46 protein-coding genes (2 of these 46 cut by a window edge) are annotated in these 57,671 nt (G+C 67.5%); 15 read left to right on the top strand and 31 right to left on the bottom strand.

All coding sequences use genetic code 11. The features are described from left to right. The 22 genes from VFY73_RS24710 to VFY73_RS24815 all read right to left on the bottom strand — a co-directional run. Positions 1–622 carry the 5' portion of a hypothetical protein gene (locus tag VFY73_RS24710; protein WP_329723861.1) on the bottom strand. It extends 188 nt beyond the left edge of the window, so 622 of the gene's 810 nt are visible here — the first part of the coding sequence; it begins with the start codon at positions 620–622; its stop codon lies off the left edge, out of view. Positions 623–706: 84 nt separating this feature from the next. Further along, positions 707–3,049: a glycosyltransferase gene (locus VFY73_RS24715; RefSeq protein ID WP_329723863.1), complete on the bottom strand. Its 2,343-nt coding sequence runs from the start codon at positions 3,047–3,049 to the stop codon at positions 707–709. Then, a complete protein-coding gene (locus VFY73_RS24720) occupies positions 3,046–3,819 on the bottom strand; it encodes an SNARE domain-containing protein (RefSeq protein WP_329723865.1) in 774 nt (257 codons plus the stop codon). Before VFY73_RS24720 ends, VFY73_RS24715 begins: the two co-directional genes overlap by 4 nt. 109 nt (positions 3,820–3,928) lie before the next feature. Continuing rightward, positions 3,929–5,116 carry a glycosyltransferase gene (locus VFY73_RS24725; RefSeq protein WP_329723867.1) on the bottom strand — a complete coding sequence of 396 codons (1,188 nt, stop codon included), beginning with the start codon at positions 5,114–5,116 and terminating at the stop codon, positions 3,929–3,931. Continuing rightward, a complete protein-coding gene (locus VFY73_RS24730) occupies positions 5,113–6,132 on the bottom strand; it encodes a hypothetical protein (protein ID WP_329723869.1) in 1,020 nt (339 codons plus the stop codon). The genes VFY73_RS24725 and VFY73_RS24730 overlap by 4 nt, the downstream gene beginning before the upstream one ends. After that, positions 6,129–7,430: a hypothetical protein gene (locus tag VFY73_RS24735; RefSeq protein WP_329723871.1), complete on the bottom strand. Its 1,302-nt coding sequence runs from the start codon at positions 7,428–7,430 to the stop codon at positions 6,129–6,131. The genes VFY73_RS24730 and VFY73_RS24735 overlap by 4 nt, the downstream gene beginning before the upstream one ends. A gap of 21 nt (positions 7,431–7,451) precedes the next feature. Next, on the bottom strand, positions 7,452–8,429 hold the full coding sequence (locus tag VFY73_RS24740; RefSeq protein WP_329723873.1) for a hypothetical protein: 978 nt from the start codon (positions 8,427–8,429) through the stop codon (positions 7,452–7,454). Positions 8,430–8,511: 82 nt separating this feature from the next. Continuing rightward, a complete protein-coding gene (locus VFY73_RS24745; protein ID WP_329723875.1) occupies positions 8,512–9,264 on the bottom strand; it encodes a DUF6478 family protein in 753 nt (250 codons plus the stop codon). A 92-nt stretch (positions 9,265–9,356) separates the two neighbouring features. Beyond that, positions 9,357–10,295 carry a sulfotransferase gene (locus tag VFY73_RS24750; RefSeq protein WP_329723877.1) on the bottom strand — a complete coding sequence of 313 codons (939 nt, stop codon included), beginning with the start codon at positions 10,293–10,295 and terminating at the stop codon, positions 9,357–9,359. Positions 10,296–10,689: 394 nt separating this feature from the next. Further along, the gene (locus VFY73_RS24755) at positions 10,690–11,454 is read right to left on the bottom strand and encodes a hypothetical protein (RefSeq protein WP_329723879.1); all 765 of its coding nucleotides are present in this window, start codon (positions 11,452–11,454) and stop codon (positions 10,690–10,692) included. A 175-nt stretch (positions 11,455–11,629) separates the two neighbouring features. Beyond that, entirely contained in the window at positions 11,630–13,351 is a 1,722-nt protein-coding gene (locus VFY73_RS24760) for a sulfotransferase family 2 domain-containing protein (protein WP_329723881.1), read from the bottom strand. Then, positions 13,344–14,111: a hypothetical protein gene (locus VFY73_RS24765; protein WP_329723883.1), complete on the bottom strand. Its 768-nt coding sequence runs from the start codon at positions 14,109–14,111 to the stop codon at positions 13,344–13,346. The genes VFY73_RS24760 and VFY73_RS24765 overlap by 8 nt, the downstream gene beginning before the upstream one ends. Positions 14,112–14,146: 35 nt before the next feature. Beyond that, on the bottom strand, positions 14,147–15,868 hold the full coding sequence (locus VFY73_RS24770; protein ID WP_329723885.1) for a beta-1,6-N-acetylglucosaminyltransferase: 1,722 nt from the start codon (positions 15,866–15,868) through the stop codon (positions 14,147–14,149). Further along, complete coding sequence (locus VFY73_RS24775; RefSeq protein WP_329723887.1) at positions 15,868–16,848, bottom strand: glycosyltransferase family 2 protein; 981 nt, start codon at positions 16,846–16,848, stop codon at positions 15,868–15,870. The genes VFY73_RS24770 and VFY73_RS24775 overlap by 1 nt, the downstream gene beginning before the upstream one ends. Next, complete coding sequence (locus VFY73_RS24780; protein WP_329723889.1) at positions 16,848–18,107, bottom strand: hypothetical protein; 1,260 nt, start codon at positions 18,105–18,107, stop codon at positions 16,848–16,850. The genes VFY73_RS24775 and VFY73_RS24780 overlap by 1 nt, the downstream gene beginning before the upstream one ends. Before the next feature lie 66 nt (positions 18,108–18,173). Then, positions 18,174–19,835 carry a sulfotransferase family 2 domain-containing protein gene (locus tag VFY73_RS24785; protein ID WP_329723891.1) on the bottom strand — a complete coding sequence of 554 codons (1,662 nt, stop codon included), beginning with the start codon at positions 19,833–19,835 and terminating at the stop codon, positions 18,174–18,176. A 103-nt stretch (positions 19,836–19,938) separates the two neighbouring features. Further along, entirely contained in the window at positions 19,939–24,270 is a 4,332-nt protein-coding gene (locus tag VFY73_RS24790) for a glycosyltransferase family 2 protein (protein ID WP_329723893.1), read from the bottom strand. A 7-nt stretch (positions 24,271–24,277) separates the two neighbouring features. Then, entirely contained in the window at positions 24,278–26,908 is a 2,631-nt protein-coding gene (locus VFY73_RS24795) for a glycosyltransferase (protein WP_329723895.1), read from the bottom strand. Positions 26,909–26,978: 70 nt separating this feature from the next. Next, the gene (locus VFY73_RS24800) at positions 26,979–28,739 is read right to left on the bottom strand and encodes a polysaccharide biosynthesis/export family protein (RefSeq protein WP_329723897.1); all 1,761 of its coding nucleotides are present in this window, start codon (positions 28,737–28,739) and stop codon (positions 26,979–26,981) included. A 5-nt stretch (positions 28,740–28,744) separates the two neighbouring features. Continuing rightward, positions 28,745–29,842, bottom strand: coding sequence for a capsular biosynthesis protein (locus tag VFY73_RS24805; RefSeq protein WP_329723899.1), 1,098 nt, complete (start codon positions 29,840–29,842; stop codon positions 28,745–28,747). After that, positions 29,839–30,513: an ABC transporter ATP-binding protein gene (locus VFY73_RS24810; protein WP_329723901.1), complete on the bottom strand. Its 675-nt coding sequence runs from the start codon at positions 30,511–30,513 to the stop codon at positions 29,839–29,841. The genes VFY73_RS24805 and VFY73_RS24810 overlap by 4 nt, the downstream gene beginning before the upstream one ends. Before the next feature lie 10 nt (positions 30,514–30,523). Then, positions 30,524–31,309, bottom strand: a complete 786-nt coding sequence (locus VFY73_RS24815; protein WP_329723903.1) for an ABC transporter permease — start codon at positions 31,307–31,309, stop codon at positions 30,524–30,526. A gap of 287 nt (positions 31,310–31,596) precedes the next feature. Here VFY73_RS24815 and VFY73_RS24820 point away from each other — a divergent pair, with 287 nt between their 5' ends. Then, a complete protein-coding gene (locus VFY73_RS24820) occupies positions 31,597–32,826 on the top strand; it encodes a glycosyltransferase (RefSeq protein ID WP_329723905.1) in 1,230 nt (409 codons plus the stop codon). 16 nt (positions 32,827–32,842) lie between these two features. Beyond that, a complete protein-coding gene (locus VFY73_RS24825) occupies positions 32,843–33,838 on the top strand; it encodes a hypothetical protein (RefSeq protein ID WP_329723907.1) in 996 nt (331 codons plus the stop codon). Positions 33,839–33,847: 9 nt separating this feature from the next. On the opposite strand, the gene VFY73_RS24830 is transcribed toward VFY73_RS24825, so the two are convergent. Then, the gene (locus VFY73_RS24830; RefSeq protein ID WP_329723909.1) at positions 33,848–35,386 is read right to left on the bottom strand and encodes a YifB family Mg chelatase-like AAA ATPase; all 1,539 of its coding nucleotides are present in this window, start codon (positions 35,384–35,386) and stop codon (positions 33,848–33,850) included. Between the two features lie 283 nt (positions 35,387–35,669). Here VFY73_RS24830 and VFY73_RS24835 point away from each other — a divergent pair, with 283 nt between their 5' ends. The 5 genes from VFY73_RS24835 (at position 35,670) to VFY73_RS24855 (ending at position 41,188) form a co-directional block, all read left to right on the top strand. Then, positions 35,670–36,395 carry a TorF family putative porin gene (locus VFY73_RS24835; protein WP_329723911.1) on the top strand — a complete coding sequence of 242 codons (726 nt, stop codon included), beginning with the start codon at positions 35,670–35,672 and terminating at the stop codon, positions 36,393–36,395. Between the two features lie 26 nt (positions 36,396–36,421). Next, positions 36,422–36,760, top strand: a complete 339-nt coding sequence (locus tag VFY73_RS24840; protein ID WP_329723913.1) for a P-II family nitrogen regulator — start codon at positions 36,422–36,424, stop codon at positions 36,758–36,760. A 21-nt stretch (positions 36,761–36,781) separates the two neighbouring features. After that, a complete protein-coding gene (locus VFY73_RS24845; RefSeq protein WP_329723915.1) occupies positions 36,782–38,317 on the top strand; it encodes an ammonium transporter in 1,536 nt (511 codons plus the stop codon). 177 nt (positions 38,318–38,494) lie between these two features. Beyond that, on the top strand, positions 38,495–39,775 hold the full coding sequence (gene gshA, locus VFY73_RS24850) for a glutamate--cysteine ligase (protein WP_329723917.1): 1,281 nt from the start codon (positions 38,495–38,497) through the stop codon (positions 39,773–39,775). 153 nt (positions 39,776–39,928) lie between these two features. After that, complete coding sequence (locus VFY73_RS24855; RefSeq protein ID WP_329723919.1) at positions 39,929–41,188, top strand: cation:proton antiporter; 1,260 nt, start codon at positions 39,929–39,931, stop codon at positions 41,186–41,188. Between the two features lie 21 nt (positions 41,189–41,209). Here VFY73_RS24855 and VFY73_RS24860 read toward each other — a convergent pair whose 3' ends face one another. The 4 genes from VFY73_RS24860 to VFY73_RS24875 all read right to left on the bottom strand — a co-directional run bounded on the left by VFY73_RS24860 (position 41,210) and on the right by VFY73_RS24875 (position 46,484). Continuing rightward, on the bottom strand, positions 41,210–43,117 hold the full coding sequence (locus VFY73_RS24860) for a potassium transporter Kup (protein ID WP_329723921.1): 1,908 nt from the start codon (positions 43,115–43,117) through the stop codon (positions 41,210–41,212). Between the two features lie 83 nt (positions 43,118–43,200). After that, positions 43,201–43,896 (bottom strand): response regulator, encoded by a 696-nt coding sequence (locus VFY73_RS24865; RefSeq protein ID WP_329723924.1) that lies wholly within the window; start codon positions 43,894–43,896, stop codon positions 43,201–43,203. Beyond that, positions 43,893–45,497 carry a sensor histidine kinase gene (locus tag VFY73_RS24870; RefSeq protein WP_329723926.1) on the bottom strand — a complete coding sequence of 535 codons (1,605 nt, stop codon included), beginning with the start codon at positions 45,495–45,497 and terminating at the stop codon, positions 43,893–43,895. Before VFY73_RS24870 ends, VFY73_RS24865 begins: the two co-directional genes overlap by 4 nt. Positions 45,498–45,533: 36 nt before the next feature. Further along, positions 45,534–46,484 carry a helix-turn-helix transcriptional regulator gene (locus VFY73_RS24875; protein ID WP_329723928.1) on the bottom strand — a complete coding sequence of 317 codons (951 nt, stop codon included), beginning with the start codon at positions 46,482–46,484 and terminating at the stop codon, positions 45,534–45,536. Between the two features lie 88 nt (positions 46,485–46,572). On the opposite strand from VFY73_RS24875, the gene VFY73_RS24880 reads away from it, so the two are divergent. Next, positions 46,573–46,962, top strand: coding sequence for a nuclear transport factor 2 family protein (locus VFY73_RS24880; RefSeq protein WP_329723930.1), 390 nt, complete (start codon positions 46,573–46,575; stop codon positions 46,960–46,962). Positions 46,963–47,013: 51 nt separating this feature from the next. Here the strand turns inward: VFY73_RS24880 and VFY73_RS24885 are convergent, their stop codons facing one another. Both VFY73_RS24885 and VFY73_RS24890 read right to left on the bottom strand, forming a co-directional pair. Next, complete coding sequence (locus VFY73_RS24885) at positions 47,014–49,077, bottom strand: ATP-dependent helicase (RefSeq protein ID WP_414654524.1); 2,064 nt, start codon at positions 49,075–49,077, stop codon at positions 47,014–47,016. Positions 49,078–49,273: 196 nt separating this feature from the next. Continuing rightward, the gene (locus VFY73_RS24890; RefSeq protein ID WP_329723934.1) at positions 49,274–49,696 is read right to left on the bottom strand and encodes an Lrp/AsnC family transcriptional regulator; all 423 of its coding nucleotides are present in this window, start codon (positions 49,694–49,696) and stop codon (positions 49,274–49,276) included. 213 nt (positions 49,697–49,909) lie between these two features. Between VFY73_RS24890 and VFY73_RS24895 the strand changes: the two genes are divergently transcribed. The 5 genes from VFY73_RS24895 (at position 49,910) to VFY73_RS24915 (ending at position 55,052) form a co-directional block, all read left to right on the top strand. Continuing rightward, on the top strand, positions 49,910–50,980 hold the full coding sequence (locus tag VFY73_RS24895; RefSeq protein ID WP_329723936.1) for an ornithine cyclodeaminase: 1,071 nt from the start codon (positions 49,910–49,912) through the stop codon (positions 50,978–50,980). 281 nt (positions 50,981–51,261) lie between these two features. Further along, positions 51,262–51,846: a hypothetical protein gene (locus VFY73_RS24900; RefSeq protein WP_329723938.1), complete on the top strand. Its 585-nt coding sequence runs from the start codon at positions 51,262–51,264 to the stop codon at positions 51,844–51,846. Positions 51,847–51,909: 63 nt separating this feature from the next. Then, positions 51,910–52,515: a shikimate kinase gene (locus tag VFY73_RS24905; RefSeq protein ID WP_329723940.1), complete on the top strand. Its 606-nt coding sequence runs from the start codon at positions 51,910–51,912 to the stop codon at positions 52,513–52,515. Next, positions 52,496–54,031, top strand: coding sequence for an alkaline phosphatase D family protein (locus VFY73_RS24910; protein ID WP_329723942.1), 1,536 nt, complete (start codon positions 52,496–52,498; stop codon positions 54,029–54,031). Before VFY73_RS24905 ends, VFY73_RS24910 begins: the two co-directional genes overlap by 20 nt. Positions 54,032–54,047: 16 nt before the next feature. Beyond that, positions 54,048–55,052 carry an AEC family transporter gene (locus VFY73_RS24915; protein ID WP_329723944.1) on the top strand — a complete coding sequence of 335 codons (1,005 nt, stop codon included), beginning with the start codon at positions 54,048–54,050 and terminating at the stop codon, positions 55,050–55,052. On the opposite strand, the gene VFY73_RS24920 is transcribed toward VFY73_RS24915, so the two are convergent. Then, complete coding sequence (locus tag VFY73_RS24920; RefSeq protein ID WP_329723946.1) at positions 55,036–55,629, bottom strand: GNAT family N-acetyltransferase; 594 nt, start codon at positions 55,627–55,629, stop codon at positions 55,036–55,038. The two genes, VFY73_RS24915 and VFY73_RS24920, sit on opposite strands and share 17 nt — an antisense overlap. A 17-nt stretch (positions 55,630–55,646) precedes the next feature. Beyond that, the gene (locus tag VFY73_RS24925; protein WP_329723948.1) at positions 55,647–56,687 is read right to left on the bottom strand and encodes a S66 peptidase family protein; all 1,041 of its coding nucleotides are present in this window, start codon (positions 56,685–56,687) and stop codon (positions 55,647–55,649) included. Positions 56,688–56,770: 83 nt separating this feature from the next. On the opposite strand from VFY73_RS24925, the gene VFY73_RS24930 reads away from it, so the two are divergent. Then, positions 56,771–57,112 (top strand): antibiotic biosynthesis monooxygenase, encoded by a 342-nt coding sequence (locus VFY73_RS24930; protein ID WP_329723950.1) that lies wholly within the window; start codon positions 56,771–56,773, stop codon positions 57,110–57,112. 97 nt (positions 57,113–57,209) lie between these two features. Next, positions 57,210–57,671 carry the 5' portion of a peptidylprolyl isomerase gene (locus VFY73_RS24935; RefSeq protein WP_329723952.1) on the top strand. Its footprint extends 399 nt past the window's final position, so 462 of the gene's 861 nt are visible here — the first part of the coding sequence; it begins with the start codon at positions 57,210–57,212; the stop codon falls past the right edge of the window.

The following is a 57,671-nucleotide window of genomic DNA, read 5'->3' on the forward strand; positions in this document are numbered from 1 at the left end:
CGAGCGACAGCCGTTGGCCATCTTCGAACGAGCTGTCGACGGTGTCGGCGGCACGCTTGCGCTTCTTCATCGACGACAGCACCAGCGCGCGCTCGACAGCCACCGGCCGCTTCTCGGGCAGCTTCGACGAGTCGTCCGCCGGCTTGTGGTAACGGCCGGTCTGCACCGCCACCAGGTTGGACAACACCGAATAGAAGTGCTGCCGACGCAGGTGCACCACCTTCAGCTGGCTGCGCTTGATCAGGCGCAGCATCGGCGGGTTCGTGAACGGCAACTGCCAGGCGTCGTGCACCAGGTTCAGGTGCTCGTACTTGATGTCCAGCAATGCAATGCCGTCTTGGTCCTTGGGCACCAAGGACGCGATGTAGGACAGGAAGATCTTGTTCTGGTGCTCCGGGAACACCATGTCAGGATCGGTCGCGATCTGCTCGCGGAAGTACTTGAAGAAGCCTTGCGGGTTGTTCGAGTTGAAGATCTCGCCGCGGTCGCGAACGCGCGGGTGCGAGGCCAGCATGCGACGAAACACCGTGGTGCCTGAGCGCACGCCGCCCATGAAAAACACGATGCGGCCCAGGTCCTCTTCACGGATCACTTCATGGGCCGGACGGTCTTTTTGCTTCATGCGGGGGCGCTCCTGATGGCGACTGGGAAAAAAGGACAAGGGGTACAACGGCCCAGGAGGCCGGGTGTGAAGTTTACGCGTGTGCTACCACAGCACGTTTTTGACCGACATCGACTTCCAGATGTGGTTCCAGCCGGCGTCGCTGCCATAGCGCGCCTTCTCTTCGCGCTGAGCCTGCGCGCTCCAGCGAGCAAGATTCTCGCCCAGCGTCATCACCAGATCGGTGAGTTGCCACAGGCTGATCTGCTCAGGGTTGCCGTCGCCTTGCTCGGGCTGGATCACCGGCACCTGGGCCCGGCGGAACGTTTCGCGGAACACCTCGAACTCCGGCGCATCGCCGCTCAGGTCGAGCACCGCCAGCGGCAACGGCCGCATCAGGCGGAAACGACCCAGCATGGTGCCGATGTGCAGACGCTCCCGGTGCAGCGGCTCGGCCGGCGGCGGCACCTTGGTATCGCACTCGCCGACCACCACCCGGGCCGGTGCCCATTCGGGATGGAACTTGTCCAGCGCATCGACCAGCACATCGGCCAGCTCCACCTGGTCGGCCCGTGCCAACAGCAGCACGCGCTGCGGACCGCCCTCGGCATTCAGCAGCCACGGCCGCCAGCGCCAGAACGGCACGGTGACGAAGCGGGCATGCTCTGCGGCCGGCACCGGGGCCGACAGCGGGTGGCTGTCGATCAGCGTGGTCTCGTGGAACTGGGCCGTCAGGTGCGCCATCGCGGTGCCCAACATCGACGGCTGGAACATGCGCACCACGTCCAGGCGCACGAACAGCGGCAGGCGCGCCGGCTGCTTGCCCAGCGTCAGCATCTCGGGGCAGACCCGCGTCACCCAAAGCGTCGCGCGGCCGTAGGCGGCCAGCACATCCTGCAAGCTGGCCTGCGCACTGGGCAGGCCCAGCGAGCGGCCGTTGGCCGGCTCCAGCCCCGGGGCAATCGCCAGCTTGCAATGCGTCGACATGCCGTGGAAAGCCTCGAACAACGCGTTCTGGCTGGTCGGCAATGGCTGGTCGAAGTACAGCACCACCTGGGCCAGGTGGCGCATCAGGTTGACGGTCTGAAAGATGTGTTCGCGGTACGGCGAATCGAGCTCGAAGAAGCTGCGGTCGACCGTCATCACCACCGTCGGGTGGTTGGTCAAACGACGCAGCGTGTCGTCGAAGGCGATCTTGGCCTGGGCCCGCACCAGCGCATAGGTGCGGGTCGTCGTTTCGGTCAGGCCCATCAGCAGCTGGCGATCGAAGGCAATGTCGCAGCAGACCTCGGCGACCTCTTCCATCGTCTCGCACTTGTGCCACGGGTGCCGGGTCGGGATGCCCTCCAGCGCATGGCCCATCGCGACCAGCGGCATGCCGGTGGCAAAGGCCTCGACCGCCTTGATCTTCAAGCCGGTGGAGAACGCCAGCGGCACGATGACCAGATCGACATCGCGGTAGAACTCATCGGTCGAATCGACCGGGCCCACCAACTCGACGCCCGGGATGCCTTCGAGGTCGGGCAGCCGGCTGCACATCGCGCCGACGAAACGGATCACGACCGGCGCTTCACGCCGTGCCAGGATCGGCAACGCGACCTTGACGAACGCGCGCGCATTGTTGACGTTGATCGCATTGCCCGAACCGAGCATGCCGATTACCAGCCGGTTTTCGTCCTCGGGCCGGCGAACACGCGGCACGCGATGCTCCGGCTCGATGTGCGGCATCGTGATGCACGGCGTGCTGCTGATGCTGCGGTAGAACTCGGCTTCTTCGTCCTTGATGGCCCAGACCAGCTGCGCGCGGTTCATCGCGATCGCTTCCTGGTCTTCCGTCGTGTAGAAGAACTCGGGCGCGATGCCGTTGTCGTCCAGCAGTTGGCGGCGGCCGGTGAACTTGTCGTGGGTGTCGAGAATCTTCAGCGTGTTCGCCGGCGCGTACTCGAACGCCTTGCTCATGTAGGCGTAGTTGACGATGAACGCGTCAAAGCGGTTGCGCTTGAACAGCCACTGCAGGTAGTCGCGGATCGAGTCGTCCCACCACTCGTCGATCTTGTAGTCCGCGCCCTCGGGCTTGGTGTAGGTGTGGCGGGTCGCGGGCAGCAGGTGGAAGCTGTCCCACTGGTCGGCCATCTCACGCACCAGGTCGTCGGGCAGGTAGTCGAACCACCACTCCTGCGGATAGAAAACGAAGTGGATCCGGGCGCCGCGGCGCTGGAGCTCGCGGCAGACAGCGTAGATGCGCTTGCGGTTGCCCTGATCCGTCGGTGCGGTGGGGGTTGGCGACAGCACCAGGATGTCCGCACCCAGCAGGCTGACCTCGGGCTCGGCGAGGCGGGCCATCAGTTCGGCATGCAGCGCAGCATGCGGGTCCGCGGCCGGCAAGCCCAAGAGCCCGCTGACCGGACCAGTGGCTCGGGTGGACAAAGCCTCTGCGCGGCGGTTCATGGGGCGGGGCTGGCAGCGCCTGCAGCCGCTGCCGCAGCGGGCTTGTTGACCTTGTTCGCGGCCGCATCGGCCGGCCCGGGCTCGACCGACTTCAGCCATTCGGCGAATTCGGTCTCGCTGATTTCGCTGATGCTCAGGCGCAGGAAGGGCACGCCCAGCTGCCGCGTCGCGGTTTCGTCTTCGTTCGACGGCACGGTGCTGAGGTGTTCGGCAATGAAGGTCAGGCGGGTCACGCCGAGCGATTCGCGCGGCAGCAGCACGCCTTCGAAGTCGAGAACCCGGTGCCCCGGACGCTTCGACAGCGGCAGCGTCACGTCGTCGCTGGTGGCGCGCAGCCCCTGCGCATGCTCGGCACCCCACAACGGCATCTGCAGCACGAAGCGCAGCGGCACCGAACGGTCGAGGTGGAAGTCGAAGTGGAACGCCGCGCTCGGGCCGGTCCAGCGGAAGGGATTGCCGACGCCATCGCGCTCCAGGCCATAGAAGCCGCGTTCGGACGGCATCGGCATGCCAGCCTCGATCACCGCCTTGCGGCGCCCGGCATACTGGGTGCGGGCCTGCGGCAGCAGGATGTCGCGGCTCCTCTGGACCAGCTTGATGGCGTCCATCTCCTGGCGCATCGCGCCCAGCTCGCTCGTCAGTTCGGCCAGCGCCATCCGGCCTGCGGCCAGCTCGCGCGCCAGCGCATCGAGCACGTTGTGCTCGCCCAGCTCGTCACGGATCTCACGCGCCAGCGTCTTCAACCGGACCGCCTTGTCTTGTTCGCTCATGTTCGGGCCTGTCAACAGGGGTGTAAGACTATTTCAGGCGGCGGAATTTACCAGCCGGCAGCGGCGTCGATCCCCCCTAGGATGACGCCTGAAACACAGGGATACCAAGTCAGACGCGTGACAGCAACCAGCGGGCCAGGCGATCGACCTGCCCGTCGTATTCGGCATCCAGTGCCTGGCGGGTGGTGGCAGCCAGCGCAGTCAACTCTTCCAGCGCGGACGAGCTGCCGACACGGCCGAAGCGGTCGAACATGTAGTCGGTCAAGGCCGCGTTGTCCTCGAACATCGGCATTTGCCACAAATGCGTCAGCCCCTGGGCGCCCGGCAACGTGGTCAGCACCGGCTTGCCGTAGCAAAGCGGCTCGACTGTCTTGATCTTCAGCCCGGTGCCGCCCACCATCGGATTCAGCGCGATGTCGATCGCATCGTAGAAGGTGTGCAGCTCCTGCACGAAGCCGAGCTTGATGACGCCGGTGCCTTCACGAACATGGCGACAGACGCCCCCCGCCACCACGATCGGGTGCGGAAACGGTACTCCACGCGCCTGCATCTTGGACAGGAACTCTGCCATGCTGAGGATGTTCCAGTCGTTGCCGCTGCCCAGGTAGCCGAAGGTCAACGGCCGGTCGCCCCCGCGCGGGGTGAACGGGCGCAGGCTGGGCTCGACGTATGGCAGATACAGGATGTTGCGGTGACCACGCGCCGCCAGTTCGGCCGCCTCTTCTTTCTGGATCGCCAGCGCCGCGTCGGCACGCCGCAGCGCCACGTCTTCGTCGGCATAGGTGGTGCTGAACCACTGCGGCTTCATCCCGGCAGCGGTGTACTTGGCCCGCCGTTCGCCGAAGACATCGTGGGTGTCCAGGACCTTGACCACGTCCGAGCCGAACTGCTCGAGCAGCGGCGAATACCAGACGTAGTTGACGTGCACGACGTTGTAGCCGCGCAGCCGATGCATGTCCCGCGCGGCGGCATCCAGGCCGCGGTCGTACCAGTCGACGATGCGGCACACGTGGCCAGGCTGGATGTGCTTGGGCGCGCGCGAACGCACGACGTTGATGCGGCCAAATTCACCGGCCAGCGCATGCGACAAGCCGGGGTCGAAACCCTCCTCGTTGTGGTACAGCAGGTCGACTTCGAAGCCCTGAGCCTTGTACAGGCGCACCAGCTGCATGATGCGACGCGAGTTGCCCTGGTCGGCCGGCATCAGCCGGTTGAAGGTGACCACCAGGCAACGCGGCGCAGCCAGGCCGCTGGGCGCAAAGGTGGAGGGCGTGGTGGTGCTGGACAGGTCCATCATGCCGTTTCGACGGTGAATTCGGCCGCGCCGATGTCGCAAAAGCCATCGTTGGGCACGGCATCGCGGGGCAGCGACAGGTGCAGCAGCGCATCGCGGCCGGGCGCCACCGCCGGCAACGCCAGCTTCAAGAAGGCCCCGTGCTCGGTGTAATCGACCGCCAGCGGTGCGAGAGATTGGCCGCCCAGGGCGATCTGACTGCCGTCGATGCGCGCACGAACGTTGCGCAGCAGCAGCCGCGCCTGGGACGGTGCGCCCCAGGGCAGCAGCATCGTCCCGAGCCCGCGGCTGTTGAACAGCGCCCGACCTTCATGCGCGATGTGGTGCGCCAGCGTCTGGCTGCCGGCCGCGACCAGCAGCACGGGGTCGATGCGCAGGCGCAACTTCAGGTGGGCGTGGTCCAGTCGCTCGACATGGATGTCGGCTTGGCGAGCACGCATCAACTGGCCGGCGAGCGCCATCGCTCGGTCGGCGTCGTGCAGTCCGGCGTCGCCCAGGGCCCCGGCCAACCCGGCGCTGGCCAGCACACGGGCGCCGCCGGCCTCGACCGGCTGCAATGCGCCCTGACGTACCAGGGCGTCGAAAGCGCCCCAGCCCCCCGCTGGAGGCGCGCCGAACAACAACAGCGATGCACGCGCCTGCAGCGCCTTGGCCGCCAATGCGGCCATGGCTGTGGCGGCGTCGCGCTCTGCCGGCACGGCGACCAGGCACAACGATGCCCTGCGCAGCATCTGGCTGGCATCCGCCGGCCGCTGGGCGGCGTCAATGCGAAGGCGCGGTGCCGGCTGGCCATGGGCGATCAGCACATGGTCCTGGTAATGATGCGGCGAGGTGTGGATCCAGCCGATCGGGCCCTGCGATTCAAGCAGCGGCAGCACGCGCATCGCATCGGTCAGCACGACCGGCAAGCCGTTGCCCAGCGCGCCGCTGCGGGCCAGGCCGGCTGCAAACAGGTCGACCCAGACGTCGACGATCAGCGCCGTCTTGGCGGCTGCGAACGCGGAGTCGGGCGCGTTCATCGGGAGGTCTCCCAGGCCGCGTCAAGCAAGGCACGGATGCGCGGATACAGCGCCCGCGGGCTCAGCGACTCGGCCCGCTGTGCCTCGACCAGCCGGCGCGCCGCACGGTCCGCGGCCTTGGGCATCGAGGCACAGAGCGACTCGATGCTGGCATGCAGCTGGTCGACCAGCCCGGCACCGATCGACACATGGTCGATCAGCGGCGATTCGAATTCGGGGTAGGAGCCGATGTCGACCGTGACCACGCGACCGCCACCCATCACCGCGCGCGGCAGGATGCCCGACGTCTCGCCATAGGTCGGATAGCGCAGCACGAACGACAGGTCGGCGCGGCCGAGCAGGATGTCCAACTCGCGCGCGTCGAGGTAGCCGGTCACCTTCGGGCCGTCGCCATCGGGCCAGAGCTGGCGGATGCGCTCGGAGACCGCGTACTCGTCGGCCCGCTCCTCGCCACCAAACAGCAGCTTCAGCCGCGGGTGGCTGGCACAGGCGCGCGAGTAGGCCACCAGCACTTCGTAAAGCATCTTGTTGCCGGTCAGGAAGCCAGGCACCAGCAGCAGGATGTCGTTGGTGTCGATGCCAAAGCGTTGCAGCACCTGGTAGGCGTCCCAGGCCGGCGGGGCCGGCGGCAATACGAAGTGCGGGATGCGCGCCAGCGGGCGGCCATTCTCGGCACCCAGCGGGATGTCGAAGGCGCCACCGCGAAAACGCGACTCGGCATAACGGCTGTGCAGCATCAGACCGCGGGCCGACTCGGCGATGCGCCGCACCATCAGGCATTCCTGGTACAGCAGGCCGGGCGTGCGGCCGAGTGAGCCGTCGCGCGCGACGAAATCGGCCGGGACCTCGTAACCGGTGTCGCGCACCCAGTGGTTGAACATGCCGTTCGAGCGCTCCATCTGCAGCGCCACCTGGTGCATGTAGAACAGCGACACGTCGTGCACCACCACCACGCCCGGGAACCGGTGCAGGTGGTCGAGCATGTAGGCGCAGTCGCCGTTGTTGCCGACGTTGTAGAGCACCTGGGCGTCGCGTTCGGGCTGGCGGGACAGGAAGGCCGCCTCGTCCAGCACCTGGAACGGTGACCCCGAGAATTGGGCCGCCGCGGCGCCACTGCGGCCGCCTTCGGCCACCAGGCACAGGTCGAAATCCTCCGCCAGCATCGGCAGGTATTCGACGATGTAGTCGGCCAAACCGTTGCGCTGGGGCGGCAACGGTGAAAAGACATACAGGCGCCGGCGCCCGCCCGCCACCATGGCAGGCACGGGCCGGACCCCGGGGTCAGCGTAGCTCAGCACGGCGCGGTGTCTCCGGCGTCGTCACGCTTGTGCCGCGTGCGGCGCGATCGGCCGCACCGGTGCGGTCGCCACACCCGTCGGCGCAGCCACGGCGGGAGCCGGGGCAGGCGCCGGTGCAGCCGGACGGGCCAGCCACTCGCGTTCGAAGTTGGTGCGCTGCAGCGTCATCATCTCGGAACAGATGTTGACGATCTCGCTCTTGAGCAAGGCCAGTCTAGCCGGCAGCGCCTCGGGGTTTTGTGTCAGCACCAGACGCTTCAGGAACGCGACCTCGGCCTCCAGCGCGGCCAGCTTGCGTTCGCTTTCGCCCAGCGTCGCGACGCCGATCTGGATCGGGTAGCTGCCCAGCGGCTGGCCATCCGGCCCGACGACGCTGATCTGGTTGACCCCATTGACCAGGCGATCGATGCGGACCGGGATCGAGAAGTGGTGCACGCTGCCGTCTGCGGCCGACTCGTAGAACGCCAGCGGCTCGGCGCCCTGGTCGTTCAGGCGCGCCAGCAGCGCCGGCCGCTGGCTGACGCCATGCAAGTTCACGACGCAGCCCTGCAGCGCGCCGGCAGCCAGGCCGTGGAACCGCACCTGGTACAACAGGTCGACCGGGGCGCCGTCGGTCAGGCGCAGCAATTCGTGCAGGCCCTGGATCGAGGTCGCGAGCACCGGCGCGCCACGCGTGGTGCGCACTTCGAGTGCCACCATGCCGTCGCCGATCTGGCCAGGCAGCAGCGCGGCCTGCGGAATGCGCAGTTCAAAGGCCGAGTGTTCGCGCGAAGGCAGGTTCAGCCCTGCCAGGTCGCGCGCGAAATCGAATACCGACAGGTTCGCCACGGCCGAGGCCACGCAACGGCCGTCGAGCCAGAGCTGGACCACGTCGAACGCCAGAGCGTCGTCGGCAGGAACGGAGAATCCGATGATGCGGCCGTGGCCCCAGTCGATGCGGGCCTGGGCGAGCGGCACGGCGCCGATGGCGGCGGAGTCGTTGGCGTCGGAGGAAGTCATGGTAGGGCCTGCGATGATGGGCAGCAGCCTGAGCCATCTCGGCGAGGGCCCGCCTGCAAGGGGTCGGGCCGCCGCCGTGCGCTCAGGGGGCGGTTTCGAAAACGCTGGAGGTCACCGGCGCTTCGCTGGCCGGCGTCACGACCAGCGCAGCCGTCAGGCGGCGGATCTCGAAGCTGCCGCGACCCACCGGGTTGAAGAACAGATGGAAATCGAGCGCATTGATCTGGGATGGATCCAGCATGTCGACGCTCAGGCTGTCGGCGGCCAATTGGCCCGGTTGCAGTCGCAGCGTGCGTTCGCTCCAATGCTCACCAACCTTCCAGGCGCACTTGGCGTTCATGCCCGGCATCGGCGTGCCGCGCACCTCGACCGCCAGAGACAAACGCGCTGGGCCTGCCGGCATGTCGGCCAACAGCGCGCGCGCGTCGATCACGAAAGACAGGAAACTGCCGTCGAAGTCGGCGTGGTTGACGACCAACGCGTAGTGCTCGTCGGCGCCACGCGGCTGGCTGACCTGGATGACCTGCAGGAAACCATTGCGGTAGTCGCTGTAAACGGTGGTTTCGTTGCCCAGCCGATAGCCCGACGGCGGGTTGCTCGCCGAGGCCTGGCTGCTGGGCAGGCGCAGCCAGCCCGGCGCCAGGCTGCGCTCGGAGCTGCCCTGCTCGTGCCCTGCCAGCGGCGACAAGCCGACAGGCTCGCTGCCGAGTTCGTGGCCGGCCACCAGCTCGCACAGCTGGTCGATGGTGTCGTTCAAGCGCCCGCGCAGGGCCTGGAGCTCGAGGGTCAGGCGATGCACCTGTTCGTGGCGCCGTGTATCAGCAGGATGTGACATGGAAGAATCAGCTGCAAGTGTTGGGCCCGACCGGTGTCAGGCGTCCGGCAAACTGCCGCAAGACCGTCCCTTCGGGCATGTTAGCTTGGCGTTCAGACGGCTTTCGCGGCCTTCTTGGTGCCTGGAACTTTGTTTGAGATCACGGTGGGCTTGGTCTGCGGATTGGCATTGCCAGTCTCGGCGGTATCGTAGCCATAGCGCCGCCGACCCTGGGCGCAAGAGCGGCGGACCACCGCCTGCTCGGCCTCGGACAGCACGCCCTCGTCCTTGTGGTCGACTTGGCGGGTGTTCAACTGAGCGAACCACTTGGCATCGAAGGGTTCGCCGATGAAGTCCAGCAGCAGCTTCAGCTGCGACTCGGGCTCGGCCACGAAATCCTCGTAGCGCAGCTCGAACACCCGCGCCGGGTAGGCCCGCTTCAAGCCGCTGACGATCTGGACGGCTTCGTTCCAGTAGTTGCAGGCGCCGGTGAGATTCTCGACCTTGACGATGCGACCGATGCGCAGGCTGGCCACGACGTTGATCGGGTCGCGCACGATGTGCACGAACTTCGAGCGCGGCATGCTGCTGGCCGCCAGCAGCGCGCCGTACACGTTTTGCGGCGTCTTGTCGAACCAGCGCTTCGCGCCCGGCTTCTTGCGTTGCAGGTACAGCGCCATGTAGCGGGTGTAGAGCTCGGCGCGGGAGCCGCATTGGCGCAGCAGGTCGGCGAATTCGGGTTCGGTGATGCCGTCGATCTCGCGGTGTTTCTTCAGCACCGCGTTGTTGGACAACGAACGCGACATCGCCTCGGTGCCATAGGGCTCACCCCAGCGGAAGAAATGCGTCTCTTCCGGACAAGCCAGATTCGGATGCATGCGCAGCGCATCGCGCAGCATGGTGGTGCCGGAGCGAACACACCCCAACACGAAGAACGGCGGCGGTAGTTCTGGCGCCTCGCCCGTCGCGGCAGCCGCGGCACCGGCTTTCTTGTTGGCCGCGGGGGCGGTGGCAGGCTTGGCTTTGGGGGAGGGGGCGGCCGGTTTGTTCATGAGAAGAAAGCTTGGTCGTCAAAGGCGCAGGCCGGTCGGCTGCGTTATTTTCCAGAACTGCCGCCAGGCAGCGCCCGTCGCGACATGGGAGGGCGCCGGGTCGAGCGCATGATAAGCGGTGCGCCACGCCAGCAAGGTGGTGCCGCCGAGCTCCGAGCCCGTATCGCGCAATGCGACCGTTTGACAGGCTCGCGGGCGTCGTTGCCGACGAGAAGACGCTCGTCGGACCCTCGGCGGATGCGAGATTCGCGTTGTCGATCGGCGGCTCGATCGTCCATCAGCAGCCCAGGCCGTTGAACGGAAAGTAATACTCGAAACGTCCGCTTTCCAATCCGTACTGGGCCCACCCCCTTGATGCGCCGGGCGCGGCCCGTGCCTGCGGCGGAGCCGGACGTCAGCGGAACCATCGCGCCAGCTGCCGGCGCTTGAGCTCGTCGACCAGCTTCGGGAAATCGGCGATGCGCTCTTCGAGCGAGCCAGGGTTTTGCTTCTGGATCGGTTCGCTGACCGTTGTGAACTGGTGGGCCGAGCCAACGAAGCGGGCGATCTCGTTGAGCTTGCCCAGACTCTTGATTTCGTTGTAGTCGATCTGCAGGTAGCTCTGCCCGGTCTGGTGCAGCACGGTCTGCACATCGTTGTAGTACAGGCTCTGCCGCAGCGAGAAGGTGACCAGCTTGTTGATGTCGACCTTGACCGGCTTCGGCGGCGCCTTGGCCACCTCGGTCGTCAGCCAGACACCGGTTTCGCGCGCGGTCTCGAGCGAGATGTAGGCTTCCAGCAGGTTGCGCGACAGCACGACTTTCTTGACGTTCGGGTCGTACAGCAGCCGCGCCGTCATCAAGTTGCTGTGGTCGAGGAACAGCCGCAGCCCGATGATCGGCCGGTCGCAGGCCTGGTCCACCTGGCCAATGAAGGCTTCTTCATCGGCGTTGCGCTGTTCCGGGTTATCGCGCGTGTAGCTCGCCAGCTTTCCCTGGTTGTGGTGGGAAAACCCAATGAACGCCTGATTGAACAGCTCGCCATGGCAACGCAGGTCCGGCAGCAGGTTGAGCTGGCGTTCCAGGAAATTCGAGCCGCTGCGCATCATGCCCACCAGCAAGAATGCTGGGCGGCTGAAGACAGGCTTCTTGTTCTGAGGTGGCTTGATCGAGATCTTCAACACGAGTCCTTGAAAACACCCAGGGCTTCGCGCGGGCGCGGGAACTGTACCGCAGGGCGTCGATTGAGCCGCGCCCGGCGGCTCAATGTTCGGTGGAGCGCGCCGCGAACAAGGGCCGCTCTCGAGCCCCTGGCGGCCTAATCAAAGCAGTCTTCGCGCCAGCCAGGGTGACTCGTCAGACGGCGCTGCGATAGCCGAGGTGGATGTAGTCGGCTTCGTACAGCCGATCCAGCTGGGCCTGCAATGCGGGCGTCAGCACCTCGTCGAACGAGAAGGGCGGCGGCGGATGCCGCCAAGGGCGGGCATGGACATCGGGCACGCGCCGCACGCTGGCCCGGTGCAGGATCAGCGCCATGTCGGCGGCGAAGTTCTCGACCTTGCCAACGAGATCGATCTTCACGTGCTGGCGGTACTTGACCAGCATCGGCCCTTGCGGGCACCAGTGCGGGTCGCGCCGGATGTTGGTGTCGCCGGCCAGGTTGGCCTCGACAAAGCGCAGGAAGGCCGCGAAGTTGTCGCGCTGCTGCTCCAGCGTGGTGGGCTCCTGCGGGCCTGCCAGACGCAGGCCCCAGTCGCGCCGCAGCGCCTGGCGGATCGCGGCAAAGCTATGCCGGCCGGCTTGCATGATCTTCTCGTTGAAGCACGCGTAGGCGCGGCGGCCGGGATCGCGCACGAAGGTGAACACGAACGCCCCCTCCTGCAACTGCCGGGTGATCAACGCGTGCGCCTCGTCCTTGCTCTCTCGGCTGCGACTCAGGCCCGGATGCTGGTGGATGTCTTGCGGCTGGTCCGCGTAGGCCCCGCGGGCCAGGTACAGCAAGTGGTTCTGGACGGTGGTGCTGGCGCACTTGGGCAGATTCAGGTAGACGAGAGGGACCCGAGCCGCGGTGACGATGCCCATCGGCCAATGACGCACTTGGCTGGAGGTGGTGGTCATCGTCTCGGTCGCGCCAAGGCTCGGCCGGAGTCCTTGCAAAGCAGGTGCCGTACCGGCCGACGCCGGGTCCGCCGCCAGCCGTGTGGCTGCCCTCGAATGGTGCGGGTCGATCGCCAGCGCCTGCACCAGGCAAGCCCTGCGACGGGGCCACCACACACCCCGTTCTGCCAAGCGGAAGTGGTAGTCGGCGAGCCTGACCCGCTGCCTGGCCAGCTCACGGAACCCGGCCTCGTTCAAGGTCCCGGCCAGCACCTGATCGAAAACGTGGCCCAGCAAACCCAATGAGTTGAGTGCCTGTGCCGTGGTATGGCCCACGAATGGCAGCCTCAAGTTGACCCGGTTGTGGGTCGGAAGCCGCTCGACATGCAGGCGGTCCTTGAGGAAATGCGGGTCGTAGCAGGCGTACACCCGCGCCGCCGTCATCGCACCATCGACCCCATCGATGAAATCACCCTTCCAGGCCTGAGCGCGGGCGCCGGCGAAGCGCTGGTCGAACCAGACCAGATCAGGCGCCAGCGTCGACTGCGGGTTCAGCGCCAAGATGGTGCAACCCGGGGCACAGGCCGCGAAAGCCAGGGCGGCATAGCCCCCCATCGATGGCCCGTAGAAGATCACCTGCTTGAAGCCGCCGAACCATCCGGCGGCCTGCAAACGACGAAACAGCCGGTGAAGGTCGGCGCTGCGATACCAATCCGAGGCCAGGCGTTTGACGCCGAGGATGCTGACACCGCGTCGCTGCAGGAAGGCCTGACCCCAGACCGGCCGGTCGAAGTCCGTTACTTCCTTGCCCACGACGACCGGTTCGAACGTGACCACCAACGTCCGCCCACCCGGCAGAAAGTCGATCTGATGGTGCAGCAGCCGCAAGGCGGCGGGCCGGCGCGCCACACAGCAGTCCATGAAGGTGGCCTCGTCAGCGGCCAATACCGGTGCCGCCGAGACGATGGGGGGGTCAGCCATGCGCCTGCGTCTCGCCATTCGGCGAGCCCGCAACGGCCTGCAGGCGCGACAACTCGTCCTCGATGGTGTCGCGTACCGCCCTGAGCGTTGCTGAATAGGCCGCCAAACCCGCTGTGTAGTGGTGTCCGTTGAAAAGGAAGCGAAGCAACGAGGCGTCGTCAACCCAGGCGTCGCGCGGCCCCAACCCCGCGAACGCAAAGACCTCGTCGACGGCAGCCAGGCCCGACACGCCGCGCAGGAACAGCCGCTCATGACTGCAGACCCACCGCTCGGCCGCGCACGTGCCGACCACGCGCCGGAACCAGCCACGCGTCTGCCACCACAGCTGCACCTGCCGCCGCACCTGGTCGAGATCGAATGCGTCGACCGCCGCCCCTGCGCGCAGGCGCTCGCGCCAGCGCTGGACGCCGACCGCGTCCGAGAGCTTCAGGTGTTCGCTGACGATGACCGAGAACAGGTGCTCCACTGTCGGGTCACGTTCTATCACCAACAGGCGAAAGCCGCTTCGGGCCAGCCCGGCCAGCAGCATCTCGTTGAAGCCCCAGGATTCGACGTCGTAGTGATGGTGGAACAGCGCACCCGCCTCGAGGTACGCGTCGAGCTGTGACCTGGCGTGCTCCGGCTGCCCCTCATGGAAGACTCGCGAGACGTCACCCCAGACGTTGTCCCAGTGGAACGGCTGGCCCCCGGCCAATCGGCCCTGCATCGTCGGGGCCAGAAGGCGATACAGCGCCTGCGCACCGCAACGGCGAGACGACAAGATGGCAATGCGCGGCGGCGGCATGGTTTGACCCGTCACGCTGTCACCGTGCCGAACAGCCGCTGCCGGGCGTCGGCTTCGCTGGCTTCGAAATAGCTCGGCGCATCCAGCGCTTTCCAGGCCAGGCGCAGGGCGCCCAGCGTCGGGTCCGTCTCGTCGGCGGCGATGGCTTCGATCGAGATGAAACGGCATTTGTGCTTGGCTTCGCGCTGCGCCTGCTCAAAGTGGTCTTGCGGCAGCCAGCCGGGCACGGCGGCCGCGCGAACCGTCTGTTCGAACAATGCGGCTTCCTCGAGGGGGTTGATGTCCCGCAGGGCGGCTTCGGTTCGCTGCAGCTTGCCCAGCCCGCGCGGGTCGCAGCACACCACGGTGGCATTCGGATCCCACAGCGCGAAGTCACGCAGCCACGAAGGAACGGCAGGATCGACGCACATCGCCGTGGGACGGTGAGCATCCAGATGGACCAGCTCGTGCGCGAAGCCGGCCGGATCGTGGTCACGGCGGGCCCGCATGCCACTTTGCACGCCGCGCCAGGTGGGCGCCTCGGCGGCGGGGACCAGGCGCAATGGCTCGAAGACGAAGTCGAAGACCGGCAGCGATGAATCGCTTGAACGGGCTTGCCGGGCGACATCCGCCACCAGCCGCCTCGAACTCCCGTACAGCACCACATACGGCCGCTCGTTGAGGTCCATCACACCCCGCCAGGCAGGCACGGTGGCCACCCGTGCCCGCAGCGTGTCAACGGTCAGCGCACGCGCGAGGTAGGTCGCATAGTGCCCGGTGGGCACGCCAACGCGATCGAAATAGCTGAGGTCGAGCTCCGGCTGCGCCACGTGGCTGCGAATCTGCTGGTCCAGGGTGCTGGCATGGGCAGAGACCTTGCGCGCGAAGAAGAACGGCTGCCGCATCAGGTGCTCATAGTGCCCGTTCTCCAGTACCAGCGGCCGGCCCTGGTCGTCGAACTCGTAATACGTCAGGTTGTGACCCGCCACCCGTTCCGGCCGCTGAACCTGCATCACCAGCGATTGGATGGCGAACTCGTCAGGAATCCAGCTGGCGGCAAAGAAGGCGCGCAGGGACGGATCGGCCAGCCGCGCACTGACGTCCAGGGCCGTCTCGCGGGTCAGGCAGAACCACTGCGATCCAAAATGGATTCGCAGTTCCCCGGGAGGCTTGCGTCGCAGCCGCAGCCGGCGCTGCAAGGCGGTGAACCGCTCGAACAGCCAGCGGTGGGTGACGAAATTGAACGGGAAGCGAAACTCGAACCGCTCCTTCTCGAGCCCGCCTTTGACCCAACTGCGCTGCGTGATGTCGACTGCCTGGATGAAATCGATGCCGGCGCGCCGGCGAAGAAACTCCTGCAGGCTGCGCAACGGCCGAAGGGGAACGCAGCTGGCGCTGATCAGCATCAAGTGGTCCGCGCGGAACACCGGGTCTTCGGTGGCCACCCGCAGCAGCCGATGCGTTGCATCGACAAGACTGTAGTCGCCCCAGGCACACCGCACTCTTTCGGGCACGAAGGCATGCTGCACGTCCGACGGAATCTGGCGGGCCAGCTCGTCGCGTTCAGCCTGAGTCCGGCGCCCGTCGTAGTGGACATGGACCTTGATCTGCGGGTCGGCGAAAAACGGCGACCGCAGGGCTTGGGCGACCCGGGCCGCGGGCTCGTGGCACAGCAGCAGGATGGCCACGCGTGGCAGCCCATCACGCTCGACGGCGGTCGCGGACCGGCTGCTCGATGGATGCGTCCCGTCCATCAAAACCACGTGCCCGCCTGCATGAAGCCGAGCTGCATCAACTGGCTGCTGCCCGCATAGCGGACCGACACTTCGGGGTCGCGCAACACGACGTCACCTGCGTCAAAGTAGGCCTTGTACTCGGTGCTGCCAGCGTAGTGTTCGCCACGAACCATCTCTTCGGAGGCCTTCTCCCGCAGCAGGCTCACATACTTGAAATGAAACAGCACGGCCGACACCGCGTCCTTGCGCTCGTGGACAGTGCAATTCAGGCGCTTGTCGTTCAAATGGTGCATCGAGGAAACATAGCGCAGCCCCTTCGACCAGCGGACCAAAGGCACCTTGTTCAGCGCCGGCGCCTGCGCGGGTCGATCGGCAAAAAACCTTCGCATCCGGACACCGCCTTGCACCCAGAAGCCTTGCGTGTGCGGATCGAAACGCTGCGTCAGATTGAAGCGGTCGAACCAGGGGCAGACCTCGAAGGGGTCGCTGCCCGGCGTGAGCGTGGTGCGACTCAAAGGGCCGTCGCCGTAGGCGTCCAGCAGCACGGCGAACAGGCTCGGTTGGCCAATCGCGTCCAATCGCGCCGTCAGGCTGCGCAGGTCACGCTGTTCGCTGTAGGGGTAGACGAGAAACTCATCAGGGTCGACCGTGACGCACCACTTGCCGACACCGTAGCGCGCCAGCAGCGTGTTGCACCAGTCCATGCCGAAATTGGAGGCCTTGTAACTGCCATTGGCGAGCCACACCGAGCAGTCCGGTTGCTGCCCAAGGTAGTCCTGCAGGCCGTCATCCGAGAGGTTGTCGAGCACCAGAAAATGGCCAACGCCAAGCCTCCGATAGTGGTCGAGAAAGGCTGGCATCCGGGCCATCTCGTTGCGCACGCAGCACACGAGCAGGCTCCAGGCGGCGGCAATCCGGTCCGGATGGACGGACTTCGCCACCAACTGCTCGGCATGTCGCTCGATGCGTTGCCGGTCGATTCTGTCAGTGCGCCACATCAGGCCCCCAACGACTCTTCATTCCAGAAGTAGAGCCGGCCGACCCTGAACGGCAGCTTCACCGTCACCGTGGGTCGCACGCCGTTGTTCCATTCGGTGAATTGAGCCTCGCTGAGGCCGCTCACCGTGGTGTCGCCGTCGGCCAGGTCTTCGGGTTCGGCGACCACCATGACGATGTTGCGAGCCACGCGCTTGGCCTCCAGGAAGCAGGCCCGTTGGCATGGCGACAACTGATGAAACACGCGCAGCGCGACGAAGACCTGGTAGCGCTTGTCGGCAACAGGCCAAGGCGTCTCGCGCCCGTCGTGGAACCAGGTGGGCACATAGTTGAGCTGTGCCTTCTTGGCGGCAAAATCGATTGTCTCGCTGCCGTGGACGATCGAGACGCCGCCGGGCCCCATTTCCAGAACGTCGCTTGCGCTGCGCGGACGGCAGAGCTGGACGAAGTCGATCGCACTCTTGTGGTATTCCCAGCGGATCGTCATGGTCTTGGCGCGCTCCGGGGAAAGCGATTCAACCGCGGCGGCGTATTCGTCGCCGGTCAGGTATCGCACCGCTTCGCGCGCAGGCTTGCCGCCCGATTCGATGTGATCTCTGATCAGCCGTGACACCAAGGAGACGTCGCTCGTCGCGCCACCTGGCTGCCTGTCGGCTGCTGCCCACTCCGGGTGTCGCTCCAGGAAAGCGCGGTGCACGAAGACAACGCGCACCGGTATCCGCTCCACACGAAGCAACTTGGCAACGGCCAGCCGGTGCCGGCCGTCCAGAAACAGCAGCTTGCCGTCTTCGTTGATGCCAAGCTTGATCTCGTGGTCGGAACTGACGCCGGACGGATAGCCTTCACGAACGAACCGACCTAGCTCGGACGAGTCACTGAGCGCTCTTTCGGCGATGGACGCCTGTTCGAGGAAGCCATGCGTGCGAATCGACTCGTACAGGGCTCGGACGTCGTTCTCGAGGCGGTTCAGCCATTCTTCCCTCGTGCGACAGTTCCACAGGACTTCACCGGATTCGATCAGCTTCAGATTGCGCTTGAACCATACGGTGGCTTCCCAAGGCTCACCGCGCATGAAGACGGCCCGGAACGATCGGTAGACGGTGGACTCTTCGAACCGTGGCCCGGTCCCCATCGGCGGCCGGGCCACCACCTGCTCGAACGTGTTCACCTGCCCCCACCGTTGGCGACCGAAGTCAGGCGCGCGGACCGGGCTCTGATAGATCGGGGTGGAGTGGTGGACGGTGTAGATTCGGTCGGTCACGATGAAATCCAGGGCACGATGATGGGTCACGCAGGCCGGCAATGGGCCCGGCACCGACCGCTTGCATCAACGCAGCGCGGCGGGGGAATACAGCCCATCGAGCATGGCGTAGTCGGCGGCGAAGATGTCCACCAGCTTGTCGAAAACCTTCGGCGGCAGGTCCTTGACCTGAAGCTTCGGCCCTCCACGCTGTGAGTGCGGCAGCGACATCTGGACGCCTGTTCGTTGCTGCAGGTCGGCCACCAGGTCATCCAGGGCCTCAAAGGGGTAGACCTTGTCGAAGGCCTTCAGCGGAGCGCTGAACTCGCTGATCGGGCGGAAGTGGTGGTCGATCGTCGGGATTTGCCGATAGGTTTGGAACCGCTCGACGAACTGAGCCAGGCTGGGGTCGAACGCAAAGCTCTCCAGTTCCAGCGCCGGGTTGAGATTCAGCCTTTCCACATAGTTCCTGGACAGTTCCTTGTGATGCAGGACGCGGTTGCTGAAGGCAGACAGCAGGCGCTTGATCGGATCGCGCACCACCACGAACCGGAACCCTGCCGCACTGACATCGCGCATGCGAAGGTCGAAATACCGGTGCACGTGGTTCGCACCTTCGGCCAGCGCCGGCGAGAACGGCAACCCCGTGGCGGCCCGGAAGAACACTTCCTTGATCGAGGTGCAGGCCACCTTGGGAATGGGTTGGTAGCCAATGGACCACGGTGCGAGGAAGATGCCCTCGATGGCTTCACGGCCGACGGGTTCGAACGCGATTTCCGCCAGTTGCACCGGCACGGCTTTCTCGTCCGCCCGGTACAGCATAGTCGCCGGCTGACGCCGCGAGACCCGGATGGCGACCGGCTTGAACCGCGCCTGGGCTGCGCTCGGCTCGTCAGGCATCTTGGCTGCAACGGCCGGCGAGGGTTGGTCCCAGCCAAGCCGCTGACGATGGTCGCCCTGACGCAGAAACAGGCGACGATCCGGCTGCGTGGCACCCGCCGTCACGACGACACCGGACAGGCGCACCGAATCGCCCTCACGAAGCACCGAAGGCATTCGATCGAAGCGGACCAGGCGCGCCGAAGCCGCCCCTGGACCTGACGCGAGGCGCTCCACGGGTTTCAGGCAGGCCGGCGCCAGATCCGGACTGCCCGCCCAGAGTGCCTCGCGCTGCAAAAGCTCGAGCCAGCGCGGGTCGAGTGCTGCGACGAGGCTCTTGATCTCGCCGGCCAAGCGGGCCTGCCATGCGGATTCGGCGCCAGGGTTGGCGGCGGCTTCGCCGATGAACGCCCTGAACTCGCGCCAGGCGCTGCCTTGTCGCGATTCGTCTGCCGCCAGTTCGTCCAGCGCGAGCCAGTGGACCGGCTGCTTCGCCCCGCTCAAGGCGAGTTGGACGCTGCCCAGCCTGGCCGCCGCTTCACGGTCCTGCTCGATCAGGTTTTCGATCAACGCCGACTTCTGCACCGGACCAAACTGGTCGGCCAGTCGCGTCGTTGAATCGCGGATGAAGACGATCACGTTTCGGCCACTGCGCTGGGCGCCGGCGTCGGTGATGGCGGCGTGAAAGTTGTCCGGCCATCGGTCGACGCTGTGCACGAGGCCGCCGACGTTGCCGAGATAGCTGCGCAGCCGCTTTTCGTCGGCCTCCCGCGGTATGTCCTTTCGCCACCCTTTGGCAAGTGCTGCATGCTCGCCCGTTTCGGCAAAAGGCTCGACCGCGGGCTGGCCACCGTTCAAACCGGCCAGCAATGCGTCGGGCAGCCAGCGACCGATCTGGCCTGACATGCGCCAAAACCAGATGGATTGAGTGGTCTGGTCGGTGCGACGGGGGGGATCGGCCAACGCGGAAGTGTCAGTTTTCATGTGGCGAATGGACCCAGGTCATGCTGCCTGAATATGTCGCGGTAACGCTCGGTCGAACCAGCGAACCATCGGTTTCGGCGAGCATGCCCGCGTACTTGCGATATTCCTCGGCCCCGTTGAAGTGCTGCTTGCGTGCCACCTCGGTGAGCACCTTGCGCCGGAAGCCGGCGTGGTATTTGAAATGGGCAAACCAGACGGGCTCCGGCGCGGGCCTCAGGTTGCTGGCGTAGTGCAGCCCCTCGGACAACCGCACCCACGGCTGGTACTTGAAGACCGCCAGCTTTTGCGAGGTGTAGAGATTCGGTGCGGAATCCGGGATCAGCCGGTGGCGCAAGGCGCTGAGGTACGTCGGCCCGTTCGAAAACGCGCCGGAGCCCATGGCCCAGCGCAGGACGGGCACGCGGTCGAAGCATGGCGCCGCTTCGAAGGGCGCCTGTTGGGAGAAGTCGGCGGCGTCGAGATCCCCGGCCGGGTACATGTCGACCATCAGCACCCGAGCGGCGTCATGCCCTGCGGCCTCCAGGTTGCCCACCCATTGGTCGAGCGAGATCTGCTCACAGCCGGGGAAGACGAGAAACTCGTCGAGATCGGCCAGCAGCACCCACTTGCCGAGCGCGTGCGCCCCCAGCACCGCCTGCTGCCAACTGACGCCGTAGTGGGAGTGCTTGTACTCGGTGTCCGCCGAATACAGCACCACGTCGGGCTGGGCCGCCAGGTACTCACGCGTACCGTCGTCGGACAGGTTGTCGACGAAGACGAAGGCGCGCACGCCCAGTTTCCGGTAGTGCTGAAGAAAGTGCGGCGCCAGGGTCCGCTCGTTGCGCGCCACGGCCACCAGCAGCACCGAGGCGCCGTCCAGCAGTTGCAACCGGCCAACCGGACTGAGCAACTCGAGCTGATTGGTGCCTTCTCCGCCCAGCCGCACCGGCGCCGACGTGGGCCAGATGCGGGCAGGCAGCAGTTGGTCACCGGCCTGGGCCGCGTGCACCGCCGGCATGTCAGCATGGCCGTCCAGGTGGGTGACCAGCGTCGGCGTCTGCCGCGACGGGTAGAACAGGTTGTCGTAGGCGTTGACTGGCACGGCGTCGGCCCCGAACCGGCGCCGGATCAAGGTGTAGTGGCCGTGACTCGACAACCCGATGCCGCGCGTGGCCAACAGGTCGCCCAGCAGCTTGTCTTCGAGGTAGGCGCTGCGGGTCAGCCGGGCACCGCCCGTTGTCTGCAGCGCCAGGCCAATCTGCGCCATTGCGTGCCGGCTGAGGCAGTAGCCGGCGCCACCGTCCGCATAGATCGACGGCTCGGGCGACTTGTCGGCCGAACGAGCGGCGCGCTCGGTGCTCGCTCGGCTCTGATGCCAGACCCGGTTGGTGCCGCCGATGTCTCGATGCAGGCGCCGACCGTGGTAGTGGTGCCCGAGGTAAGGCGACTGCGCAAAGTAGGCCTCGGCCGCCAGGTGGCAATCGTCGTCGATCTTCAGCAGGTGCTCGAAGCGGGTGTTCCGGTGGACCCAGTCGACAAGTGCGAGCGTCTTGGCAGGCAGCGCTTCGTAGGCGTCCGACACGGCCAGGCCAAGCACGTTGCCCTGCAAGCGGCCATCACCGTCGCCGACCACGACGATCCATGGAATGCCCAGCCGGTCAAGATCGCCCGCCCACGTGTCGCGGATGGCCTGGACCCGCCCCGACAAATTGCGGCGGCACGAATAGATCGCCACCAGCGTCGAGCGGCCCGATCCGTCTGCGGCCAGCGCTGGCGACGCGCAGGCACTGCCCGCCGATTGCAGGACCGACTCGCCGTAGCGCTGCAAGAGCAGACGGCGCATCTCGGCGACGACGCGGTCCAAGGCTTCGTCAGCGCGCTCGATCAGAGCCGCCTCGAGCAGGCTGTAGCTGCCGATCAACGCCGCCGGCGGTTGGGGCAGCTCGATGCACGCATCGAACGCCGCGAGCCAACCCTCACGCAGGTCGATGAGACGAGCCAGCCGCCGGGGAACCGGCAGCGCATCACGGCAACGCAGCCAGTGCGCGCAGGCCAAGCGCACGCCCACGTAGTGCCCGTCGCGCTGGCTCAGGGCGCGCAGGGCGCGCACTTCGTTGGCGGACAGCGCCGCATCGACCGACCCGGCGGCCATGCAACGCCCGACCATGGCGGCCATCGTGCGCTGCCGCGGCAGGCCAGGCACATCGGCCAAGGCGCGAATCTCTTCCTGCAGTGCTGCGCTCGGAGCCAGCACAGGTCGACCACCCGTCGCCGCGGGCAGCGCTGCCAGGCGCAGCGCCTCGTTGCGCCCCGCCAGCAGACCCGCCAGCCGATGAAGCGGCTCGCCGCAGGAGCGCTGCAGCAAGGCCATCGACAGCTCGCGCGCGACGATGTCGGCATCGATGTTGTCGTTGGCGCGAAGCCAGGCGACAGCCCGGGCGGCGTCCGCCAGACAGGCGTCATCACCGGCGTGACCCAGCTGCAGCGCCGTGCGCACGCTGTCCCAACAAGCGCGTGCTTCGAGCAGCGCAGGCGACCAGCCCCCCACCGGACGGGCTTCGCGGTCCATGGCGCTCCAGAAATCCGGCACCAGGGCATAGCAGCGCAATGCCATGCCTTCGGCCCGCCACATCACGGTGGCGTCGGGCTCCTCCTCGGACGCCAGCAGCCTCATCAGCGCTTCGATCAGCCGCGCATCGTGCAGGCGTGACCAGTAACCGGCCTCGCTCAGGGACTGGAGCAAGTCGAGGAATGCACCGAGAAACGCCGATCTGGCCACGGAGTCCCTGGCCTGCGGATCGGCGTGGTCCAGAGCGGCGTGCATCGCACTGGCAACGCACTCCGTGTTCAACCAACCGGTCGCGCCTGCAGCAATCTTCGACAGTGCGCCATGCGCCAGCGTCCAGTCGGAGCAGGCTGCCGCCTCCGGCAACAACAGGGACAGCTCCCAGGCCGAAGCGCTGACGCTCAGGGCCCGCAATCTCCCGGCCTCCAGATGCGGCCGCAGCGACGGGTACTGACCCGTTCCGCAGAAGAAGGGGATCACCGACCACAGGAAGCGTTGCCGGATGGTCCCGCTCGCCTGGCCGTTGCCCAGCACCGTTTCCAAGGCATCGAGCGGGCGCGACGGGTCGGCAAGGAGCCGCGCATTGAACTCGCGCACCAGCTGCCATACGGTGACGGTGGCGTAGTCGTGCAACGCCGCATCGGCCAGGGCCGCTTGATCGACCTGGCCGACGGCATCGGCGCCAAGGAACTCGGCGACGCCATAGCGCTCGGCTTGGGTGGACGCGAATGCCCGCTGCCTCGCATCCAAGGTGTTCCACAGCCCCGCGGCCGCGACATGCTCCATCACGAGCAGCGCGGCGTACTGGCGCTCCCGACGCGCCTCGGCCGTTTCGTCGGGCACGGCGGCCACTTCCGCATCACGCTGGCGATCGAGCCAGGTGACGATCATGGCGCGTGACAGGTGCAGCGGCTGCTCCTGCAAGCGCCGACCCGCGACGAGCACCACCAACGACAGCGCATTCTGATCGCCAGGCGCCGCCGCCCAGACAGTCGCCGGGATCTCGACTTCGAAGCCCAGGCGGCGTCGATCGGACTGCAACGCGCGCTGGACATCGTCGCGCTCGACGCGGATCACCGCACAGTCCACCGGCCTGCCATTGCAAACCAGGCGGATCGCCTCGTCCTCCAGGCCGTCGAGGCAGGCCCAACCCCGGACCACCGCGTTTTCAATCGATTCGATGTGACCGCGCAGTCTCGCCCCTGGGTGGTTGGCGAGCAACTCGACGACATGCCAGCCGCCGCGGAACGCGACCTGTTCTTCCAACCATGCGGCCTCGGCGTCGGCAGGCCGCGGCGACGGCGAGACGGCATGCACATGCGCCGCCAGTTCGATGAAGCGGTCTTCCCACGCAGTCAACGCAGGTTGGTCGCGCAACGACTCGACCAGGCGCTCCACGCGCTCCGGCAACGGGACGCGCCCTGACTGTGCTCCGGCCCGCACGTCGACCGCCCTGGCCGCGCCACCGGGAGACCAGACCACCTGCGGCAGATGAAGGCGGAAGCCCAGCGCAACATCGGTGTCGAGGCCCAACGCATCGAGCGCGTCGAGGCGGTGCACCGCCTCGACGCGGGCCGGCGTCTGCTCGCCGTCCACCCACAACTCGACGACCGCCTGCCGCCCTTCTGACGCCACAGCCCAGCCAACCACCGTGGCGCCTTCGATACGTTCGACCACCAGCTGCTCGCGCAAGGGCGCCGAGGCGGCCTCGTCGGCCGAGCTGTTGTCCGAGCTGGCGCGCGCGCGGGCCGCAGAACGAAGACTGGGAAAAATCATGGGAACGTCAGGCCGCCGGCCGCAAGTCAGCCAGCGGTAAATCGAAGGACGCGGCAGACAGCAACCGGTCGGCCAGTTCGTCCGGGTGGTCGGCCAGCGACAGCGGCAGCAGCAGGTGCGACGGATCGTTCAGGCGCGTGCGTTCAGCCTGGGCTCCGAGGTCGAACACTGCGATGCGGCGGCCGCTGTGCAGCGCGCCGGACAGCACATAGCAATAGGTCTCCGGCCAGATCGAGGGGATCAGCACGACATGCGGATCGGCGGCGCTGATCTTTTCGAGCAGCTCGTTATCGAAGTAACGACCCAGCAGCACCACGCCCTGGTCGGCCAGGCGCGGATCGTCCATCGAATAGCCAAGCAGCGAGACCTTCAGCGGCAATGCGCGGTTACGCACCGACTGGGCCAGCCCGAGCACGACGTCATAGCCCTTGATTCGGCTGATCGCGCCGATGACCAGCACCCGCAGCGACTCGCCCGGTGCCAGGCGCAGCGGTGGCGATTCGCGCGGCGGCGGATCGTCTTCATGCGGCTCGATGCTGACGCGCAGCTGCGGCGCCATCTGAGCCAGACGACGGGCGACGTCAGCCGAAGGCACGACGACCTGCTGCGCCGCGGCCAGCAGTTGCAGCGATTGCGCCCGCCAAGTCTCGATCGTGCCGGTCTGCTCGATCAGTTTGTCTTGCGTGAGGCAACGGTTGCAGTCGTCGGCGCTCGGTTCACCGCAGTGGCGCCCTTCCGGCGTGACCAGGTTGACGCGTGGACAGACTGCGTAGTAGTCATGCACGGCCAGCCGGATCGCCAGGCCCAGGCGCTGCGCGGCCCCCATCAGGTGCTGCGCGGTCGCGGCCGGGAAATCGATCAGGTGGTGCAGATGGATCTCGCTGATCGACAGCTCGCGCAGCGCTTCCTCGAGCATGCCGTCCACATGCAAGGGCAGCGCGGCCAGGTTCTGCAGGCCATACAAGCCAGGGTGCAGCAGCGCAACGCAGCCGGCCTCGTGCGAGGGTCGCAGCTCGAAGGCCGCGGCGCCCTGAGCCAGCAGGTGTTGAGACTGCTCCAGCAAATGACGCTCGGTGCCGCCGCCTCGGTTGTGGCAGACCAGCAGCACGTTGCGGGCGGTCTTCAGGCGCTTCAGCCGCGCCAGGTCCATGCGGGCCCGGTAGACCCAGGCGGGGTCTTCGGCAATGTGCCGTGCGACATCGGCCTCGTAGTGCGGATGCAGCTTGGCCAGCGTCCGGATCGCCTTGGCGGTGCGCTCGGCGGCTTCACCCTTGAAGCTGACCGAGCCGACATGGCGCACGAACACGTCGCAGGCCAGCGCATTGCTCCAGCCGCGCCGGATGGCGCGCTGGCAGAAGTCGTTCTCTTCGCCGTAGCCACGGCCGAAATGGCGCTCGTCGAGCAGCCCAATGTCGCGGATCGCCTCGCGCCGCATGTACATGCAAAAGCCGACCCCGGTCGGCGTGCCGACATGCTTGCCCGGGTTCACCTCGGCCGCCAGGCGGTCGATCTCGGCCGGCGTGATCTCCAGGCCCAGCCGGTTGTCGCTCAGCGTTTCCGGGTAGCTGCAGATCGTCGCGTTGTTCGACAGCGGCGTCACGGTTGCCAGCCGCGGGTGATCCGCTGCATGGCGCAGCAGCCGATCCAGCCAGTCGTTGTAAACCTCGGTGTCGCTGTTGAGGATGACCACGTCGCGGTCACGGTGCAGCCGCAAGCCACGGTTCACCGTCTTGACGAAGCCCTGGTTCATCCGGTGCTGCTCGAGCGTGAAGAGATCGCGCCCGGCCAGGCTGCGCAGCATCGCGTTCAGTTCGGGCACGGGGCCTGCATCGTTGATCACGATCACTTCGTGCGGTGTGTTGACCGGCGCACTCAGCACCGTCCACAGGCAACGCAGCGTTTCCTGGGCTCCCCCATAGACCGGAATGATCACGTCGACGACCGGCTCGGCGGTGCGTGGACGCGGTGCCAGCGTGGCCCAGCGTGCCGGGTCGAGCATGTCGGCTTCGGCAGCATCCACAGCGGCCGCAGGCAGCACCCGCGACATCGTCTGCTTGTCGTTCAGGTGATGCGCGACATGACCGGTGGCGAACAGCGACAGCGGGTTGCCCTTGGCCACGCGCAGGCCCGGCTGCGAGCCGAGCAGACGCCGCATGTCGACCCCCGGCAGCGGGCTGCGCCCCTCACGCCAGCCCCAGCGCTGGAAGTGCTCCAGCGCGTCCAGGCCGGACTGGACCACGTCAGGGTTGCTTTGCAGGTAGTACTCGGCGTCGAACCACGGCGTCGGCGACAGGCCCTGGAAACGCGATACCAGGCCGTAGTGCAGCAGCCGGTTGATGCCGTGGCGCGGGCCGCAATGGGCGTCGTAATGGCGCAGATCGAACAACGGCGTCGGCGACAGGTTGGCCGAATCGCCCACCAGCACGTAGTGGCGTAACGGCGACATGCCGCGCAGCTCACTCGGCTCGATCTGGGCCAGGTAGTGTTCACGATCGAACAGGCCCAGATGACGCGTCAGCTCGATCTCGAACGACAGCAGCGCCTGCCGGTTGCCCCACAAACGACCGACGGCACGCACCAGGCGGATGCCTTGCAGCATCACCTGGGCGTCGAAGGCACGCTTGGGTACCGCAATCACAAAGCCGCCTCCATTGCCGCCCGTCCCTGGCCCGGACCGACCCTTGTCGAGTCGTGCCGGGCGCTCACTGTCAGAAGGTGGTCAGCACCTTGGCCGAAATCGCCAGTTGATAGAGGATCGACGTGATGCCACGCGCCACTTCCACCCACTTGGTCTCGACCTTCGGGAAGACGATGATCTCGTCGCCCGGACCGGGCTTGGCACCGCTCGGCGCAATGCTGCCATCCGGACGCATCAGCAGCGTCTTGTTCCGATCCGAACGCTGGGTGTAGCCGCCGACCAGGTCGACATACTCGTCGACGCCGTAGTTGGGCGTGTAGACCAGGGTGTTGGCGAAGGTGACCTCACCACTGACCGAAACCAGGTTGCTGCGCTCGGGCAGGCGGACGACATCGCCGTCTTCCATCACCGTTTCAGGCGCCTGCTCCTTGCTGGCCAAGACCACCTGGCCCTTGGGCACGATTTGGCGAGCGCGCTCGACGAACTGCAGGATCAGCTCGGCCTCGGTCTTGCGCAGGTTCGCTTCTTCCATCGTCGACGAGCGACCGGTCAGCGCCGTTACCTCCAGGCCCCGCAGCGTCTGGTCCAGGCTTTCTTTCTGCTTGGCCGCCACCGACCGGCGGTACAGCTGCAGCGCGTCCATGTTCGCCTGCGGCGCTGGCTTCAGGCGGGCGATCACGTCCCGCAGGCGCGCGCCGTACGGCATCACGAACGAGCGCTCGCCCAGGTGGGCGCCATCGATGCGGACCAGGATCGTGGCCGGGTACTTGTCGGCCGTGATGCCGACTTCGTCGCCGGCCTGGATGACGACCTCCGCGGCCTTTTCGATCGGGTGGTACTCGCTGCGGCGCTCGGCACCGATCGAACGCACGATGCTGATGTGGGTCGCATTCGGATTCGGCTGCGCCAGTGCCATCAGCTCGGTGCCGGTCACCTGCGGCTTGCTGAGCTCGAACTGGTACGGGTTCAGCACCTCACCCGACACGACCACCGCATGGCGGCGCGGGGGCACGACGATGGTATCGCCGTCCTGCAGCTGCAACGCCTCGATCTCGCCTTTCAGCAGGAATTTGTACAGGTCGATCCGCGCGCGCAGCTTGCCGTTGCGCATCACGTCCACCGCCAGGTAGCTGCCACGATCCGGGTCGATGCCGGCGGCGCGGTCGATGTAGTACAGCACCGAGTCGGATGACAGGCCGCCGTACAGACCCGGCGCGCGGACGAAGCCGGTGACGTAGACCTTCACCGGCTGCGCCGCCTCCAGCGTCGCATAGACACCGACGTTGGCACGGAAGACCTTCTTGACCGCGTTGTCGACCAACTGGTTCAGGTCGCCATTGCGAACGCCGACCACCTTCACCGGGCCGACGTTGGGAATGAAGATGTTGCCCTGAGCATCGATCGGCTGCACCGCCTCGTAGCCGGCGGCACCCCACAAGCGCACCAGCACGCGGTCACCGATGGCCAGCTGGTAGTCGGGGTTGAAGCCGCTGAACGTCACGGCACCGAAGCGGCCGCTGAACATTTGCGAGCCGAAAACGATCGGCTTGGCACCGGTGGTGGCCGTTGGCGTCGGCGGCAATGGCGCCGTGGGCGACGGAGGCGCCACCACCGGGGCGCCGACGGGCACCGGCGCCTGTGGCTGGGCCGAGGTGCCCGCCGTGGGCACGCCGGTATTCGGCGTCGGCGCCGCCGTCGTCGTCGTGCCGGTGGTCGTCGGCGGCACGGTTCCGGGCTGCGTGGTCTGCGGTGTCGTCTGCGCCAGGGCCAGGCTGGTCAGCGCACTGAGCGTCAAGGCCGCGATCAGGGCGCGTGGTGTGGTGCGGTTCATGGCGTTCAGTCCTGATGTTCCTGGATGGTGGCGACGATCAGCCGGACCACCGAGTAGACGATGGCGCACAGCGCAAGCAAGGTGAGCAGGTTGTAGATGCGGCGAGGGTACTCCGCCGACTCGGCCTTGATCGGCGCCTCGACGATGACCAGGCTCTTGAGCTTGCGTACCGCCTCAAGGCGCGCCGCCTCCAATGCGGCGTTGGCAGCCTTGTACTGGTCTTCTGCAATCGCGGCGTCCAGCACCAGGGCCTGGTACTGGGTGTTCAGCGTGCCCAGGCGATCACCGCCCTCGGAGTTGGTCGTGCGCGCCTTCTCCGCGTCCAGCTGGGCCCGGTTGGCGGCCACTTGCTGCTTCAAGGTCACGATCTGCGGCGCATCCGGCTGCATGAACGCCAGCTTGCTCTTCAGCTCGGCCTCCAGGCGCGCCACGGTCGCCTGCAGTTCGGCGGTCAGCGCCGACGCGGCAGTCGACTGGGCGATCGGATCGAGGATCTTGTTGACCGTCTGAAATTCGACCAGCTTGGCCTTGGCGGCCTGCCACTTGAGGGCCGCCGCATTGAACTCGCCCTTCGAGAATTGCATCTGCTCGGAGGCGATGCGGTGCGAGAACTCGTTGACGAAACGCTCGGCCGAATCCAGGATCGCCCGGTTCAACTTCTCGGCCATCTCGGGGTCGAAACCCTGGGTGCGAATCGTCAGCAGGCCGTTGACGTCGCTGAATTCCAGCTCGACGCGCGAACGGTAGTACTTGAAGAACCACTCCGCACTGCTGCCCGGCCACAGGCGGTAGAAGACGTCGGCGCGGGACTGTTCGAAGTGATCGCGCAGCTTCAACCGCTTGTCCAGTTCTTGCGCCAGCGTCGCCGAGTGCACGTAGTCCATCACGTACAAGGTGTCCTGCCAGCCCATCAGCCCGGCGCCGGTGCCCAGCGAGATGGCGCCGCCGCTTCCTGGATTGACGAGTGCCGACTGCACCGCAATCATCGACTTGCTGGTGTAGCGGTCGGAAGCGATCACCGCGTAGTAGATCAAGCCCAACGCCATCGGCAGGGCAATCAAGGCCAGCTTGAGCCGGCGGGGCGTGAATGCAGATGCCTTCATGGTTGCGTTGCCTTGAGTAGTTCCTGGAAGGCCGCGAGACCCTCGTCAACATCGTCGTACACCGTCGCATGACCGTTGTGGATAAACACAACGGTGCTGCACAGGTCCTTGATGTCCTTATGGTTGTGAGACACCAGAATCACGCCGGCGCCGGCGAGTTTCTCCCGAAACACCTGGGCCGCCTTCTTGCGGAAGATCGGATCGCCCACGGCCATGACCTCGTCGATCAGGTAGTAGTCGAAGTCGAAGGCCATGCTGATGCCGAAGGCCACGCGTGCGCGCATGCCGGGCGAGTACGAGCGCATCGGCAGGTCGAAGTAATCGCCGATGTCGGCGAACTTCTCGACGTATTCGATCTTCTCGCGCTTCTCCGGCCCGGACGCGCCGAACACCCGGCAGACGAAGCGGGTGTTGTCGCGCGCACTCAGCGAGCCCTGGAACCCCCCCGACAGCCCGACTGGCCAGGAGATGCTTTCGCTCGTGATCACCTCGCCTCGGTCGGGCGAATCCAGCCCGGCCAGCAGGTTCAGCAAGGTCGACTTGCCTGCGCCGTTGCGGCCGATCAGGCCCACGCCGGAGCCGCTCGGCAACTTGAAATTCAGGTCCTTGAAGACGTACTTCCGGCCATGGGCGCTCGGGTACGACTTGGTGAGGTTTCGCAGTTCGATCATCGCGTCTTGCTCACGACCGAACCAGCACGCGCTGCCGGTTGACAAAGAACAGCGACACGCCGAGGAACAGCAGCACCATGCCCACCGCCAATGGGTAGTCGAGGTTGACGCCCATCAGCGGGTGGTAAGTCGGGAAGAAGGCCCAGCGCGACAGCTCGACCAGATGCAGCAAGGGGTTCCACATCAGGATCTGGATCACCAGGGGCGGGAAATTCGTGATGGGGATCAGCACGCCCGAAGACAGATACAGCGGAAACGAAGTCAGCTGCAGGAAGGTGCTGAGTGCCGGGAACTTCTTCACGCCCACGGCCGACATCAACCCTGCTCCGACGCCCCAGAGGATGAAGATCGAAACGATGCCCATGTATTCAATGGGTTTGTCCGGCAGCCAGCGATAGCCCATCCAGGCGAAGATCAGCATGAAAGCGACGAAGATCATCGTGTACATCACGACTTCCATGATCGCCCGCGCGGCCATCGCATCGGCCGGCTTGACCTGCCGGTAGCCGAACAGGCCCGCATTGCCCTCGACCGCGTTCATCATCCGGAACCAGATATTGCGGAAGGTGAAGAACGGGATCATCGCGATCGTCAGGTAGACCGCCACGTCGATCATCACGCCCGCGGTGCGTTCACGAACGATCACGCGCAGCAGCAGCAGCACCGCGATGTTGGCCATCGGCTCGAACAGCACCCAGACCAGGCCGACCAGGCGATTGCCGAAGCGCGTCTTCAACTCGCGCAGGATGAGCGCGAAGACGACGGCCTTCTGGATTTGCCAGGAACTGCGTTTCATGGTCGGGGTTGGGCGATGCCGGTCGAACGCGCCAGCAAAGCGGGAACTCTATCCGACGCGACAGGGGGAGGTCCCGGCGGTCTGTCAGCAAGTATCAGCACAAATCCCTCCGCGGCCGGCACCCAGGCCAAGACCGGGTGCCTTGTCATTCGCGCCGCCATTGTGCCCTGGCCAGGCCCCAAGCCCCTCCACGAATTGGGGGCAGCCTCCCGCAGCGCTGCGCCGGCGCCACATCCGGCCCGGCCCCGGGCCGATGCGCTGCCGACGACAATGCGCCGCGCGCCACCATGAACATCCTCTTCATCCACCAGAATTTCCCCGGCCAGTTCCGCCACCTGGCCCCGGCCCTGGCCGCGGCGGGGCACCGGGTCGACGCGCTGGCGATGCACCAGCGCCCCCCGCCGCGCGGCGTCACCCAGCACGTCTATGGCGTTCAGCGGCGCCCCGGCAAGGACGTGCACCCTCTGCTGAGGGAGGCCGAAACCAAGATCCTGCGCGCCGAGGCTTGCGCGGCGGCGATGCTGCAGCTGGCCAAGGGTGGCTATTGGCCGGACCTGGTGATCACCAACCCGGGCTGGGGCGAAGCGCTGTTCGTCAAGGACGTCTTCCCCGACACCAAGCTGGTCAGCCTGCTCGAATTCTTCCACGGCACGCCGGACGGCGATTTCGGCTTCGACCCCGAGTTCTCCGCGCCGTCGATCGAGGCCCGGATGAAACATCGGCTGAAAAACCTGGCCTTGATCGAGTCGCTGCTGGCGATGGACCATGGCGTCGCGCCAACCGCCTGGCAGGCTTCGCGGCTACCGGCCGAGTACCGCTCGCGCGTTGACGTGATCTTCGACGGCATCGACACCGACCACGTGCGGCCCGATCCGGCCGCGCGCTTCACGCACCCCCAAGTGCCGGTCGAACTCGCCGCCGGCGATCCAGTGGTGACCTTCGTCAATCGCAACCTGGAGCCCTACCGTGGCTACCATGTGTTCATGCGTGCCCTGCCCGAGATCCAGCGCCGTCTGCCCGATGCGCGGGTGCTGCTGGTCGGGGCGGACAGCGTCAGCTACGGCGCCGCCGCGCCGGCCGGCACGACCTGGAAGCAGCGTTTTCTCGACGAGGTGGCGGGCGACCTGGACCTGAGCCGCGTCCATTTCCTCGGCCAGCTGCCCTATGCCAGCTACCTGCGCCTGCTGCAGGTGTCGGCGACCCACGTCTACTTGACCTACCCATTCGTGCTGTCCTGGAGCTGCCTCGAGGCGATGAGCGCCGGCTGCCACGTGGTCGGCAGCCGCACGGCGCCGGTGCAGGACTACATCGAGGACGGCGTCAACGGCAGCCTTTTCGACTTCTTCGATCAGCACGCATTGGCCGACCTGGTCGAAGACGCGGTGCGCAACCGGCCTGCCCACGCCAGTTTGCGCGAAGCCGCCCGCCGCACGGTGGTCGAACGTTGCGACCTGCGCAGCGTCTGCCTGCCGCAATGGCGGGCCATGCTGTCGACGCTGATGGAGCAGCCGGTATGAGGGATGGAGCGACCTGATGTGGCGCCGCCTGCTCGGCAGCCAGGCCCGCATCGTGCCGCCAGTTGGCACGCCGGCCACCGCCGCGGCGGCGCGTCGCCTGCTGGTGTTGGAAGAAGGGGCCACGCCCAGCGGCGACTACATCCTGTTGCCGTGGTTGGCCGCGATGGGTCCGCCGGTGGTGCGGCTGGATGCCCGCCAGGCGCCCCGCACCGGCCAGATCGAGCCCGGCGACTTCGTGGTCGTGCAGCGGTATCTGCACGCCCCCTGGCGCCAGGCCGTCGAGCGCCAACGGCCCGAGTTGGCCGGGCTGGCCTGGTTCCTCGACGATGACCTGCTCGATCCGGAGGCACTGACCGAACTCGCCGCCCCCTATGCGCGCAAGATTCGTCAGCTCGCGCTGTCACAGCGGCCGTGGTTCGAGCAGATGGGCAGCCAGTGGTGGGTCGCCACCGAGGCGCTGGCCCGCAAGTACGCGGAGGCCCGGCCGACCGTGTTGCCGCTGGCGCCGCCGCGCCGCCTCGTAGAGCCCGGGGTAGCAGTACGCGTCGTCTACCACGGCACGGCCTCTCACCAGCGTGAAATCGAGTGGCTGCATGACGTGATGGCCGAGGTGCAGCGGCGCTGCGCCCACACCTGGTTCGAACTGTTCGGCGAGTTGCCAGTCAACCGGCGCTTTCGTGACCTGCCGCGCGTCGCGGTGCTGCACCCCATGCGCTGGGAAAGCTACCTTGCCTACACCGCCGGCCAGCCGGCCGACATCGGTCTGGCCCCACTGCTGCCGGGCGTTTTCAACGCCGCACGCGGGCCGGTCAAGTTCATCGACTACACCCGCCAGGGCGCGCTGGGCCTGTACAGCCAGGTGCCGCCCTACGAAGGTTTCGTGCGTGACGGCATCGACGGTGTGCTGCTGCCGAACGAGCCCGAAGCCTGGGTCGAGGCGATCGCGCGCTGGGCCGGCGACGCACCGGGCCGCGCTGAACGCGTCGCGGCGGCACGCGCGCGCTTTGGCTGACGGCCGCGTTCAGGCTTCGGGCAGCGCGCGCCGGTACTGCACCGCCTCGGCCACCGCGGCGACACTCACCTCGCCTGCACCGGCCAGGTCGGCAATCGTGCGAGCCAGCTTCATCACTCGGTGCAGGCTGCGGCCGGACCAACCCAGCCGGCCAGCCACGGCTTGCAGGAATTGAGCGGCGGCAGGCTCGAGGCGGCACACCGCATCCAACTCGCCGGCGGCAATCTCGCTGTTCGGTGTCGCTTGGCGTTGCAGCTGTCGCTGCCGCGCGTGCGCCACGCGCTCGGCCACGGCCGCGCTGGCCTCACCGTCGGCAGCGCCCATCAGTGCCGCGGCCGTGATCGCGGGCACCTCGACCTGCATGTCGATGCGGTCCAACAGCGGACCCGACAGCTTGCCCTGGTAGCGCGCCACCGCGTCGGGCGAGCAACGGCAGTTCTTGCCCGTGGCGGCGAAAGCCCCCAGCCAACCGCAAGGACAAGGGTTCATCGCGGCCACGAGCTGGAAGCGTGCCGGGTACTGGGCCTGCCGTGCTGCCCGCGAAATCGTGATCTGCCCGGTCTCCAGCGGCTCTCGCAAGGCCTCGAGCGCTGCGCGCGGGAACTCGGGCAGCTCGTCGAGGAACAGCACCCCGCCGTGGGCGAGCGAAATCTCGCCCGGTCGCGGGGGCGAACCGCCCCCCACCAGCGCAACCGCGCTGGCGCTGTGGTGGGGGTGGCGCACCGGCCGGATGCGCCATTGCGCCGGCTCGAAGCCACGCACCGAGACACTGTGCAACGCCGCGGTCGCCAGGGCCTCGTCGTCGCTCATCGGTGGCAGCAGACCGGCCAGCCGCTGGGCCAGCATTGACTTGCCGGTGCCCGGCGGTCCCACCAGCAGCACGCTGTGGGCGCCGGCCGCGGCGATCTCCAGCGCACGCTTCGCGGCCGATTGACCCTTGACGTCGCGCAGGTCGGTCAACGCGACCGCGCCAGCGTCGGCTTCAGCCTGCGCCATCGGCAGTCCCAAGCCGCTGGCCTGGCCACCTCCCACCGGCTGCAGGGCCTGGACCACCTCCACCAGGTGGCGCGCAGCGCGGATGTCGAGCCCTTCGACCCGTGCCGCCTCGGCCGCACTGGCCGCCGGCAGCACGAGCGTCGGACGCGGCGTCGCCTCCCGCGCTGCCAACGCCAGTGCCAATGCACCCCGCACCGGCCGCAACTCGCCCGCCAAGGACAACTCGCCGGCGAACTCGAGGCCCTTCAGCCGCCGGATATCGACGAGGCCCTGCGCAGCCAGGATGCCGAGTGCGATCGGCAGGTCGAAACGGCCGGACTCCTTGGGCAGATCGGCGGGCGCCAGATTGACGGTGATCCGCTTGTTGTGCGGGAAGGCAAAGCCGCTCTCCGCCAACGCTGCGCGCACCCGTTCGCGGGCCTCCTTGACCTCGGTGTCGGCCAGGCCGACCAGCGTGAAGCTGGGCAGGCCATTGGCCAGATGAACCTCGACCCGGACTTCGGGCGCCGCGAGCCCGTCCAAGGCGCGGCTGGCGACAACGGCCAACGACATGCGAAACAACCTCCCTCGACGAAAGCGCCGGTGCATCGCCGGTCGCCCCAATGTCCCCGCGATTGTGCGCAGGCGAGCCGGAAATGCCCTTCCCCCGCTTGGGGGAGGCAATAGCGCACCGCATTGGTGCCATTTCGCATCAGCGATCGCCTTTGGTGCATCGCGGGCCACCACCAATGCACCGCTGTGCGACGTTTCCGCTTGTGACCGCATCACCGGGTCACCATGGCACGGAAGCTGCAAACAACCCCGCGGGAGTCCATTTGCATTGAGGAGTGCGCGAATGACGAGAACTATGAGCCCGGGCCTGATGGCCACCACCTTGTGGGTGGCGCTGCTGGGGTCTGGCGCGGCGCAGGCCGCCGACACGTCGCTGACCTTCAACGTCGGCGCCGTCAGCGACTACCGCTACCGCGGCATCTCGCAAACCCGTCTGCAGCCGGCGCTGCAAGGCGGCATCGACCTGGGCCTGGCCAACGGCCTGTACCTTGGCACCTGGGCCTCGACGATCAAGTGGATCGACGACGCTGGTGGCAATGCGGACATCGAAATCGACCTGTACGGCGGCTGGAAGGGCGAGATCGCCAAGGGCTTCACGCTCGATGTGGGCGCGCTGACCTACCAGTACCCCGGCAACGACCTGGACCCCAGCGCCAACACCACTGAGATCTACGGCGCCTTGAGCTACGCGATGTTCACGCTGAAGTACTCGCACAGCGTGACCAACCTGTTCGGCTTCGCCGACAGCAAAGGCAGCGGGTATGTCGACCTGTCGGCGTCGTTCGACGTCGGTGGCGGCTGGATGCTGGCGCCACACATCGGTCACCAGACGGTGCGCCACCTCAGCGCTGCCAGCTACACCGACTACTCGCTGGCGATCAGCAAAGACTTCAACGGCCTGGTGCCCAGCCTGGCCGTTGTCGACACCGACACCGACGCCTACGTCGGGCCCAACGGCAAGGACCTCGGCAAGGCCGGCGCCGTGCTGGGCGTCAAGTACAACTTCTGAAGCCCCAAACCTAGGAGCAAACAACCATGAAAATGGTGACCGCGATCGTCAAGCCGTTCAAGCTGGACGAAGTGCGTGAGGCCCTGAGCGCCATCGGCGTTCAAGGCATCACGGTGACCGAAGTAAAGGGCTTCGGTCGTCAAAAAGGCCATACCGAGCTGTACCGCGGCGCGGAGTACGTGGTCGACTTCCTGCCCAAGGTGAAGATCGAAGCGGCGATCGACGACGCACTCGTCGACCGCGTGATCGAGGCCATCGAGGCCTCGGCCCGCACAGGCAAGATCGGTGACGGCAAGATCTTCGTCTCTGCCTTGGAGCAGGTCGTGCGCATCCGAACCGGCGAGACCGGCAAGGACGCCCTCTAACTACATCCGAGACAAACCGCAATGAGAAAACTTCTTGCCTCCTTCGTCCTGGGCCTGGCCGCCCTGGGCTTTGCCGGGGTATCGCTGGCGCAGGACAGCGCCGCCTCGGCGCCGGCGGCCACGGCCAGCGCCCCTGTGGCCGAAGCCGCGGTCTCGGACGCCGCCACGCCACCGCCAACGGAAGCCGCTCCAGCCGCCGCCGCCGCCGCGGCTGCCCCGGTGCCGAACAAGGGCGACACCGCCTGGATGATGGTCTCGACGCTGCTGGTCATCATGATGACCGTGCCGGGCCTGGCGCTGTTCTACGGCGGCCTGGTGCGCAGCAAAAACATGCTGTCGGTGCTGATGCAGGTGATGGTCACCTTCTCGATGATCGGTGTGCTGTGGGTCATCTACGGCTACAGCCTGGCCTTCACCGAAGGCAACGCCTTCATCGGCGGCTTCGACAGGCTGTTCCTCAAGGGCATCTGGGACAACGCGGCCGGCACCTTCGCCAACGCCGCCACGTTCAGCAAGGGCGTCTACATCCCCGAGATCGTCTTCGCTGCATTCCAAGCCACGTTCGCCGGCATCACCTGTGCGCTGATCGTCGGCGCCTTTGCCGAGCGCATCAAGTTCTCGGCGGTGCTGTTGTTCATGGCGCTGTGGTTCACCTTCAGCTACGCGCCGATCGCCCACATGGTCTGGTTCTGGATGGGCCCGGACGCCTACACCGGCGCCGCCGGCGTGGCCGACGAGATGACCGCCAAGGCCGGCTACATCTGGCAGATGGGGGCACTGGACTTCGCGGGCGGCACCGTGGTGCACATCAACGCCGCGGTCGCGGGCCTGGTGGGTGCCTACATGGTCGGCAAGCGCATCGGCTACGGCAAGGAGTCGATGGCGCCGCACAGCCTGACGCTGACGATGGTCGGCTCGGCGCTGCTGTGGGTGGGCTGGTTCGGCTTCAACGCCGGCTCGGCACTCGAAGCCAACGGCTTCGCCGCGCTGGCCTTCATGAACACCTTCGTCGCCACCGCCGCCGCGGTGCTGGCCTGGTCGGTGGGTGAAGCGCTGCACAAGGGCAAGGCTTCGATGCTGGGCGCCGCGTCAGGCGCGGTGGCCGGCCTGGTCGCCGTCACCCCTGCGGCTGGCAACGTCGGTGTCGGCGGTGCGCTGATCATCGGCATCGTCGCCGGCTTCGCCTGCCTGTGGGGTGTGAACGGCCTGAAGAAGCTGCTGGGCGCCGACGACACGCTGGATGTTTTCGGCGTGCACGGCGTGGGCGGCATCCTGGGGGCGCTGCTAACCGGTGTCTTCAACTCGCCGAACCTGGGCGGCCCGAGCTTCGTGGCCGACTGGTCGACCGTCGCGATGACGGCGCCCGAGGCCTACTCGATCGCGGCCCAGGTCTGGGTGCAGCTGAAGGCAGTGCTGATCACCGTGGTCTGGTCGGGCCTGGTGTCGGTGGTCGCCTTCAAGGTCGTCGACCTGGTGATCGGCTTGCGCGTGCCCGAAGACGAAGAGCGCGAGGGCCTGGACATCACCTCGCACGGCGAAACGGCGTACAACAAGTAGCACCCGGCTTCGGGGTACCGGAGCGGCCGAGCGCGGGCCGCTCGGCCGCCGCCTCGACCCGTGTTCAGGGCCGCCTTCGGGCGGCCTTTTCATTGGTGCCGGCCGATGCGCATGTTGCAAATCGGGCGCGGCAACCCCATCTGCCAAAATCGATCTTCCTTCTGCATCGCCGCCGCCATGGTCCCGCATCTCGTCACCGCGCTCACCGGCCCCATCAACGAGCTGGAACAGCGCATCCTGGAGTCGATGCCGGCGATCGAGCGCTGGTTCCGGCTCGAATGGATGGAGCACACGCCACCGTTCTACAGCTCGGTGGACATCCGCAATGCCGGCTTCAAGCTGGCGCCGGTCGACACCGACCTGTTCCCCGGCGGCTTCAACAACCTGACGCCCGACATGCTGCCGCTCGCGGTGCAGGCGGCCATGGCGGCGATCGAGAAGATCTGCCCCGAGGCGAAGAACCTGCTGCTGGTGCCCGAAACCACGCTCACCGGCAAGAAGTTCTACCTGATGAACCTGCAGCGGCTGGTGCAGATCTTCTCGCTCGCCGGGCTGAACGTGCGCCTGGGCACGCTGGACGACAGCATCACCGAGCCGACCGCGCTGGATCTCCCGGACGGCAGCCACCTCGAGCTGGAGCCACTGCTGCGCAGCAAGCGTCGCCTCGGGCTGAAGAATTTCGACCCCTGCACGATCCTGCTGAACACCGACCTGTCGGCCGGTGTGCCGAAGGTGTTGGACAACCTGCACGAGCAATACCTGCTGCCGCCGCTGCACGCCGGTTGGGGTGCGCGCCGCAAGAGCCGCCACTTCCAGGCCTATGAAGAGGTGGCGAAGAAGTTCGCCAAGCTGCTCGGCATGGACCCGTGGCTGATCAACCCGATGCACGCCCATTGCGGCCAGGTCGACTGGCAGCAGCCGCAAGGCCTGGACTGCGTGCAGAGCAACGTCGACGCGCTGCTGACCAAGATCCGTCGCAAGCACAAGGAATACGGCATCAACGAGAAGCCGTTCGTCGTCGTCAAGGCCGACAACGGGCCAAGCGGCCTGGGCCTGATGACGGTGCGTGATGCGAAGGAGCTGGACGACGTGAACCACCGCGTCCGCCAGGCGATGGGCCCGGCGGTCGAGGTGATCATCCAGGAAGGCGTGCCGACCTACGAACGGATGAACGACGCGGTGGCCGAGCCGGTGGTCTACATGATCGACCGCTACGTCGTCGGCGGTTTCTACCGTATCCACGCCGACCGGGGCATCGACCAGAACCTCAACGCCCCGGGCGCGAGCTTCGTGCCGTTGGCTTTCGCAGAAAGCCACCACCTGCCCAAGCCGGGCGAGAAGCCTGGCGCCAGCGCGCCAAACCGCTTCTACATGTACGGCGTGATCGGCCGGCTGGCGATGCTGGCCGCTGCCTACGAACTCGAAGCGACGGACCCGAACGCCGAGGTCTACGAGTAAGAAGCGCCGGCGCCCGGCCGCGCGCCGGCTTGGCTGCAGCGAAGACCCTCGATCCGGGACGAGACCCGCGGGATTCCCCGCTGGGTGGCACGCAGCCGCATGTCAATAATCCGTGCGATCAGCAAGAAAGCGCTTTCAGACCACTCCGTTCGCATGCCCACGTCCCAGCTCTCGGTCTATTTCTTCGCCCAGGCGGTCGTCATCATCGTGGCCAGTCAGTTGGTCGGCCGGCTGGCACAACGCCTCGGGCAGCCGCAGGTCGTCGGCGAAATGATTGCCGGCGTGCTGCTCGGGCCGTCGCTGTTCGGCCTGCTGGCGCCCGACTGGCAGGCGGCGCTGTTCCCGAAAGAGAGCAAGGGGACGTTGTACGTCGCCGCGCAGCTGGGCGTCGGGCTCTACATGTTCCTGGTCGGCCTCGAATTCCGTGCCGACCACTTCAAGCAGCGGGCCCGCAGCGCCGTCTCGGTGTCTCTCGCCGGCATTGCCGTGCCATTCTTGCTGGCCTTCGTGCTGGCGCCGTGGCTGTGCACCATACCGGGCCTGTTCGCCGCCAAGACCAGGGTCTTCGAAGCGTCGCTGTTCCTGGGGGCCTCGATCGCGATCACGGCCTTCCCGATGCTGGCCCGCATCATCCACGAGCGGGGGCTGGCCGGCACATCGCTCGGCACCCTCACCTTGACCGCAGGCGCCGTCGACGACGCGGCCGCATGGTGCATCCTGGCCATCGTGCTGGCCAGCTTTGGTGGATCGTGGTCAGGCGCCTACACCGCCATCGGGGGCGGGGCAGCGTTCGCCATCTTCATGACGACCATCGGACACCGCCTGCTGCGCCGCCTGGCGCGTCATGTCCATCCCGGTGTGCCGCTGCCCAACAGCTTGTTGGCGACGGTGCTGGCGCTGTTCGCCAGCTGTGCCTTCGCGATGGACGCGATCGGCATCCACGCGGTGTTCGGCGGCTTCCTGCTCGGTTGCGTGATGCCGCGCGGCCCGCTGGCCGAAAAGTTGCGCGACAGCCTGCAGCCCTTCGTCGTGGTCTTCCTGCTGCCGATGTTCTTCACCTACTCGGGCCTGAACACCCGGCTGGACATGCTGTTCGACGCGTCGATCATGGGCGCCGCGCTGGCCATCCTGGCGGCTTCGTTCTGCGGCAAGGGCATCGCCTGTTGGGCCGCCGCGCGGCTGAACGGCGAGAGCAACACCGACGCCATGGCGATCGGTGCACTGATGAACGCGCGGGGGCTGATGGAACTGATCATCATCAACATCGGCCTGGCGGCCGGCGTGATCGAGCCCGGGCTGTTCTCGATCCTGGTCCTGATGGCCGTCACCAGCACCGTGATGGCCACGCCGATCTTCAACTGGGTCATGCGTCGCCGCGTCGGCGCTCCCGGCGCGTTGCCCACGCCCGCCTGATGCGCAAGCGCGGAGCGCTAGCTAGATCTGCACCCGCGTGCCCAGCTCGACCACCGTGTTGTCGGGCAGCCGGAAATACGCCGCCGCGCTGCGGGCGTTACGCGTCATCGCGGCAAACAGACGCTCGCGCCAGCCGGTCATGCCAGTGCCCGGCGTGGGCACCACGGTCTCGCGGCTGAGGAAGTAGCTGGTCTCGAAGGCCGAGACCGGCAGGCCCTTCTTCTCGGCCAGCGCCAACGCCTGCGGCACGTCGGGGGTGTCCATGAAACCGAAGTGCAGGCCGACGCGCCAGAACGCGTTGCCCAGGTCCTGCACCGAGACCCGCTCGTCGGCAGGCACCCACGGCACCTCCTCATAGTGCACTGTCAGGATCAGGTTGCGCTCGTGCAGTACCTGGTAGTGCTTCAGGTTGTGCAACAGCGCCTGCGGCACCATCTCGGCGTTGGCGACCGGGTAGACGGCCGTACGGCGGCTGCGCTGCAGGTCGGACGGATCCAGGCTCGCAATGAACGGCGCCAGCGCCAGGCCATCGCTTTCGATGCTGTCCATCACCAGCGCGCGACCACGGGCCCAGGTGCTCATCAAGCCGAAGATCAACACGCCCAACACCAGCGGGAACCAGCCCCCGTCGAACAGCTTGACCGCGCAGCTGGCCACCAGCGCCACGTCCAGCGTCAGGAAAACCGCCGTCGCGCCCCACGCCAGCGGCCCCGGCAGGCGCCAACCCTCGCGCACGACGAAGAACGTCAGCACCGTCGTGATCAGCATCGTCAGCGTCACCGCCATCCCGTACGCGCCGCCCAGCGCCGTCGAGCTGCCGAAACCCAGCACCGCGCCGATCACACAGGCCAGCAGCACCCAGTTGACGGCCGGCATGTAGATTTGCCCCATCTCGCGGGCCGACGTGAAGCGGATCGTCATGCGCGGCAGGAAGCCGAGCTGGATCGCCTGGCGCGTCATCGAGTAGGCCCCGGAGATCACCGCCTGCGAGGCGATGATGGCAGCCAAAGTCGCCAGGCCCACCGCGGGCAGCACCCAGGCCGACGGAAACAGGCGAAAGAACGGGTTCTCCAGCGCCGTCGGGTCACCCATCAGCAGCGCCCCCTGGCCGAGGTAGTTCAGTGCCAGCGACGGCAGCACCAGCGCCCCCCAGGCCAGCTGGATCGGCAGCCGGCCGAAGTGGCCCATGTCAGCGTACAGCGCCTCGGCGCCGGTCAGTGCCAGCACCACTGCCCCCACCAGCGCAAAGACCTGCCAGCCACTGCCGCTCAGGAAGGCCAGCCCCCGCAGCGGATTCAGCGCGGCCAGGATGGCCGGTTGCTCGATGATCTGCACGATGCCGCTGACCGCCAGCACGACGAACCACAGCACGATCACCGGCCCGAAGGCCCGGCCCACCATCGCGGTGCCGAAGCGTTGCACGACGAACAGGCCGACCAGCGCCGTGATCGACAGGGGCAGCACCCAGGCTTTCAGGTCCGGCGAGACGACCTCCAGACCCTCCATCGCTCCGAGCACCGTGATCGCCGGGGTGATCACGCTGTCGCCGTAGAACAGCGTTGCGCCGAAGACGCCGAGTATCAGCAGCACCCGCCGCAGGCGCGGCTTGCGCGCCACCGCGTGCGTGGCCAGGGCGGTCAGCGCCAACGCGCCGCCCTCGCCGCGGTTGTCGGCCCGCAGGATCAGCACCACGTACTTCAGCGTGACGATCAGCATCAGGGCCCAGAAGATCAGCGACACCGCGCCGATCAGGTTGTCGGCATTCAGCGCGACGCCGGTGGCCGGTGAGAAGATCTCCTTGACCGTGTAGAGCGGGCTGGTGCCGATGTCGCCGTAGACGACACCGACGGCGCCGAGCGTCAACGCACCCAGCGACGAACGTTGCAGGCCACTGGCGGCTTGAGGCGCCAAGGCGGTGGTGGAGCTCATGTGCATTCCCTGGTTGAACCGGCCGCGATGGTCGCCAACCGGGCATCAGGAACGCATAAAGACGAGCAAAGCCCGCGGGTCGATCAAGCGGCCGGTTCGACCAGCCGGTAGCCGACACCGGGCTCGGTCAGCAGACGCTGCGGGTCGGCCGAATCGGCTTCGAGCTTGGCGCGCAGTTGGCCCATGTACAGGCGCAGGTAGTGGGTGTGTTCGGTGAACTCTTCACCCCACACATCGGCCAGCAACTGGCGATGGGTCACCACCTGGCCGGCGCTGCGCACCAGCCGGGCCAGCAGCTTGAACTCGGTCGGCGTCAGGTGCACCGGCTCACCCCGCAGGCTGACGCGGTGCGCCGCGAGGTCGACCACCAGGGCGTCGGCTTCATAGCGGGTCAGCGCCGGTTTCAACGCCGTGCCACGGTGGCGCAAGGCCACGCGCAGCCGCGCCAGCAGCTCGCCGATGCTGAAGGGCTTGACGAGGTAGTCGTCCGCGCCGGCGTCGAGCAGGCGGATCTTCTGTCCATCGGCTTGGCGCGCAGAGATCACCAGCACCGGCACCGCATCGCGCTTGCGCAGCGTGGCCAGCAGCGTTTCGCCATCGCCGTCGGGCAGGCCCAGATCGAGCAGCACCAGGTCCGGCGCTGGCCGCGCGTGGGTCCACAGCGCCAGGCCTTCGCTCAGGCTGGCGGCGGTGCTGACCTCGTAGCCTTCGAGCGCCAACGCGTCGCGCAGCGTCACGCGCAGGTCGCGGTCGTCTTCGACCAGCAGGACCCTGATCACGCAGCCTCCTCTTGCGGCGCCGGCAGCACCGGCAACCAGAGCTCGAAACTGCTGCCACCATGGGCCCGTGCGCGCAGCTTCAGCTCACCGCCATGGGCGCGGGCGATCGCGCGGCAAACGGCCAGGCCAACGCCGGCACCGCGCGCTGCGGCGGCGCCGTCACCCCGCTGAAAGACTTCGAAGACCTTGCCGCGCTCGGCGGGCGCGATGCCGGCCCCACGGTCGCGCACCGCCAGCACGACCTGCGCGTCGCCCGCCTCGCCCGGCAGCCGCAACTGCTGGCGCACGACCAGCTCGACTGGCCCCTCGCTGTACTTCAGCGCGTTGTCGACCAGGTTGTCCAGCAGCTGCGACAACAGCATCGCGTCGCAACGCAGCAACGGCAGCCCCGGCTCGAGCCGCGCGCGCAGGCGACGCTCGCCGTCACGCCGCCGTGCATGCGCCAGTGCAGTGCCGACGATCTCTTCGACCGATTCCCAATCGAGCCGCAGCGCGACGCCCGGCGCATCGAGCCGCGCCAGCTGCAGCGTGTTGTCGGTCATGCGGCTCAGTTGCTCAACCTCGTCGACGATCTGGCCGGCCAGGCGCTCGCGCTGGGTCGCAGACAAGCGTTCGCCCTGCGACTGCAGCGACGACGCGGCGCCGAGAATCACCGCCAGTGGTGTGCGGTAGTCGTGCGAGATCGAAGCCAGCAGCGCGTTGCGCACGCCTTGCGTCTGCGCCAGCGCATGGGCCGATTCGGTCTGGCGCGCCAGCACCGCACGTTGCAGCGCCACGCCGAGCAGGTCGCACAGCGCTTGCGCGCGCGCCCGCGTGCCGTCGGCCGCATGCTCGGGCTCGGCCAAGCGCATCAGCGCGGCACCGTAGCTGGCGCCGCGCGAACGCAGCGGCAGGTACCAGGCCGGCTGCTCGCCGTGGCGACCCGTGCCCGGCCCGAAGGCCTGCGACTGGCGCAGGCACAACCATAGGCCGGCGCGCTCGTCGGCATCGAGAGTGCCGTGCTGCCACACCGCGTCGGCCTGGTCGGCCTGCGGCAGCTGGTCGCGCAACAGCATCAGTGCGGACGGGGCCCCGCCCAGCTCGGACAGCGCCTGCGCCACCGGCTCGGCCTGTTGCTGCGGGTCGGCACTGTCGCGCAGCGCCTCGCCCACCGCCTGCAGCCTCGCGGCCCAGCGTGCGGCGTCACGCGCCGCCGCCGCCTGGGCCCGCAGGCGCGCCACCAGCCCGGCGATCAACCAGCTGACGATCAGCATCGCCGCCAGCAGCACCGCATGCCGCTCCAGGTTGACCCCCAGGCTGCCACGCGGCGGCACGAAGCCCCAGTTGAAGCTCAGCGTGCAGGCCAGCGCAAAGGCAAACGCCGCCGGCGCCGACAGCCAGATGCTGGCCAGCACCGACGCGATGACGAACAACATCGCCTGGTTCGCCAAGTCGGTGTGGTGGTCCAGCAGCGTGGCGCCGGCCCAGGCCGCGAGCCACAGCACCAGCGCGGCGGCCGTGCCGACCAGCCGGCGCTTCAGGCTGACGTGCGATGGCTGCATCAACACGGTCTGCAGGCCGCGCTGCCAACCCGGCCGGCCTGTCGTCGTCAGGGCACTCATGCCCGCGAGGCTAACCGTTGTCGCGTCAGGATGGCATCAGGAAGGCGTCGGCCCGCCATTCGTCGGGCCCCGGCGGCGGAACTCGGTCGGCGCACAGCCTGCGTGGCGGCGGAAGAACTTGACGAAGTTGCTCGCGTCGTCGAACCCGAGCTGATCGGCGATCGCGCCCACCGACAGCGCGCTGTGGGTCAGCAACCGCTTGGCTTCCAGGGCCAGCCGGGCCGCGATGAAGGCCTTGGCGTTCGTGCCGGCCACCGCCCGGGTCGTCCGCGAGAGGGTCTTCTCGCTGCAGCCCAGTGCCTGGGCATAGGGTGTCACGTGGTGCCAGCGCGCATGCGACTGTTCCAGCAGTTCACCGAAGCGCTGGAAGCGCCGCTGCTCGCGGGCGGCAGGCGCAGGCTCGGCGCGACCGGCGTCGGCGGCCAGCCCCAACCGAACCAGCAGGCCGCACAGCTGGTAGCGCAGCAGCGCCTGCACCTGCTGCGCCGGCCCGGCCGAGGCCGCATCGGCGGCCATGCGCGCCAGCAGTTCTTGCACGGCCTGGAACTCCCGCGGTGACAAGGCGAGGTGGCTGGGCAACCCGGCCATCAGGTACGGCAGGTCGAGGCCCGGCGTGCTGGTCTCGTCCGTGCGGCCCAGCGCCCGCGGCAGAAACTCCGGCCGGAACAGCACCAGCCAGCCGTCCCAGTCGGACTCGACGTCGAACTGCTCGGTCTGAAATGGCTGCTGAACGACCACCGAACCTGCGGCGCACGCCACGGTCTCGAAATCCACTGAATGGAGGCAACGCCCGTGCGTCACGCAGACCAGTTCGTGGTACTCCAGCCGATGCGGGCGACGCAGCGGGCCGGGCCCGACACGCTGCCGGAGCTCGCTCATGCGCAGCAACTCAACGTCGAACGCATAGCGCCCGCGCGGCCGATACCGGATGCGCTCGACCGCCGCCTCGGAGCGCGCCGCCTGCCGGCCCGACGATGTCCGTTTCATACCAGTACGCGCCCCATCCATACCGTGACGGGGAAGAGTTTGTACTGAAAAGTACAGGTCTTCATCTTCGTCAACGAAAGGATTTCACATGCCATCCATCGACGTCGCCCGGCGCTACATCCAGGCCGTTCAGGCAGGCGACCACGCCACGCTCGGCGCGCTGATCTCGCCGCACATCGTCTGGCATCAGCCGGGCCACCATCGTTTCTCCGGCACGCACCGCGGCGTGCAGGCCGTGATGCAGATGCTGGGCGGCATGATGGAGGTTTCGCAAGGGACCTTCCGCATCACCCGCGTCCATCGCTTCATGGCGAATGACCCGTGGGTGACCATCGAACTGGAGTTCGAAGGCCGGCGCGACGATGCCCTGGTCGCTCAACCCGGCATCGACCTCGTGCGCATCGAAGACGGCCAGATCGCGGAGGTGCGGCTGTTTTCCAGTGATCCCGCGCAGGAAGACGCCTTCTGGGGCACCTGATGGAACCGGTCCGACGGGCAGGCGGGCGGCCGCTTTCTCGCCGCTGGTTGCTCAGTCGGCGGCCGGCGCGGCCGCGGCGCTCTTGGCGGCCAGCTCGGCGCGGATGCGCTTGAGCCGTTCTTTCGGGTCTTCGCCGCTGCCGGCTTGGTTGAGTTTCATCTCGGCGATGAAGCGGCTCGGGACGCCGGCGATCGTGTCGCGGCCCTTCTTGCGCCGACGCAGCGTGCTGACGACCAGCGTCTTCTGCGCCCGCGTGATGCCCACGTACATCAGGCGCCGCTCTTCCTGCAGCCGCTCCAGCGTCATCTCCTCGTCGTCGGCCTTGAACGGCAGCAGCCCTTCGTTGACGCCAGCCAGGATCACGTGCGGCCATTCCAGCCCCTTGCTTGCGTGCAGCGTCGACAGCACGACCTGGTCCTGCTCGTCGCCGCGCTCGGCCAGGCTCAGGATCACGCTGATCGTCTGCGCCACGTCGAGCACACTCTTGCGTTCGCTCTCGAAGGAGCCGCCTTCCTGCGTGATCTCACCGCCGCAGCGCTTGGCGACCCAGTCGACGAAGTCCAGCACGTTGCTCCAGCGCGAAGCGGCGAGCTTTTCGCTGTCTTCGCTGTCGTACAGGTGCTTCTCGTAGTCGATGTCCTTCAGCCAGCCGAGCATCAGGGCCTTCGCGTCTTCTGAGCCGGTCGTCGTGCGAGCCTTGTACTCGAGGTCGTTCACATAACGGCCGAATTCATGCAGCGAGCCGATCGCCTTGGCCGGCAAGGCGGCGGGCAGGCTCTCGGCGAACAGCGCCTCGAACATGCTGGTCTTCCACTTGGCCGAGAACTCACCCAGCTTGCCGATCGTCGTGTGGCCGATGCCGCGCTTGGGCGTGGTCACCGCGCGCAGGAAAGCGGGGTCGTCGTCCTGGTTCACCAGCAACCGCAGCCAGGCGCAAAGGTCCTTGATCTCGGCCTTGTCGAAGAAGCTCTGGCCGCCCGAGACCTTGTACGGGATCTGCGCCGCGCGCAGCTTCTGCTCGAACGCACGCGCCAGGTGGTTGGCGCGGTACAGGATCGCGAAGTCGGCGAACTTGATGCGCGCGTCGTTGCCGCGCAGCGCCTGGATGCGCGCCACCGCGCGGTCGGCCTCGTGCTCTTCGCCGTCGCATTCGGCCACCCGCACCGGCTCACCCTCGCCGTGCTCGCTCCAGAGTTTCTTCGGGAAGATCTTCGGGTTGCCGGCGATCACCTCGTTGGCCGCGCGCAGGATCGCGCTGGTCGAGCGGTAGTTCTGCTCCAGCGGAATGACCTTCAGCGTCGGGAACTCCTCGGGCAGCTTCTTCAGGTTCTCGATCGTCGCGCCGCGCCAGCCGTAGATGCTCTGGTCGTCGTCGCCGACCGCGGTGAACATGCCGCGCTTGAACTCGTCGGGGTGGTTGACCAGCCCCTTCAGCAGGTCGTACTGGACGGCGTTGGTGTCCTGGTACTCGTCGACCAGCACGTGGCCGAACTGGTTCAGCCACTTGGTCTTCGCCTCCGGGCAGGTGGTGACCAGCTTCAGCGGCAGGCTGATCAGGTCGTCGAAATCGACCGCCTGGTAGGCCGCCAGCCGCTCTTCGTACAGCGCCATCACCCTGGCCGCGACGCGCTCGTCGTCATCTTTCGCGACGGCCGCCGCACCGGCGCTGTTCAGGCCCTGGTTCTTCCACAGGCTGATCGTCCATTGCCAGCGGCGCGCCAGCGCGTTGTCGGTGCAGGCGCCGGCGTCACGGATCACGCCGAGCACATCGTCGGCGTCGAGGATCGAGAAGTTCGGCTTCAACCCGAGTTGCTCGCCGTCCTCGCGCAGCATGCGCACGCCAAGGCTGTGGAAGGTGCTGATCGCCAGGTCCTTCGCCGCCCGCGCGCCCACCAGCGCCTTGGCCCGTTCGCGCATTTCGAGCGCCGCCTTGTTGGTGAAGGTGATCGCGGCAATCTGCTTCGGCGCCAGCCCCACCTGCAGCAGGCGGGCGATCTTGTGCGTGATCACCCGCGTCTTGCCCGAGCCGGCGCCGGCCAGCACCAGGCAAGGCCCACGCAGGTAGTGGACGGCCTCCATCTGGGCCGAATTCATGGAAGCAGCAGGAGCAGTCATGGAGCCCCCACGCTCCCTTCCGGTCGCTGCCTTGCAGGCCGCGCCTGGCCAATGGCCAAGCCCCTCGCCAGGCACGAACAGTCCGCCGGACTGTTCATGCCCGGGCTCGGCCCCCCGAGGGGGCTTTTGCAGCGGACCGGCAGAGCCGGATCCGCGCAAATCCCTTGATGGGAAACTGACGGCGCAGAGGCGTGGGTCATAGCTTGTGAGTGGAAAGCAGGAGACTGGTTTCGGTGTGCGCGATGCCTTCGATCAGACGAATGCGGCTGAGCACGCGGTCAAAGGCTTCGAGGCTGTCGGCTCGCAACTCGGCGACGATGTCCCAGCGGCCGTTGGTGGTATGCAGGGTCTGCACCGCGGGGTCGCCGCGCAGCGCCCGGATCACCGCGTCGGCGGCGTTGCCCTCGACCGCGATCGTCATCAGCGCAGCGATGCGGTTGGCTTCGGTCTGCGGCTTCAGCCGCACGGTGTAGCCGACGATCGTGCCGTTGGCTTCGAGCCTGGCGATGCGGTTCTGCACCGTGCCGCGTGCCACGCGAAGCGTCTTGGCCAGGGAGGCGACCGAAGCGCGGGCATCGGCACGCAAAAGGCTGAGCAACTGTTGATCGACGTCGTCCATGGGATTTGAGCAAAACGCCAGCCAATTCTAGCGTTTTGCGCAATCGGCCTTACAGATTGCACAGTTTGCTGCCTTCTTGTTGGCTGCACTCCTGCCGAAAATTCAGGCAAGGCATTGCACGGGGGCCGCGTGCAGCGCTGTTGGTACTCACTGACATCGGTGAATTGCCCATTCGAGACACCCCGGCCCACTTAACCGCAAGACGAGAGTCCCATGGTCGACTACATCGGCATCGCCGACATCCAACGCCTGGTCCAGCATATCGGGGCCGGCGCCTTCATCGAACGCCTGGCCGGCGAAATCGAGGCCGATTACCGGCGCTGGGCCACCTTCGAGAAATCCGCCCGCCTGGCCAGCCACTCCGACGTCGGTGTGATCGAGCTGATGCCCACCAGCGACGGCGCGCTGTACTCCTTCAAGTACGTCAACGGCCACCCGAAGAACACCTCGGAAGGCCTGCTCACCGTCACCGCCTTCGGCGTGCTGGCCGACGTCAGCACCGGCTACCCGGTGCTGCTGTCGGAATTGACGGTCACCACCGCCTTGCGCACCGCCGCCATGTCGGCGCTGGCCGCCAAGTGGATGGCCCGCCCGGACAGCCGCGTGATGGCGCTGATCGGCAACGGCGCCCAGAGCGAGTTCCAGGCGATCGCGTTCCACCGCATGCTCGGCATCCGCGAACTGCGCCTGTTCGACGTCGACGGCCAGGCCAGCGCCAAGCTGGAGCGCAACCTGCGCGCCTTGCCCGAGCTGGCCGACCTGACGATCGTGCGCTGCGAGTCGACCGCCGACGCCACCGAAGGCGCCGACATCATCACCACCGTCACCGCCGACAAGCGCAACGCGGTGATCCTCGAGCCCTCGATGATCCGCCCCGGCGTGCACATCAACGGTGTCGGTGGCGACTGCCCCGGCAAGACCGAGTTGCACCGCGACATCCTGCTGCGCGCCGATGCCCGCGTGATCGTCGAGTACGAGCCTCAGTCGCGCATCGAAGGCGAGATCCAGCAGCTGCCGGCCGACTTCCCGGTGACCGAGTTCGCCGACATCGTTGCCTCCGGCCACAGCGCCCGCGCCAGCGGCGACCAGGTCACGATCTTCGACTCGGTCGGCTTCGCGCTGGAAGATTTCTCGGCGCTGCGTTTCCTGCACCTGCTGCTGGGCGAGCAGAAAGAAGCCTCGCGCCAGATCGACCTCGTGCCACGCCTGGACGACCCGAAAGACCTGTTTGGCGGCGTGCTCGGCGGCACACCGGCACGCGCCAAACTGCGCCGCGTGGCCTGAGTCAGGGAGCCCCCCCACCCGCAAAGCCCGGCATGCCCGGGCTTTGTCGTTTCAGGACGGCACGAAGACAGCGCAAGGGCTCATGTCCGGTGACCCCGCCTCGAACCGGGGCACCGGCCGTGGCTATGCTTATGCGTCCCTGATGCGCGGTCGATGAAGCTGGATGGCACCGGGCGACGGCCAGGCTGACCCCGCCGCCCCTTTCGCTGCCCAGGCACGCATCCGAACCCAAGGGCCAGCCGTGTTGTGGCGGGTCATGCCCGCCGACGAAAGGCGCCGCCATGCCCTCGCTCGCCGAGTTCCAACTTCTCCCGCTGACCACGGTGTCCGGCTTGCCGCAATTGCCGCAGGCCAGCCAGACGGCCACCCTGACCGACCCCGCCATCAGCCAGATGACCGACCTGCGCCTGGCGGCCTGCGTCAAGGTCGACCACCGCGACGGCATCGCGCCGACGCTGCATGTGATGCAACGCGCGGGCGTGCGCATGGCCTTCGTCACCGGCATCGCCGGCGAGCTGATCGGCCTGGTCACCGCCGACGACCTGCAGGGCGAGCGGCCGATGCTGCGCGCGATGGCCGACCACATCGGCGTCGAAGAGCTGACGCTCGACCAGGTGATGACGCCGCGCGCCGAATGGCAAGTCGTCGATGCCTGGCAGATCGAGCACTGCCGGCTCGGCAACGTCGCCGCGACGATGCGCGAACATGGCCTGCGCTACCTGCTGGTGGCCGAACGCAGCACCACCAGCACCGAGGTCTGCGGCCTGTTCTCGGCCCGTCGGCTCGAGCTGGTGCTGGGTGTCGAGCTGGGCTCGGGGCCGCTGTCACGCAGCTTCGCCGAGCTGGAGGCGGTGCTGGTGCGCTGACGTCGACACAAACGGCAAGGTAAGCTCGCCCGCCGGCTTCTCGCTGCGCGCAGCGCCCGCCCCTTGTCGACGACGTTTCCACCACCGCAACGCATCCAGATCATCGGCGCGTCCTGCGCCGGCAAGACCACGCTCGGCCGCACGCTGGGCGAGCGCCTGGGGCTGCCGTTCACCGATCTCGACGACCTGTGGTGGTCACCCGGCTGGATCGAAGCCGGCCACGACGACCTGCGCCGCCGGCTCGAACCACTGTCGGCCTCGCCGGCCTGGGTCGTCAGCGGCAACTACTTCGCCAGCAGCGAGCCGGTGCTGTGGCCGCGGCTCGACTGGCTGATCGTGCTCGACTTCCCGCTCGGCCTGCTGACGCGCCGCGCGCTGTGGCGCACCGTGCACCGGGCCGCCACCGGCGAGCCCTGCTGCAACGGCAACCGAGAGCAATGGCGCCGGCTGCTCCACCGCGACGGCGTGCTGCGCTACACCTGGCGCACCTGGGCCACCCGCCACGCGCGCTACCGGTCGCTGGCCGACGAGCCGGCATTGGCGGCCGTGCAGGTCACCCACCTGGGCCACCCTGCCGAGGTCGCGACCCTGCTCGAGCGTCTGCCTGTCGCCGCCTTGCCTGCCGAAGCCCCGCGGCTGAGGACCTCCGATGCACCCGACCCTGCCTGATCCCCAACGCCGTGCACTGCTGGCAGCGGCGCTCGCGGCCGGCGCGACACCAGCTTTCGTCCACCACGCGTTGGCCGCCGACGTGCCACGATTCGAGCTCGGCGTCGCCAGCGGCTTCCCGCAGCCCGGCGGCATGGTGCTGTGGACGATGCTGACCGGCGTCGGCCTGCCCGAGCGCGCCGAGGTGCGCTGGGAAGTGGCGCGAGACGAGGCCTTTCGCGACGTCGTCGCGCGCGGCGCCGAACCCGCCGACGCGGCTTGGGGCCACAGCGTTCACGCCGAACCCACCGGCCTTGCGCCCAACCGCTGGTACTGGTATCGCTTCGAAGCCCTCGGCGTGCGCAGCCCGGCGGGGCGCACCCGCACCGCCCCCGCGCCGGACGAGGCCGTGCCGCTGGCCTTCGCGATCGCCAGCTGCCAGCGCTACGACGCGGGCCGCTACGCCGCCTGGCGCCAGCTTGCCACCGAGCCGCTGGACCTGGTGCTGTTCCTTGGCGACTACATCTACGAGTACCCGTCGCCGCCGACGGTGGTCCGCCAGCATGAGGCGGGCTTCCCTCGCACGCTCGAGGCCTACCGCGCCCGCTACGCCACCTACCAGCGCGACCCGCAGCTGCAGGCCGCCCACGCCGCCTGCCCGTGGCTGCTGGTGTGGGACGACCACGAGGTCGAGAACGACTACGCCGGCCTGCAGGGCAACCAGCTGCAGGCCGACTTCGCCGCCCAGCGTGCCGCTGCCTACCAGGCCTATTGGGAACACCTGCCGTTCCCGAAAGCGCTGCGACCGGCCCTGGGCGGCGAGACGCGCATTTACGGTGCCCACGATTGGGGCCGCTTCGCCCGCATCCTGACGCTCGACGACCGCCAGTACCGCGACCCGCAGGCCTGCCAGAAGCCCGGCCGCGGCGGCTCGGCCGCGGTGCCGTTGAAGGAGTGTGCTGCCTTGCGCGACCCGCGCCGCACGCTGCTCGGCCACGCGCAGGAGCAGTGGCTGGCGCGGGCCTGGGCCACCGACCGGCCGTGGAACCTGCTGGCGCAGCAGACGCTGATGGCCCGCTTCGCCTGGAGCGACCCGGCGGGCGCCGACGGCGGGCTGTACTGGACCGACGGCTGGGACGGCTACGCACCGGCCCGCCAACGCTTGTTCGACGGCATCGCGCAACGCAAGCTCGGTGGCGCCGTGGTGCTGGGCGGCGATGTTCATGCGCACTACGTGGCCGACCTGAAAGCCGATTTCGCCGACCCGCGCTCGGCCACGCTGGCGACCGAGTTCTGCGGCAGCTCGATCAGCAGCCTCGGCCTGGACCAGACCCGGATCGACGCCGCCCGGGCACTGAACCCGCACGTCAAATGGGGCCGGGCCGACAAGCGCGGCTACATCAGCTTCAGCCTCGACGCGAAGCAGATCGAAGCGCGGCTGATGGTGGTGGCGGATGCGCTGGATGCGTCGAGCAAGGTTGACCTCGCCGGCCGCTACGTCGTCGAAGCCGGCCGCCCCGGCGCACAACTGGCCTGACACCGAGGCGACGGCAATGCAAGCCATCTTCGCCGTCACGCTGCCGTTCTTCGCGCTGGTGCTGTGCGGCTACCTGGCTGCGCAGCGCCATGTGCTGCCGGCCAGCGCGATCCCGGGCTTGAACGCTTTCGTGCTGTTCTTCGCGCTGCCTTGCCTGCTGTTTCGCTTCGGCCAGAGCACGCCGCTGCTGCAACTGCTGAACCCGGCCGTGCTCGGCGTCTATGTGCTGGCGGCGCTGATCATCGTGTTCTTCACGGTCGCCGTCACGCTGTCGGCGCGTTTGAACCTGAAAGACTCGGCCTTCGGCGCACTGGTCGCGGCATTTCCGAACTCGGGCTTCATGGGCGTGCCGCTGCTGGTCGCGCTGCTCGGCCCGGCAGCGGCGGGGCCGGTGATCTGCACGGTGCTGGCCGACATGCTGATCACGAGTTCGTTGTGCCTGGGGCTGGCGCAGGCCGCCGGTGCCGGCGCGGGCGGTGGCCGGGCCGCCGCCGCGCGAGCGTTGCGCGGCGCGCTGTCCAACCCGCTGCCGTGGGCCATCGTGCTGGGCGCTGCAGCCGGCGTCACGCAGGTACAGCTTCCCGCGCCGGTGCAGACGATCGTCAAGATGCTGGCCGACGCGGCAAGCCCGGTCGCGCTGTTCACGATCGGCGCGGTGCTGTGGCGCTCACGCGATCCGACGCACCGCAGCACCGACCTCGATGACGGCACGCCGCCACCAGCCACCGCGCCGCTGCGTCAGGTCGCGCCGATCGCAGCGATCAAGCTCTTGCTGCACCCGCTGCTGGTGCTGCTGTTGGGCGCCGGCGCGCGCGAGGTCGGCGCGCCGTTGAGCAGCTTCCAGCTGATGGCGCTGACGCTGACGGCCGCGCTGCCGAGCGCCAGCAATGTCTCGCTGCTGGCCGAGCGGTATGGCGCCGACAACGGCCGTGTCGCCCGCATCATCATGGCGTCGACCGCATCGGCCTTCGTGACCTTCAGCGCCGCGGCCTGGCTGTTCGGCATCAAGCCGCAGGGCTGACACGGCGCAGCCAGTCTGGCCGCAGCAGGCCGTACAGCCCCGAGTCGGACACCTCGCCCGCCACCCACCAGCGTTCGCGCAGCGTGCCTTCGAGGCGGAAGCCCAACCGCTCCAGGCTCGCGGCCGAGGCCGCGTTGCGCGGGTCGATGTCGGCTTCCAGTCGGTGCAGCAGCAGGTCGTCGAAGGGTGCGCCGGCACGGTGGTCGAAAGCCAGGTCGACCAGCGCGTTCAGTGCCTCGTTCATCAGACCACCTCCCTGCTGCTCGAACGCCAGCGCGTAGCCGATCTCGGCGCGGCGGTTGCTCGGGTCAATCTTGAACAGGCTCGCGGTGCCGATCACACGACCGATGTCGTGCCGCACCAGCCCTAGCCGCAGGTCGCGCCGCTCTGCGAGGGAGTCGCGGTCCGATGCGACCATGCGCAGGGCTTGTGCACGGTCGGTCCAGACCGGCGTCGACCAGTAGCGCATCACGCGCGGGTCGCCGAAGATCGTGAACAGATCGTCGGCATCGGTGTCGGTCAAGGGACGCAGCGTCAGGCGCGGCGTGGTGATCAGCAGGTCGGCAAAAGGGATCATGTCGTGTCGGGGTTCGGTCAGGAAGTCCAGGTCTGGCGCAGCCAGCCGGCGCCGGCTTCGCAAGGGCAGGTGGCGAAAGCCCCGTTGACCAGCGTCAGCTGCGGCTGACGGTGGCCAATGTCGAGGTCGACCAGCACCGGGCACGGCAGGTCGCCGAGCGCGTCGAGGGTGGCTTGCGCGTGGCTCAGCCGGTTGACGGCGGTCACCTCGGGCGCTGCCGAGCGACCCAGCAGCACGCCGGCCAGGCCGTCGAACCAGCCGTGCAGGCGCAGGCTGTTGAAGGTGCGCAGCATCTCGCACGGGTTCTGTTCGCAGTTCTCGAGGTACAGCAGCGCACCCTCATGGCCACAGCCGCGAACGAAGGCCGGCACGTCACCGAAGCGTGTGCCCGCCAGCCGGCTGACCGTGTCGAGGCAGCCGCCGATCAGCCGGCCCTGCACGGTCAGCGGCTCGTCGTGGCCATCGAGCCGGCGCCAGTGGGTCGGCTCGGTCTGGTTCAGCGCCGCGTTGGTGTCGGTCTCGAATGGGATCCACTGCACCTGATAGTGGCTCGATGCGCGCTGCACGATCGGCGTCGCACCGTCGTGCGCAAGCACATCGAACACGCCAGTGACCAACGGCTCGGTCTGGCTCGGCGCCAAGTCCATCAGGTTGCTGCCGTGCGCACTGGCCCAGCCAGCACACAACGCCAGCGGCATCTGCAAGGTGCTGATGTCGGAAAAGCCGAGCAGCCATTTCGGCGGCAGCATGCGCAGCGCGTCGAAGTCGAGCAAGGGCAACAGTTCGATCGCACGCTCACCACCCCAGGGCGGCAGCACGGCGGCGATGGCGGGGTCGGTCAGGAAGCGCATCAATTCGGCCGCGCGCTGCACAGCCGGTGCGCTGGCATCGTGGTGCTGGCGGCGCAAGCAGTCGCCTTCGACCACGTTGAAACCACGCGCACGCCAATGGCTCAGCACCAGGTCCAGCCGCGGCAGCGTCCCCGGCGCGACGCCGGACGAAGGGGCGGTGATGGCGACCGTGTCGCCGGGCCGCAAAGGATTGGGGAAGCGGAGCATCGCGCAAGCCATGGTTTACCAGGGCCGCACAGGCTACCTCAGCGCGCGAGACTCACGGCCTTGCCGCGTACAGGAGCCCCCCCATGAAGCCAACCCGAGCACGCCTGGTGATCGTGGCCTACCGCCCGCGCCCGGGCCAGGCCGAGGCGCTCGCCGATGTGGTGCGCCGCCATGGGCCGGTACTGCGCGCCGAAGGCCTGGTGACCGACCGGCCGTTCACCACCAGCCAGGCGGCCGACGGCACGCTGGTCGAGGTCTTCGAGTGGCGTTCCGCCGAGGCGATCGCCGCCGCCCACGGCAACCCGCGGGTGCAGGCCTTGTGGGCCGAGTTCTTCGCCGCCTGCGAATACGTGCCGATCGGCAGCGTGCCCGAAGCGGCACAGCTGTTCAGCGAGTTCACGCCGCGTGACGACCTGGTTGGTTAAGCTGCGCAGCTTCTCAGAACACCCATCCCGGAGCTTGTCGATGAGTTGCCTGTTTCGTACCGCGGCCGTCGTGGCAGCGTTTGTGGCCCCGCTCGCCATGGCCGCCCCGAGCACCGGCTTGACGGTGGCCCAGGTGCTGGAACGTTCGCCCGCTGGCGACTGGCGCCCGCTCGATCCGCAGAACACCTTGCTGATGGACCTGGGCAGCGACGGTTCGCGCCAGGTGATCATCGAGCTGGCGCCTCGCTTCGCCCCGCGCCACGTGGCCAATATCCGCACGCTGGCCCACGAGGGCTACTGGGACGGCCTGGCGATCATGCGGGTGCAGGACAACTACGTGACCCAGTGGGGCGATCCCAACACCGAGGTGCCAGAGAAGGCGAAGCCGCTGGGCAAGGCGTCGCCGAAGCTGCCGGCCGAGTTCTCGGTGCCACTGAAAGGCCTGCCGCTGGTGCGGCTGCCGGACGCCGACGGCTGGGCACCGATCACCGGCTTTGTCGATGGCATGCCGGTGGCGGCCGATCCGAAGACCGGCCAGGCCTGGCTCGCGCACTGCTAT

This window comes from Ideonella sp. (assembly GCF_036277275.1).
Lineage (GTDB): Bacteria > Pseudomonadota > Gammaproteobacteria > Burkholderiales > Burkholderiaceae_C > Ideonella.

Bases quoted from the DNA above. Each gene is read 5' to 3' on its own strand.
- VFY73_RS24895 (WP_329723936.1), top strand. From the start codon at position 49,910: ATGGTCGACTACATCGGCATCGCCGACATCCAACGCCTGGTCCAGCAT.
- VFY73_RS24760 (WP_329723881.1), bottom strand. From the start codon at position 13,351: ATGGCTGACCCCCCCATCGTCTCGGCGGCACCGGTATTGGCCGCTGAC.
- VFY73_RS24745 (WP_329723875.1), bottom strand. From the start codon at position 9,264: ATGTCACATCCTGCTGATACACGGCGCCACGAACAGGTGCATCGCCTG.
- VFY73_RS24805 (WP_329723899.1), bottom strand. From the start codon at position 29,842: ATGAAGGCATCTGCATTCACGCCCCGCCGGCTCAAGCTGGCCTTGATT.
- VFY73_RS24880 (WP_329723930.1), top strand. From the start codon at position 46,573: ATGCCATCCATCGACGTCGCCCGGCGCTACATCCAGGCCGTTCAGGCA.
- gshA (WP_329723917.1), top strand. From the start codon at position 38,495: ATGGTCCCGCATCTCGTCACCGCGCTCACCGGCCCCATCAACGAGCTG.
- VFY73_RS24835 (WP_329723911.1), top strand. From the start codon at position 35,670: ATGACGAGAACTATGAGCCCGGGCCTGATGGCCACCACCTTGTGGGTG.
- VFY73_RS24750 (WP_329723877.1), bottom strand. From the start codon at position 10,295: ATGAACAAACCGGCCGCCCCCTCCCCCAAAGCCAAGCCTGCCACCGCC.
- VFY73_RS24740 (WP_329723873.1), bottom strand. From the start codon at position 8,429: ATGACTTCCTCCGACGCCAACGACTCCGCCGCCATCGGCGCCGTGCCG.
- VFY73_RS24875 (WP_329723928.1), bottom strand. From the start codon at position 46,484: ATGAAACGGACATCGTCGGGCCGGCAGGCGGCGCGCTCCGAGGCGGCG.
- VFY73_RS24900 (WP_329723938.1), top strand. From the start codon at position 51,262: ATGCCCTCGCTCGCCGAGTTCCAACTTCTCCCGCTGACCACGGTGTCC.
- VFY73_RS24925 (WP_329723948.1), bottom strand. From the start codon at position 56,687: ATGCTCCGCTTCCCCAATCCTTTGCGGCCCGGCGACACGGTCGCCATC.
- VFY73_RS24830 (WP_329723909.1), bottom strand. From the start codon at position 35,386: ATGTCGTTGGCCGTTGTCGCCAGCCGCGCCTTGGACGGGCTCGCGGCG.
- VFY73_RS24775 (WP_329723887.1), bottom strand. From the start codon at position 16,848: ATGTGGCGCACTGACAGAATCGACCGGCAACGCATCGAGCGACATGCC.
- VFY73_RS24910 (WP_329723942.1), top strand. From the start codon at position 52,496: ATGCACCCGACCCTGCCTGATCCCCAACGCCGTGCACTGCTGGCAGCG.
- VFY73_RS24730 (WP_329723869.1), bottom strand. From the start codon at position 6,132: ATGAACGCGCCCGACTCCGCGTTCGCAGCCGCCAAGACGGCGCTGATC.
- VFY73_RS24770 (WP_329723885.1), bottom strand. From the start codon at position 15,868: ATGGACGGGACGCATCCATCGAGCAGCCGGTCCGCGACCGCCGTCGAG.
- VFY73_RS24890 (WP_329723934.1), bottom strand. From the start codon at position 49,696: ATGGACGACGTCGATCAACAGTTGCTCAGCCTTTTGCGTGCCGATGCC.
- VFY73_RS24820 (WP_329723905.1), top strand. From the start codon at position 31,597: ATGAACATCCTCTTCATCCACCAGAATTTCCCCGGCCAGTTCCGCCAC.
- VFY73_RS24920 (WP_329723946.1), bottom strand. From the start codon at position 55,629: ATGATCCCTTTTGCCGACCTGCTGATCACCACGCCGCGCCTGACGCTG.
- VFY73_RS24800 (WP_329723897.1), bottom strand. From the start codon at position 28,739: ATGAACCGCACCACACCACGCGCCCTGATCGCGGCCTTGACGCTCAGT.
- VFY73_RS24855 (WP_329723919.1), top strand. From the start codon at position 39,929: ATGCCCACGTCCCAGCTCTCGGTCTATTTCTTCGCCCAGGCGGTCGTC.
- VFY73_RS24860 (WP_329723921.1), bottom strand. From the start codon at position 43,117: ATGAGCTCCACCACCGCCTTGGCGCCTCAAGCCGCCAGTGGCCTGCAA.
- VFY73_RS24715 (WP_329723863.1), bottom strand. From the start codon at position 3,049: ATGAACCGCCGCGCAGAGGCTTTGTCCACCCGAGCCACTGGTCCGGTC.
- VFY73_RS24810 (WP_329723901.1), bottom strand. From the start codon at position 30,513: ATGATCGAACTGCGAAACCTCACCAAGTCGTACCCGAGCGCCCATGGC.
- VFY73_RS24930 (WP_329723950.1), top strand. From the start codon at position 56,771: ATGAAGCCAACCCGAGCACGCCTGGTGATCGTGGCCTACCGCCCGCGC.
- VFY73_RS24790 (WP_329723893.1), bottom strand. From the start codon at position 24,270: ATGATTTTTCCCAGTCTTCGTTCTGCGGCCCGCGCGCGCGCCAGCTCG.
- VFY73_RS24885 (WP_414654524.1), bottom strand. From the start codon at position 49,077: ATGACTGCTCCTGCTGCTTCCATGAATTCGGCCCAGATGGAGGCCGTC.
- VFY73_RS24825 (WP_329723907.1), top strand. From the start codon at position 32,843: ATGTGGCGCCGCCTGCTCGGCAGCCAGGCCCGCATCGTGCCGCCAGTT.
- VFY73_RS24870 (WP_329723926.1), bottom strand. From the start codon at position 45,497: ATGAGTGCCCTGACGACGACAGGCCGGCCGGGTTGGCAGCGCGGCCTG.
- VFY73_RS24725 (WP_329723867.1), bottom strand. From the start codon at position 5,116: ATGATGGACCTGTCCAGCACCACCACGCCCTCCACCTTTGCGCCCAGC.
- VFY73_RS24840 (WP_329723913.1), top strand. From the start codon at position 36,422: ATGAAAATGGTGACCGCGATCGTCAAGCCGTTCAAGCTGGACGAAGTG.
- VFY73_RS24915 (WP_329723944.1), top strand. From the start codon at position 54,048: ATGCAAGCCATCTTCGCCGTCACGCTGCCGTTCTTCGCGCTGGTGCTG.
- VFY73_RS24845 (WP_329723915.1), top strand. From the start codon at position 36,782: ATGAGAAAACTTCTTGCCTCCTTCGTCCTGGGCCTGGCCGCCCTGGGC.
- VFY73_RS24815 (WP_329723903.1), bottom strand. From the start codon at position 31,309: ATGAAACGCAGTTCCTGGCAAATCCAGAAGGCCGTCGTCTTCGCGCTC.
- VFY73_RS24720 (WP_329723865.1), bottom strand. From the start codon at position 3,819: ATGAGCGAACAAGACAAGGCGGTCCGGTTGAAGACGCTGGCGCGTGAG.